Below are 55,120 nucleotides of genomic sequence, written 5' to 3'. Positions count from 1 at the left end.
TCTATCCCTCCGTGCATTTTTACTCGGCACGATATGTGCCTCGCTGCAATGCGAGGGGAGGGAATCGAACCCACGAACCACGGGAAGACGGTCGTGCTCACTTCGTTCGCACGCTGCGACTTCCTTGCCTTCGCTCACTCCGTTCGCGAAGATCCTCCGAGAGCGGATCTTGCCCTCCGATCTGTAGACGATCGTCTGTCGGTGTTCTTTGAGTGGACCTGGAGAATCTTTGCGAGGGAAGATCCCGCGTAGGACCTTCTGCATTTTCGCTCGGCACGGTATGTGCCTCGCTGCAATGCGAGGGGAGGGAATCGAACCCACGAACTCCTACGAGAGCGGATCTTGAGTCCGCCGCCGTTGACCGCTTGGCTACCCTCGCACGCAGTGTGCAGTTGCGCACTCACCGGGTTAAATCGTCCGATTCCGATCCAGGAAGATGACGATCGCCGCCGCTCGAGAGGTCTTTCGCTCGAGACCGGCGGTAACGTCACCGACGATATATCGAGCGATCGTCGGAGTTCCGGGGGCGGACGTCCGTAGAGTGAATCCCTTGCCGATCTCAAAATTCGAGTCCCAGATCTGTACATTACGTCTCGATTTCGAACGATCGTGGCGAGATCCTACTGGATCGTGAAATCGTCTCTCACACAACGTTTATTGAACATCCCCGCCTGGGTTTGGGTATGTACGCTGTGAGTTCCAGCGCATCCCGAATCGGCGGCCGGACGAGCGACGACTCCGCCTCCTTCTTCAAATTCGGGAATATGACATTCATGCTCACAGCGCGAGGCCGTAAATGGACGGACTGGAACCCGCTCTCCCAGTCGGTACGTTATCGTCCACTCCATCACCCAACGGCCTCGGGTCACGGCCACCATCCGTGAGCGATGAGCACCTCTGAACATCCGGTCGCCCTCCGCCTAGAGCGGATCGTCGGCGGCGACACGAAGCTGTTAGCCCTGGTCATGATGCTGCCGTTGATCGACGGCGTCTTTCCGGCGTTGATCCTCGCCGGGGCACTAGACGATCCGCTGGGAGCGATCCAGGTCGGACTGTTGATCTTCGGCGGAAGCGCCACCGTCGCGGTGATCCTCGCCGAGATGTCCGGAACGCCCCGGGAACAGGCGACGATCGTCCTGCTCGTCGGAATTCCGTTGATCCTGCTGGCAGCCATCCAGGCGGCACTCGCACCGGCGATCGGAAGCGTCCTCGACGACGCGATCATCGATCGGTTCGCGGCGCTGGTCATCCTCGCCATCGCAGCCAAAACCGCAAGCGCAACCATCGGCGAGTATCTCCCGAGCCCTGCCGTCATCATCGGTCTGGGGCTGGTCGCCAGTCTCGATCTCAACGGCGCCGCGTTCGTCCTCATGGACGACCCCGCACTCGTTGCGAACGCGACGCTTGCCGCAGCTATCGGCGTCGGCTTCGCGTTGGCGGTCGCCCTGAGCGGGCCGTACCTCCGCGAGTACATGGACATCGACCGCTTCCGATTCGGTAGTGCGGTCGCACTCGGCCTCCTCCCGCTTTCGCTCCTCGGGTTCGCCTTCGGGCAGGCCCCGCTCGCGGCCCTCGTCGTCGCCGCCCTCTTCGCGCTCGACTTTTCGTTCGATCGCGACGACGAGTCGGACGACGACGAGACGTTCTTCCCGGCCGTCGGCACGGGTCCGTTGCCCGATGGCGGACTCACCGACTCGGAATCGGACTCGAGCGAGTCCGCGGACGACGACGAGGCCGATCCGTACCCCGGCGACGACACGACCGAAACCGAGGGACGCGTCCCGTGGCTGTGACCCGAATCGAAACCACTTTAGGCAGCATAACCCAACTCACACTCGCGGGGTCGTGGCCAAGTCAGGGATGGCGACTGACTCCAGAGGCACCGCGCCCGGGACGACACTCCAGACTGATATACTGATCGGACACCTGATCAGTGTCCGTGTGATGACCCTCTGGAGTTCCGAGGCGCACCGGAGATATCAGTCGATCGGGGGTTCAAATCCCTCCGACCCCATTTCCTCGCGACGAACAATACCGTGAGTCGCGAGTATTGGACGAGGAGGATTTGAACCAGAGAGGAGCTTGCTCCGACCGTGGTTCAAATCCCTCTGACCCCACTTAGAGTACGACCGATTTGTAACCAGCCGAGGCAACCGTAATCTCCTGGCTTCTTTATCAGGTTCGACTCTATTGAAGCCCTTGGTAGGCGTTAGTTTTCAGCAGCCGTGCTGAATCCATAGCACGGGTCTTGCACAAAGAATTGGTAAGGTGGAGATAGGCGAAACGATCAGTCAGTGCAGCATTGGGCGAATCAGCGTAGTAGGGAACTACCCTGTGAACGGTCATATGACACTCTTGGGAAAAATACATACTATTACCAAATAAATTACCAAGAAGACATGCCAAATCTAACTGAAAAACAGGAGTGTATTCTCGAGGCGGCGCGTCGCTGGCCGAACGCAAGTAAAGAGGAGATCGCAGACCACTGCGACACAAGTATAGCGTACGTGACAGAGACGCTCAACAATTTCGGTGATCCGAAAGACGCCGGCGGTGGTATTTTCTGGTGAGTGTTTCCTATACGGTTCCCGCGAGGACAAGCATCAGCACGGCTGCGACGACGCCGAACATCAGGAACGCGTAATTTGCGGGATTGTTCGAGCGCGCGAGCGAGGTCGTCGATGACGACCAGTACGACGCCCCGTCGATGTCTGTCGTCATCGATACAGCGTTAGAGAACCTGATCGAACACAACCGACATCTCAAGGATGCTCGAGGCGAGGTGGACCCCGAAACAACCCAGCGATTCAACACCTCGGTTGTCGGTCTTCGCTATCGGACCTCGGTCGTGAGCGAGTGACGATAGCAGCGTCTCCAATACTTCTCTCGAGAAAACACAGCGGAAGTAAAATTATAGTAGCCACTGAACGTCATCCCACACCCGATCGCCAGACGGATCGGCGATCGGTGTGTACATCGTTTCAGTTGTTACTATAACTGAAATCGTAGTCTTCGCTCGTGATCAGTGTCTCTTGCTCATCAGCCACACCGACCGCGACGACCGTTCCGTCCCGTCCATCGGACTCGAGGTCGTCTTTTGCGATCCGGACGCTGTCGCCTGTCTCGAGTTCTCGAAGGTCGTTTTCATCCAGATCGTTCGGTCCGCCGCTCACGACGTGATCGTACGGAGTGCCAGTGATATTGATGTGATCGGCGTTTCCGAGCGTCGTCACCTGGACCTCGAGATACTGCGGATCGTGCTGGACGGTAATCGAGACACCGGCCTGGACCTCCTCGTCGATATCGCTGCCGATGTCGAGGACCAGCCCCGCGACGACGGCCGCGAGGATAACGGTGATCGCAACGACGAGGATGACGCCGACCACTGGCGAGACGGCACGGCCGTGGTTTGAAAACGTGTGGCTGGTCATGGTTCAAATAAGGCGGAGTGAGAAAGGGAGTTAGAAGTCCCAGTCTTCGCTGTTGACTTGCGTTTCAGTTTCCGTTTCGTTGATCACTGCAACAGCCGAGATCGTTCCACTATCTTCGATGGTTTCTCCTTCCTCGTAGGTGACAGCGTCGCCAACAGTCATGATTGTGGCATTGTCCGGTCTATCATCCTCCCACTCAGTGCTTGTGAGATTGACGTGATCAGCGTTACCCAGAGACGTTATTTCGACCTGAACCTCTCCCGCAGTTTCGTCCACATCGATCGTGACTCCTGCCTGTGCTTCCTGTCCGACGCTCCCACCGAGGTCGAGCACGAACGCAGCGATCACTGCTGCCAGAATCACAGTGATTGCCACCATAAGAATGACACCAATAACAGGTGACACCGCTCGTTCCTCTTCGCTTCCGATCAGCTTGTTTCGAATTTGTGTTCCGTCCATTGTGTACCACACACCCGTTGACAGTCACGAAGGTTGTGCGCGCGAACATAAAGATGCGCCCGGGATTGGGGGTAACATAATCTCCGGAACCTCCTTGCTGTCGTTTGGTGCTGGTGACAACCACTGGATAGCAGGTATATATAACTAGTCGTTAGTATATTTCATTCGGAAAATAACCGTCCGATATCGGTTTCACTTTTGATAATCAAGTCCCGCCAGAGCGGTTACAGCACTATCCTGAACCCCTTCCGTCCTGTAATTTTTTGGCAGCTACAGTTATCACTCCTTCTTGGTGATCCTCTGTATGGTCCTGGCTATAGCCACTGAAAATCCGGCGATGATCGAGAAAGGTCCTATCTCATCAATAAAATCTCGCCGTTTGAACGCTATAACAATCACTGAAACGAATGTACACACCGTTCGCACAGCTCACGGGTAGTTCCCCCGCTCGCCGTTCCGCGGTTCTTGCTCGCTTCGCTCGCTCCGAACCGCGCTCTCCTCGTGCGATCCGGTGTGCAGTCACGTTCAGTGGCTACTATAATGCCTAAGTGAACCCAAAAACTGGAAACGTTAGTTAAAAGTCGAAGTCCTCGCTTGCGACTTGTGTTTCTGTTTCCGTTTCTTCGATGACTGCAACAGCGGTCACAGTCCCGCTGGTCGAAGTAAGGTTGGCACTGGTGAGTGTCGCGGTGTCACCGACCGTCATATTTTGACTGGCGGGGTCACTGAGCGAAGAATTAGTAGCATCGTCAGTAGCGCCACTTATGTTGACGTGATCGGAATTTCCTAACGAAGTAATCTGGATCTGTATTTCTTCTTCACTTTCGTCGACATCGATCGTCACACCCGCTTGTGCTTCTTGCCCGACGCTCCCACCGAGGTCGAGGACGAAGGCCGCGATCACGGCCGCGAGAATGACCGTGATAGCAACCATGAGAATGACACCGATGACCGGTGACACTGCCCGTTCCTGTTCGTCTCCCACGAGTTTGTTTCGAATTAGGTTCGCATTCATTGTGTATCCAGCACCCTAACAGACAGAAAGGGTATGGTGTTTAATACGCATATATGACACGTCGAGCCTGGAAATTGGAGGTTCAATCCAGCTCGGCGCACCCTTCTACCGTCGAGTTCGGTGCTGGTAGTTACCAGTGGTGGCGAAGTATATATAATTAGTCGATAGTGTCTCATCACACAAATTTATTCAATAGGTCCATCATTCCATATGGCAACCAAGGGTCATAAAATAGATCTTGTTACCTAATTGAATCCCATAAGATCACAGGATTGGTACTGAAGTTAATTGCTGGTAAAATAGAAACCCTGTGTTGGGTAAAAGGTTAGAAGTCGTAGTCTTCAGAGGCGACTTGAGTTTCGGTCTCCGTTTCGTTGATGACCGCAACAGCCGTCACAGTTCCTGCGTCATCTTCAAGGCCTCCATTTGACGAATTGAGAGTGGCCGTATCACCGACAACCATCTGCAACTCGTCAGCGTTGTTTCCATATTGGTCACCACCCTGATGCGGTTCTTCACTTGCGACAGATCCGCTAAGCCACACATAATCAGAATTCCCGAGTGACGTTACTTCGACTTGAACTTCTCCCTCACTCTCGTCAACGTCGATGGTCACACCCGCCTGTGCTTCCTGCCCGACGCTCCCACCGAGGTCGAGGACGAAGGCCGCGATCACGGCCGCGAGAATGACCGTGATAGCAACCATGAGAATGACACCGATAACCGGTGACACTGCCCGTTCCTGTTCGTCTCCCACGAGTTTGTTTCGAATTAGGTTCGCATCCATTGTGTATCCAGCACCCCAACGGTCAGAAGGGTTATGGCGACTGACGTGTATGCATAACACGTCGCGCCTGGGGATTGGGGGTCCAACCACGACCCAGCGCGCCTTCTACCGTCGAGTTCGGTGCTGGTAGTTACCAGTGGTGGCGGGGTATATATAATTACTCGATAGTGTGCGTCCATGGAAATTTACCAGTCCCGCGGCGGTTTCAGACGTGATAATTAGCGACCAGTAGAACCGCTACAGCACCTCGTTGAACCCGTCCAGTCTTGCGATTGGAAGCGTTCTGCCGGCCGCCCGCACGGCGGTCGGGAGAGTCGAGCAAGAACTGCTATCAGTGACGATCGGCCGGTTATCGAACCTCGAGATCACACTCGAGTCCGAACCTCACAGCCCTCGAAATAGTCAAAAGTTCGAAACTGCTCGACTTCGACCGCCGGGGCTATCGGCAGCGAGCCAACCCGGCGTGACGAGGCTACGGAAGGTACTTCTCCTTGCAAATCCCGCAGACGCGCAGCCGGTACTCTTTCGTCGTCGGTTTCTCGGTCTGGCACAGTTCACACTGGCGCTGATTGTCCGTGTCGTCTACCGCGTCGAACACGTCCGTTCGAGCCTTCGGAGACGTCTCGAGTTCCGGGAGCTTCGGGGCCATACTGTCAGTAGTACGGGCCAGCCCGGAAAGAGCCTTGACCCTTCGATTGCACGCCAGCGCGACGTGGTCATCCGATTTTCGACGGAACGAGGCAATCTAGTACCCTCCCAAGCGTTGACTGATGAGCGAAATCGGACCACACCGCGTGATTTCGCTCATCAGTGCAGGCTTGGGACGCCACTAGTCATCCCTGCCCGTCTGACCGAACCCGTGGTGTCGGTTTTGCAACTGGCCAGTCCGCGAACCGCAATCGCCGGCCTGCGTGCAGAACCATCCGCGGTTGTGTCGATTCTACTGGAACACACCGACTGCGCGAGACTATAGTAACAACTGAAACGATTGACACACTGATCGCCGATCCGTCTGGCGATCAGGTGTGCAATGACTTTCAGTGGTTACTATAGCGGACTGCCAGATCGGTGCGTACGCGTTCGCGCTAAACAACAACCACTCACAACACCACTCGAGTTATGAGCGCCGATCCGAACTCGAGTTCAGCGATCCGTCTCGAGAATCGCGTCAGTTTCCGCGTGGTCTGCGAGCAGCGTCTGCATCCGGTCGACCGTCTCCTCGTCTCGAGTGCGTCCGCTCCGAACGACGTCTTCGGCGCGTTCGACCGTCGTCAACGTATCCGTCCGCACCGAGAGGATCGGGACGCCCTTTTCGGCCGCCTGCCCGAGGATCGCCCCCGACGGCCGGTGGCCGCCGGTCAGGATAAGACAGCGAACGCCGGGGGCCTCGAGTGCGGCGGTGTGGATTTCGGCCCTGTCGCCGCCGGTGATGACCGCGGCGTCTTTCGTCCGCCGGAAGTGTCGAAGTGCGCTGTCGGCACCCATCGCACCGACCGAAAAGCGTTCGACGTAGGCGTCGCTTCCCTCGTCGACGAGCGCCGTCGCTCCGAGTTCGTCGGCGAGTTCGGCGACGGTCACGCCCGAAAGCGTCCGCTCGCTGGGGAGGACACCGTGAACGCGAACGTCCCTCCCTTCGAGGAAGGGCACGACGTCGGTCTCGAGTTGGTCGTAGGCCGCGTCGGAGACGTCGTTGAAGACGACGCCGGCGAGGCGATCGCCGAACGTCTCGGCTGCGGCGAGGACGTCGTCGACGTCGGCGGGGATCTCGTAGGGGGCGATCAGCAACACGCGCGCGTCGAGCAACGCCGCGACGTCGGCGTCGGTGAGGTCGACGATCCCGCCGACGGCGTACTGACCGCCGCCCTCGACGAACATCCGGTCGGTTCCGTCCGCAAGGGACGCAAACGCCTCACGGACCCGATCGCGGAGTTCACCGGGGTCTTCGCGGCCCCGAATCGCCTGCTCGACGAACGTCGGCGAGTAGACGACGGGTTCTAAGTCGTGCATCTCCGCATCCAGATCGAGCAACTCGCGCGCGATCAGGGGGTCCTCGTCGAGGGTCTTCCCGACGTTACTCTGGAGGCGGGTGCCTTTCGGTTTCATGTAGCCGACCTCGTCGCCCTCGGCCCGTGCGAGGCGGGCGAGCGCGAGCGTAATCGCCGTCTTGCCGGTGCTCTCCTCGAGCGAACTGACGAGGGTCGTCTCGGTCTTCGGTCGATCCTCGGCCGTACTCTCCCCGGGTGTGTCGGTTTCGTCGCTCGGTTCGGTTCCCTCTGGCGGTGATGATTCGGTTTCCGCGTCGGTGTCGGTGGTGGTGTCGGTCATAGCGTGTCAGTGTCGACGGTGAGTCTGAGATCGATCGCCTGTACGCCCTCGGGGCCGGCCACGAGCGGGTTGACGTCGAGTTCGAGGATCGCCGGGAAGTCGGTTACCAGCTGCGAGAGTCGCTGTATCGTCTCGACGACCGCCTCGACGTCCGCCGGATCGCGTCCGCGAGCGCCGCGTAACAGCGGCGCAGCCCGGATTTCGTCGACCATGTCCCGGGCCTCTCCTTCGCCGATCGGCGCGACCCGAACGGACGTATCCTCCAGTATTTCGACGAAGATTCCCCCCAGACCGAACAACAAGAGCGGGCCGAACTGGGGATCGCGGTTCATTCCAACGATCGTCTCGGTCGCGGCCTCGAGGTCGAGCATCTCCTGGATCTGCACGCCGAGGATGGTCGCGTCGGGCTGGTAGTTTCGCGCCCTGGCGACGACGTCCTCGTAGGCGTCGTAAACGTCCTCGTCGGCGACTCCGACCCGCACGCCGCCGATGTCGGACTTGTGTGAGATGTCGGGGCTGACGATCTTCAGGACGACGTCGCCGTCGATCGATTCGGCGACGTCGCGGGCCCGGCTCGGATCGTCGACGATGTCGCCGTCCGGCGTCGGAATTCCGTAGGCCTCGAGGAGGTCCATCGATTCGACGCCGAGGCGGTTGTCGTCGCGACGCGTCGCTCGCTCAAGGATTGTCCGCGCGCGCTCGCGATTAACGTCGAACGCCGCGGGGTCGTCGATCGTCCGCTCGCGTACGTCACGATACCGAGCGAGCGCGTCGAGTCCGGCGATCGCACGGGAGGGGTCGAAGTAGTTCGGAACACCGAACTCCCGAAGGCTCTCTTCGGCGGCCCGCGCTCGATCGCCGCCCATCAGACAGGTGACGACGGGTTTGTCGTGTGCCTGTCGCTTCTCGATAACCGTCTCGGCGAGCTGGTCGTACTCCAGGACGGCCGTCGGCGCGCTGACGACGACCGCGCTGCCGACGTTTGGATCAGCCAGCGCGATCTCGATGGCCTCGCCGAAGCGTTCGACGTCGGCGTCGCCGATGGCGTCGATCGGGTTGTAGACGTTGGCCTCCTCGGGCATCGCCTCGGCCAGCGCGTCGATCGTTCGGTCGGTAAACTCGGCCATCCCGAGCGTCGAGTCGCCGACCGCGTCGGTCGTCAACACGCCAGGGCCGCCGGCGTTCGTCACGACCGCGACGCCGTCGGCGTCGGGTTCGGGAAGCCCCGAGAGTGCGCGAGCGTAGTCGAACAACTGCTGGACGGAATCTGCGCGAATGACGCCCGCTTGCTCGAGGCCGGCCTCGTAAGCCCGCTCGCTGCCGGCGATCGCGCCGGTGTGTGAGGACGCCGCCTGTGCACCCGCGTCCGTTCGGCCGGACTTGACGAGGACGATCGGCGTCTCGTCGGTCACCTCGCGGGCGGCCGCGATGAACTCGTCGCCGTCGTCGATTCCTTCGAGGTAGCCGATGATCACGTCGGTCTTCGGGTCGTCGCCCCACGTCCGGACGAAGTCCGTCTCGTCGAGGACGGTCTTGTTGCCGAGCGAGACGACGTCTCGAAAGCCGATCCCCTGCTCGTTCGCCCAGTCGAGGACGGCGGTGATGAACGCCCCCGACTGGCTCATAAAGGAGATCGACCCCTCGCGGGCGTTTTCCGGACCGAACGTCGCGTTCATCCCGACGCCCGTCGACATGACCCCGAGGCTGTTCGGGCCGACCACGTTCAGGTCGTACTCGACGGCGATCTCGCGGAGTTCGCGTTCTCTTTCGGCTCCCTCGCTTCCGGTCTCGGAAAAGCCCGCCGTGATGACGACGACGTGTTCGGTTCCGGCCTCCCCGATCTCGCGGACCGTCTCGAGGACGGCCGGCGGCGGAACGACCACGACGGCCAGATCGATCGACGGCGCACTCGTCACGTCCGGATAGCACTCGAGCCCGAGGACCTCCTCGCGCGTCGGATTGATCGGAACGACCTCGCCCGAAAACCCGGCGCGCAGGTTCTCGAGGATCGCCCGGCCGACCGCGCCGTCGCGGTCGGTCGCGCCGACCACGCCGACGGTCTCGGGTCTGAATAGCTCGGATAACCGTCCCATCGTTCGATCGGTCGTGACCGACCGGGTTAAAACCGCACCCCAGTTCCGGCCTCGTGGGGGTACCGGATCGTTCCTCGAGTGGGATGGTGACTCGTCGATCGGTGGTGCTTCGTCGATCGGTTGCGACCTCGTTGACCGATCACGACCTCGGTGATCGCTCGTGTTCTCGTCGAGTGATTGTGTCCTCGGTGATCGCTCGTGCCCTCGTTGCTGTCGTAGAATGTGCTCTGTCAGTTCGAAGCCGCGCTAGTGCATCGAGATCGCCGTCGATCGACCGGTAAACAGCGAGAACGCGACTGCGAGCAGGTAAAAGCTGATCGCGACGACGATGATCGAACCGCCCGAGGGGAGACTTTGACTGATCGCGAACGCGAACCCGCCGACGATCGACGCCTGGCCGATCAGGATCGAGAGATACAGCGTCTCGCGGAAGCTGCGGGCGACTTGTGAGGCGGCGGCGACGGGGATGACGAGCATGCCGGCGACCAGAATCACGCCGAGGACCTGCATCGCGCCGACGACGACGACCGCCGTCATCACGACGAGCAACGTGTTGTACGCCGAGACGTCGAGCTGTGCGACCCGTGCGGCCTGCTCGTCGAACGTGATGAACAACAGCTGTTTGTAGGTCGCCGCGACGATACCGACGACGGCGACGCTCAGAACGGCCATCATTCGCGCACCGTCGGCGGTGACGACCGACATGCTCCCGAAGAGGAACTCCTCGATGTCGATGGGAACCGAGACGTATCCGCGTCCCCAGCTTATCAGCAACGTTCCGATTGCGAAGCTACCCGACAACATGATCGCGATCGGGACGTCGCCGAACGTACTGGTTCTGTCGGCGAGCCACTGGACGACGAGCGCGCCGACGATGCTCACGACGAGCGCGATTAGTAACAGCGAGCCCTCGTACCCGGTGACGGCCATGACCAGCAGCCCGATCGCCACACCTGCGAACGCCGTGTGTGCGAGCGTCTCTCCGATGAGCGCCATCTGTCGGTGGACGAGGTAAGTGCCGACCAGCGGGGCGACGATGCCGATGAGGACGCCGGTCGCGATCGATCGCCACATGAACGGGTGCTGGAAGACGTTCGTCCCGAGGACGTGGTCGGCCCACATGCCGGCGATCAGAAACTGGTCGAACAGGGTCCCCGGGAGCGCTCCGAGCGAGGGGTAGTGTCGGAGCCAGTCGAGGACGACGAACGCGATGACGAACGCGCCGAGAAAGCCGACGAGCGAAATCCCCACGACTTCGAGGCGACGACGCAGATCGGCCGGTTTGGGCTGGTATTGGCTGACGTCCGAAACGGGTGGCGACTCCAGCGTGTGATCGTCTGATTCCGACATGGTTCAGTGGTGGTGATGGACGACCGTTCCCGTCGCGCCGTAGGCTTCGCTCAAGGCGTCGCTCTCGACGAACGATTCGGTGTCGCCGTGGTGGTACAGTTCGGTGTTGATACAGGCGATACGATCGGCTCGGTCCGTCACGACCCCGATATCGTGTTCGATCAGGATGATCGTGATTCCGGAGGCGTTCAACGAATCAAGCAGCCGGTAGAACGCGTCGCGGGATTCGGCGTCGACGCCAACGGTCGGTTCGTCGAGCGCGAGCAGATCGGCTTCCGAAGCGAGCGCCCGTGCGATGTACGCCCGCTGGCGCTGCCCCCCTGAAAGCTGGTTAACCCGTCGATCGGCCAGGTCAGATATTCCAACCGTCTCGAGGGCCTGTTCGGCGATCGCCCGATCTTCGTCGGTCAGCCTCGAGTGGCCGACGTGGGCGAATCGGCCCATGCGAACGCACTCGCGGACGGTGACGGGCATGGTTCCGCCGCGGCTCGTCGCCTGCTGTGAGACGTAGCCGATCCGCTCGCCGGCGTCGAACTCGTCGACGGGGTTGCCGAACAGTTCGACCGAGCCGCGGTCCGGTTCGATCAGTCCGAGCATGATGTGCAACAGCGTCGTCTTTCCCGAGCCGTTGGGGCCGATCAGCCCCAGAAAGTCGCCTTCCTCGACGGTCAACGAGACGTCGTCCAGCGCCAGCTTCTCGCCGTAGGAAAACGTCACGTCCCGAACGTCGACGGCTGAACTCACTGTAAACTCACCCGGTTCTCGGACACGAACGCGCTTAGTTCTTCCACTTCGGATCGAGTTCGTCGGCGTGGACGGTCGTTTTGTGCCGGTCGTTGGGGTGGACAGTCGTTTTGTGCTGAATCGATCCCCGCTGTCGGTAGGTCTCTCGCCGTAACGATCATTCGGCACCGAGTGCGTTGCGTAACGACGGGATGTTCACTTCCTCCATCTGTTCGATCCAGCCCCAGTCCTGGTCGCTCCACTCCTGTGTCGTTCCTTCCGCAGGAGTGAGGGGCGCGTACTCCTCTGCACTCGTGTTCTCGAGGAGTAACTCGACCATCTGGGGAACGTCTTCGTCCGGGTTGGGCGTCTCGAACGGATCGTAGAGGATCGTCTCGATGTCGTGTTCCTCGACGACCTCGATCGCCTCGGAGATGTCCGATTCGGTCTCGGCCGCGTCGGGAGCGATCCCGACCGGCGTGTGGATCTCGAAGTCGTACCGGTGTTCGATGTACTGGAAAGAGTCGTGGCCCGCGAGGACGGCGACGTCCCGCTCGGCGTCGTCCGCGAGCTCTTCGAACTGCCGGTCGACGTCGTCGAGGCGGTCGGTGTACGCGGCGGCGTTTTCCTCGTACGTCTCCGCGTTGTCTGGATCTACCTCCGCGAGACCGTCGGCGATCGTCTCGACGACGTCCTGAGCGATAACCGGATCCACCCAGACGTGCGGGTCGTAAAACTCCGGAGCGTCGGACTCCTCGAGTTCCTCGACCACCTCGACGGTGATGTTGTCGTTGCTGGTGTCCCAGATCGGGTCGCCGTCGGCGACGAGTTCGAAGACGACCCGCGTCCGCCCGACTTCGAGCGCGTGGAACTCGATACGATCGCCGTGTGATTCGATCTCGACGACGTCCTCGCTTGCGCCGTCGACGATCCGCGCGTCGATCTCGAACGGTTCGTCTTCGCCGAGCGGCAACACTCGCCCTTCGTCGTCCTCGAAGATTCCTTCGACGGTTGCAGAGCCCTCGAGTGGTACCTCGGGGAGGTCGCCGTGCCAGTGATCACCGTGCCAGTAGGCGACCTCTTCGCCCGTTTGGCCGTCGTAGACGTCGAACCCACCTATCGAGACGGTATCCGAATCGAAGTCGTAGTCAGTCGCGGGTTCGCGACCGTCGTCTGCGTCCCTGTCGATCGGGAGTAACTGGTCTTCGAGGCCGTCCATGGCGTCGATCACCGTCACGTCGTCGTAGTCGGTCTCGAGGTCGGTCGCGACGTTTTGGGCCCAGGAAAACTCGGCGGTGTCGAAGTAGATGAAGACGTCCGAGTCGGCGATGTTCCGCTGGATGTCGGCCGGTGGTTCCCAACCGTGTCCCATCTGGCCGACTTCGACCGGATTTTCGAAGGTCATCTCGTCGCCGCCGACGTGTTCGGCCCAGTCCCAGAGCGCGAAAAAGGCCGCGTAGCCGGTTCCGGAGGGATTGCCGTCATCGGACCCGTTCCCCGGCTCGTTCAGACAGCCGGCGAACGCGGTTCCCGCGAGGGCACCCCCGCCTGTTTTCAGTACCGAACGGCGTGAGAGGTTCATACGAATAGCTGGTCCTTCGAGGGTAAAAGGATTATTATATAGAGTTATTTTGTTAATAACTCGTGCCACCGGGTGACGTGGCGTTAGTGATTTGGGCCCCGGTTGTCGGCTTCATCCTACCCGTAAACGGGTGGGCTTTCGCCTCGCTACCGCTGTAACGACGGTGGACGGTCCGTCCGTCGAAGCGGTGATTCGGTCTCCGCGGATTCGGTCTCGAGTTATACTGACTGCTGTACCGAGTTGCCGTGGGACCGGCTCGTAGACGATGTCGCGAGAAGGAGAGAGCGAATCCGGTGGGGCAGGGGAGTCGGCAGAAACCTCAGATCAGTGGTCTTCGACTTCGACGGCGATCGGTGGGCTCTCCCAGTCGGCGTGGTCGTCGTGCCAGAGCATGAAGACGACCTCCGTCTCACCCTCCGCCTCGCCGTAGATGTGGACGTGGTCGCCGTGCCAGTGCTCGTCGGGATCGATTTCGACGACGCCTTCCTCGGCTCCGTCCGCGAGCGTTACGGCGAGTTCGTACTCTTCGTCGCTGCCGATCGGAATCTCGTCGCCGTGATCGTCGGTAAACGTTGCTCCCAGGGAGATGTTGTCGTCGACGTGAACGTGGGGCAGTTCACCGTGCCAGTGGTCGCCGTGGATGTCCGCGACGACTTCGTCGTCCGAGCGATCGATGATCTCGAGGTCGTCCACTTCGACGTGGCCGTGGTCGTGATCGTCGTGATCGTGGTGTCCGACCTCGGTCTCGAGTTCCGGCGTCTCGTAGATCACGTCGCCGTCTTCGACGAGCTGGAAGACGACGTCGGTAAAGCCGTCTTCTTTGCCGTGAACGTGGACGTGGTCGCCGTGAGACTCGATTTCGACGATTTCGTTTGCGCCCTCGACGACCTCGCCGGTCAGTTCGGTACCGTTCCCGATCTCGATCTCGTCACCGTCTTCGTCCTCGGCGTACACGCCCAACGAGAGGTGGTCGTCGTGGGGTACCTCGAGCGGGTCGCCGTGCCAGTGGTCGCCGTGGATGTAGACGACGACCTCCTCGTCGTGATCGCGATCGAGTAGTTCGAACTCCGAGACGGGGCCGTCGTGATCGTGATCGTGGTCGTGGTCGTGATCGTCGCCGTGATCATCGTCGTGGTCGTGATCATCATCGTGGTCGTGATCATCGTCGTGATCATGACCGTCGTCGTGATCGTCACCTTCGGATTCGTCGCCGTTCTCGTCGCCGAGACAGCCGGCGATACCGAGAGCAGCGAGCGAACCGGTCGTCGCGATCATCCGTCGACGGGAAGTCAGACGCGGCTTATCAGTCATACGTATTCACCATCAGCCAGTTGAGATTGGTTAGTAATGAACCTGACGATATTATTAATAGCTTGTAACCGGGAGTTCCATGGTAGCAAGTACGTCACTACGGGAGATGACTTCTCTCTCCGGCGTTGGGGCGACGATCGATCGGCGGTGACCTGCCTTGCTGCAGGATCGACCCGAACGACCAACGGCTCGATACGGTCCGCTGTCCGTAAACTCCGTTCACCCAACGATCCGTCTGCCGTTTGCATCGGTACGTCGGTACAGGAACCCGTGCAGGGCGGTTCGTCTCGAGACTGCGTCGGGTTCATCCCAGGACTGTGATGTGTCCATCCCGAAACCGCACCGGGTTCACTCCGCGACCGCGACGACGTCCCCGTCCGCAAACGTCACGACCGTCTCGGGATCGATCGGAAAGACCGCCTCCGGCGTTCCCGCGGCCGCCCAGACGGTCTCGAACTCGAGCAGCGTTTCGTCGACGACGACCGGGACTGGGCGATCGTGACAGAACGGGGGAACGCCACCGATCGACCAGCCGAGTTCGTCCCTGATTCGGTCCGGATCCGCCATCGAGACGTCGCTCGCTGGAACGTCGAACGCGTCGCCGAGTGCGTCTTCGCTGACGCGGTTCGCGCCGCTCGTGACCGAGACGACGAGATCTCCGTCGACGTCGAACGCGAGGGAACTGGCGATTTGGCCGACGTCACAGCCGACGGCCTCCGCGGCGTCACTCGCCGTCTTCGTCCCTTCGGGAAACTCCTCGATTTCGGGTTCGAAATCGTACCGTTCGCTGGCTCGCTCCGAAAACGCCGCTGCGCGTCGGTGCATCACACGGCGATTTCGCCTGCATTCACAAAACGTTACTCGAGCGATATCGTGATCCGGGTGCCGTCGCGACGTCGGTACGCGGGCGGTCGATCGGACGCCCGGTTCCGGACGACCTCGAACGCGTCGAACCGGATCACGAACCGTCCGGGATCGATCGTCGCCCGGAGAATCGGCCCTCGACTCGTCACCACGACGTACGGCGGTGTCGCCACGGGCTCTGCGGGGAGTTCGTACCCCGCCGCAGCCACGACGTCTACGAGTGTCAGCCGCAGTCGCTCGAGCGAACCCGTGCGCTCGAGTTCGGATCGTAACGAGTCGACGACTGCGCTCCCGTCTGTCGTCCGCGCCGTATCCCAGCGGTCGGCGACGCGGTCGGCACAGTCGTCGACGGATTCGACGAGCTGTCGGTGGTCGGTTCGAATCCGACGCCGGACCTCCCGAATCGGCTCTGACACGGACGGCCGTGGGACGCCGACCGCCAAAGACCTCCCGAATTCGAGAAGGTGTGGTGACCGAAAACCGCACCTACTGTCGCTTTATGACGCCGAGGCGGAATCGGCTGACCCGCGAGAGCACCTTCCGAACCGGTCGTGGCCACTCCGGACCCGTGCGGGCCTCGAGTTCGCGCTCGAGGCGTTCGTTTTCCGACTCGAGGTCCCGGATCGTCGCGTCGAGGCGGTCGGTTCTGTCCTCGAGTCGGTACCGCCGCCGTCGCTGGGCCTCGAGATCGTTCCGTAACTGGTCTCGTTCGCGTTCGAGGGAGTCGATCCGTTCGCGCAGTTGCGCTCGCTTGCGCCGATTTCGGTCGGCGAACGGATCCCGATCGGACGCTCTCATCGACTCCAGGGAATCGGATTCTTCGGGCTCGAGGCGACCCGATCTCACCGCGTTGACGACGGCACCGGCGAGCAACACGAGCGCACCGAAGTAGAGCCACGTCAACAACAGCAAGATCGCGCCAACCGGCCCGGCCGACTCGGAGTCGGCGGCGAAAGAGACGTACACCTGAAAGAGCGACTGGAGCGCCGTCCAGCCGACGGCGGCGACGAGGACACCCGGGAGGACCGCTCGAGCGGAGACGTCGGCGTCGGGGAAGAAGTAGTACATCGGGAAGAACGCGATCGTCAGGCCGGCGACGAGGAGAACTGGACTCACCAGGCTCAAATACGGAATATCCGGGAAGAACGCGAGGACGATACTCGCCGTGGCCGCGGCGACCAGCGCGATCCCGATCGCGCCCAGTGCGATCAACGCATCTCGGAGCTGGTCGACGAACGAACTCTCGGCCGCCGTGTCGTAGATCTCCGAGAACGCGGTGTCCAGTCCGCGGAAAATTTTCAGCGATCCCCACAGCAGGACGACGACCCCGATGAGCGTCGATCCCGCCGTTGCGGGCGACTCCTCGATAGCATCTTCGATCATTAGTTGGCCGCTCTCCGGGAGGAATCCCGCGGTCGCTGCGCTGACCTCGGCTGCGAGGCCCTCGTCGCCGACGATGGTGACGAGAAAGAACACGAGAACCAGAAGCGGGATCAGCGAGATGAACGCCTGGTAGGCGATGCTCGCGGCCATAAACGGGACGTTCTTCTCGGAGATTCCGCTGACGACCGTCTTTCCGAACGGGATCGCGTTTCGAACCTCGACGCTCATAGCCGACGTACGATCTGCTCTACGAAAGTTCGTCCGCTTGCACGACACCCGGTGCTCGAGGAACACTCCCGAAAACCGACTCGAGACGTAACGGCCGTAACGGTAGCGTGCGTTTCGAACGACTATGAGCGAATCCGGCGACGATCGCCACGCCCAGTTCACCGTCTCGACGGACGACCGCCTCTCGGTACTCGAGATCACCGACGAGGTCGAACGCGCGCTGCCCGAGGACGCCGCCGGGACCGCCACCGTCTTCGTCACGCACACGACCGCCGCTATCGCGGTCAACGAAGCGGAGCCCCGTTTGCTCTCGGATTTCGAGTCCGCCCTCGAGACGCTCGTTCCGGACTCGGGGTGGAAACACGACGAACTCGACGGGAACGCCGATTCGCACGTCCGCGCGATGTTCGTCGGACCGAGTGCAACCGTACCCGTCCGCGACGGCTCGCTCGCGATCGGAACCTGGCAATCCGTGCTGTTCGTGGAATGTGACGGGCCGCGAACTCGGACGGTACAGGTTCACTGGTGAATACACTCCCAGGTCCAGTCCTCGACTCACCATTCCAGTTCTCGAGACGATGCCCACACCCGATCCTCGAGGCAGTTTCCGCGCCCGGTTCTCGAGACGCCGTCCGGGGCCGTCGGGTCACTCGCCGATCCAGTCGGCGAAACTCCCCTCGAGCAAGGTTTCGCGCTGTCTCGCGACGTACCGCCGTTGCATCGACTCGATGGCTTCCTCGAGGGACGTCCCGTCCGCGACCGCGGAGCGAACCAGTTCGCGTTTCCATCGGGCTGGCGTCGTCTTCTGGCGAACCCGGCGACGAAGCGGGTAGAGGTACTTCGCGGCCTGTTCGTCCGTCAGACCGCGGTTGGTCAGCCCGTCCTCGGCGTGGGCCAGCAGGTCCTCGTACAGTTCGAGCGAGTCGGTCGTCTCCTTTCCGTCGTTCGTAATCCAGGTGAGGTCGGCCTCGAGGCCGTCTCGCATCGCGGCGTAGAAGTTCTCGTGGGCGATCGCCCAATCGAGTTCGTTGACGGGATGCTCGAGCCGGGTCAGACTCTCCATGAGGCCGGCGAAGGCCGCGAGGAACGAGACCGAGTCCCGAACGGTCGGCTGGGCCGGTATCGGTCGAAATTCGATGCGCGCGTTCGCGGCGGAGCGGGTCGGACCGCCGAACACGGGGCGAACCCACCGCCAGTAGGTGCCGTGTTTGCGCCGGAAGTGGGGAAACCGATCGTCGAACCGCTCCCCGGCTTCGACGGGCATCGGCACCATCGTATCATCGGTCGCGATTCGGTCGACCGCCTCCTCGACGGTCGACAGGTCCCGGGGAAATCGGACTTTTCCCTCCCCCGTCGCCGGATCGTTGAGAACGGTCTCGAAGACGCTGATCCGGTGTTCCATCCAGCAGTCGTCGACCACTTGCGCTGCCGTCGCGCTCTCGTCGTAGAGTCCCGCCGGGAAGAACGGGGAGTTGACGCCGAGTGCGAGCAGCGGTCCGGCCACACGGAGCGCGTAGTTGAAATAACGCGGAAGGTCGGTCGCGTGTGGCACCTGATAGTGGGGCTGGATGGAGGTGATGAGGCTCTCGGGCATGACGGTGTCGGCCTGGAGCGAGACGTGTGGTGCGCGAATACACATCCCCGCCGCGTTCGCCCGGTCGGTGTTGGCCATCGCGTGGTAGCGGCCGGAACTGCTCATGTTGGTCGCGATGCGAAACGACCGCTCTCGCCCGTCTCGAGCGGTGACGGAACGCTCGACGCTGTCGGTAAGGTAGGTCTTTACGTCCTCGCCTTCGGGTGGGATCGTCCAGAGAGCGTCGCTAACCAGCCGCATTCGTTCGGAACTGGTGACGTCGAGGGCAGTCTGTAGACGGGCTTTGACTTCTGACTCCTGGGCAGCCAGACCGTCGGCGTTCAACGGCTGCGGGCTGGTCGTCATCTCCGCGTTGTGGAGGCCAAGTTCCTTCTCGAACCCGATCAACTCGAGGAGTCTGCGAGGGACCCGCCGAAGCTCGCAGCCCTCGTCTTTGACCGCGTAGAACTCGTACTCGAGGCCGACGATCGCCTGCGGGTTGTCGAACACGCCCTCCTCGAGCGCCTCTTTGATCACCAGGGCGTCCTCCTCGGCCCGTCCCCGGAACTCCTCGGCGTCGACCGAGAGCACGTCCGCGACCCGTTCGGCGAGTTCCTCCTCTGGCATACCTTCGAGTGCGGGTCCATCACCCTTTAAATCCGTCCCTCGAGACGCGACCGTCCGACTCGCGTTCGACGCGGCCGTTTCGCGTTCACGGCCACGCATTCCGCTCGAGTTCGGATTCGTCCGGTCCGGCCCCAAAGAAATTTGTTCGTGCTGACACAATGTCCCGGTATGGGTCCCACACCGAACCTCCAGTGGCTCGCGACCGCGTGCAAGCAGTACGGTCCCGGCCGACTTCCACGGGCTAACCGTCGCGACGTCGGTGCCGGCTACGCGGGTGCGGCCGCCGCGCTCGCGATCGCCCTCACGTTCGCCCTCGGAATGGTGGTCCTGTATCAACTGGGCGTATCGCACGATCTGATCCATCCGTTCTGGGGAATGAGCGCGCTCGTTTCCCTTCCGTTCGTCGTCCCGACCGCCTTCCTCGTCGGAACCGCGGTCTGGCGATACCTTCCGGCTCGGATTCCGTACTTCGGGGCCGTCGCAGGAGTGGTCACGACCGTGCTAACGTACGTCATCTCGCTGGTCCTCGTTTTCTTCGCCCTACTCGCGATCGTCGCCACGAGTTCCGGAACGGGGATCGAAACGACCGCGGAATTGCTCGAGGTTGCGGCCGGGTTGACCCTCCTCATCGGAATATTTGCGACAGTGATGACCACCTGGCTGACGATCCCGATCGGCTGTCTCAGCGGTGTGATCTACGAACGTGCTCGAGTCGTTCCGACTCGATAATCGCGCCTCGAGCAGCTGACCGTTCGTTCACCCCCACCGAGGAATTCTCAGAACCGTTTTACCGTCCCCGTAGCTAGTCACGGGCGATGGAGTTCGCCACGTTCGCCGATCGAGCCGGGGAGATCGAAGCCGAAGCCGCCGACCTCGAGATCGTCGACCACGTCACGGATCTCCTCGCAGACGCCGACGAGGACGTGGAGATCGTGGCGCGATTCGTCCAGGGACGGGTCTTCCCCGCCTGGGACTCGACGACGCTCGACATCGGGCCCGCGGCGTGTTACGAGGCGATCGCTCGCGCGGCGGGGACGAACGTGACCGCTGGCGACGTCGAGGAACGCCTCGCCGAGATCGGCGAGATCGGCGAGGTGGCGGCGAGCTACGAGTTCGGTGGCCAGCAGGGGCTCGGCGCGTTCGCCACGGGTGGGGGCGGTGGAGCTGACGCCGGTGGTAGTGACCTCACCGTCCGCGAGGTCCACGAGACGCTCGAGGACCTCGCCGCGGCCGAGGGGTCTGGCAGTCAGGACCGGAAGGTCGACCTCCTCTTCGGGCTGTTCAACCGCTGCTCGAGCGACGAAGCCAGATACCTCGCGCGACTCGTTCTCTCGGAGATGCGAATCGGCGTCGGCGAAGGGACCGTCAGGGACGCTATCGCCGGCGCGTTCGCCGTCCCCGACGACCGGGTCGAGCGGGCACTGCAGGTGTCGAACGACTACGGGCGGGTCGCCCGGATCGCCCGCGACGAGGGCCTCGACGGCCTCGATGCCGTCGACCTCGAGGTCGGCCGCCCCGTCCAGGCGATGCTCGCCCAGGCGGGGACCGTGACCGACGCGCTCTCCGAGTGGGAGGAAGCCGCCGTCGAGTGGAAATACGACGGAGCCAGAATTCAGTTGCACTACGATCCCGACGAGTCTGGGGACTCGAGCGACGCGGCTTCCGCCGGGCAGCGTTCGGCGTCCGAGACGCGGGTCTTCTCCCGGAACATGGAGGAGGTGACGGACGCGCTCCCGGAGGTCGTCGAGTTCGCCGAGGAAACGCTCGAGGAGCCGGCGATCCTCGACGGCGAGGTCGTCGCGATCGACGACGACGGCGAGCCGCTGGCGTTTCAGGAGGTGCTCAAGCGATTTCGGCGCAAACACGACGTCGAGAAGGCCCGCGAGGACGTCGCCGTTCGTCCGGTCTTCTTCGACTGTCTGCACGCCGACGGGGAGGACCTGCTCGAGGAGCCGCTTACGAGCCGACACGATCGACTCGAGGGCGTACTGACCCCTTCGGAGGAGAGCGAGGTCAGACCGGCGGACGTCGACGGCCTGTCCCTGCTGTGGATCACCGACGATCCCGACGAGATCGAATCGATCGACGCCGACGCGCTCGCCGCCGGTCACGAGGGGATCATGCTCAAAGCGCCCGACTCGACGTACTCGCCCGGCCGCCGGGGAAAGAACTGGCGAAAGCGCAAACCGGACGTCGAAACGCTCGACTGCGTCGTCACCGGGGCCGAGTGGGGCGAGGGTCGGCGTGCGACGTTTCTCGGCACGTTCGAACTCTCGGTTCGGGACGGCGACGACCTCGAGACCGTCGGCAAAGTCGCGACCGGCATCACCGACGAGAAACTCGCCGAGTTGACCGAGCTTCTCGAGGCTCACGTCGCCGCCGAGAACGGGCAGGAAGTGACACTCGAGCCAGCGGTCGTCTTCGAGGTCGGCTACGAGGAGATCCAGACGTCGCCGACGTACTCCTCGGGGTACGCGCTTCGATTCCCGCGATTCGTGGGCGTTCGACACGACAAGGACCCCGCGGACGCCGAGACGCTCGAGCGCGTCAAGTCGCTCCGGTCGCCGTAGTTCGGATTCGGGGACGTCCGTCAGTTAGTGACGGATACACCGTGATCCGTCCGCTGTCCGACCGGATTCCGTAAGGGGGATCTATCAGACGCGATGCTTTTGTTCGCCGCCGGCAAACGGCGGGTGTGGACGCGAATCAGCGAACTCGAGCGAACCCGTTCAACATGGACGAGGAGTGTCGGAACTGTCCCGCGCTCTGTGAGACGCGCACCCAGGTCGTCCACGGCTACGGCGACGTCGGCGCGGACTTCCTGTTCGTCGGCGAGCGCCCGTCCAAAGGGGCGGACGAGGTCGGCGTACCGCTCGTCACCGGCGAAGCGAGCGGCGGAACCGACGACGCAGACGGCGGCGAACGGGCGGGAGCAGCCGCCGGACTCCGGCGCGTACTCGAGCGGCTGGCGCTTTGTGATGCGAGGTCGCCGGTCGACCGGCCGAAACTCGAGAACGTCTACCTCACGAACCTCACGCGCTGTCGCGACCCCGAGCGGCCGCCGACGGACGAGGAGATAGACACCTGCGAGCCGTACCTCAACGCGGAGATCAGGATGATCAACCCCGAGGTGTTGATTCCCGTCGGTGAGCGGGCGCTCGCCGAAATCGGCACGGAGTACACCACGACGTCGTCGTCGGATCTCTCGTTTCCGGACGTTCACGCGACGACGATCCGCGGTCGCGGGTTCGCGCTCGTCCCGATGCTCGAGCCACACGAACAGACCGACGAACAGACCCAGGCGTGGGTCGAACACTTCGCGGAACTGATGGCCTCGGACTATCGCCAGACGAAGGGACGTCGACAGCGGTAGCTCGAAGCCCGACGAACGGCCTCAGCTTACCAGTATGGGTTCTCTCGCCAGCGTTTCGACCGAGCGCCGAGTATGATCAGCGCGGCGACGACGATCGCCGCCACCGCGAGCGTTCCGACCGACGGAGCGAGCAGGTCTCCGGCCGACTCGAGGAGATAGCTCGAGGCGAAGCCGTAGAGCCCGACGATCACGACTCCGGCGACCACGATCACGCCGAGCAACCCGGTGAGTCTCCGATCGTTCATACGGTCGTAAACGACTGCGTCCGGTATATTCGTTGCCGTCTCCGATCGTCTCCCAGTAGCGGATTCGAGCGCTGATCATCACCGGAGCCAGGTGTCGCGGACAAACGCCGCGTTCAAGGATCACGACAGCGAGTATCGAGTATGATAGTCGTCGTTCCAGTCGATCCGCCAGGGGTTGGACTCGCGTCGTCGTCGCTCGTCGAAACGACGCCGGTGACCGAAGCGGACGCGGCTCTCCTCTCCGAGGCTGCCGCGATTGACGTCCTGCGCGCCGCCGCCGCGAGCGGGGGAGACCTGCTCGTCAACTACCGTGACGATGAGACGCTCCCCGCGGAGACAGTCGGGGCCGATCCCGAGGGCGAAATTCGTTCGATCGCCGACGTGGCTCTCGAGTCAGTCGAAAACGTGCGATTCGAGCGACAAGTCGGCTCGAGTCGGTCGGCGCGGATCGGTAACACCGTCACGCACCTGCTCGAACGCGAGTCCGCGGGAACGGTCGGCGTCCTCGAGCCGACGGTTCCGCTGGTGGGTCGGTCGGATATCGACGGCGCGGCGATGGCCCTTCGCCGCCACGACGTCGTCCTCGGGCCGTCTTCGGGCGGCCGGATTTCCTTTGCCGGCTTCGCCGAACCGGTCGACTTCGAAGACGCGTACGCGCCACCCGAACTGTCGACGCTCGCCGACCGGACGGGAGCGGCAGGCCTGGACCTCGGCTTCGCGCCGTTTCTCCCGACCGTGGCGGCGGAGTCGGGGCTGTGTGCGACCATCGCGACGCTCGAGGTCCGCGACGTCGCGGGCCGTCCGGGCGGAGAGGCGACCGCGGCGGCCGTCGAAGAGATCGGTTTGCGGGTCGGATCGGACGGACGACTCGAGCGCGAGTAGACCGATAACCCTTTTTGAACGCGTCGGGAAGAGTGGGGTGAGGTGGGGTGGCAGAGCGGCCTAACGCGCCTGCCTTGAGAGCAGGTGGCTGTCAAGCCTCATGGGTTCAAATCCCATCCCCACCGCTTCTGCGAGGAACGGACGTGACGAGCGAAGCGGTTACGATGGGGTTTGAACTAGACCGAGGTTCTGCGCGCAGCGCAGGTTCTCGGGCGTAGTTCAAATCCCATCCGCACAGTCCGAATCTACCGGTTAGCCTCGAGTACCACGACAACGATCATCTCGAGTGCTACGACGACTGACCATCTCAAGCGAGGAAAGATCGCCTCGAGTGCCACGATAACCGATCGCCTCGAGCGCCACGGCAACGAGCGGGAACGACACTCAAACGGGGGAGTAGGGAAACGATGGCGGCGAAACTGACGGAAAATCCGATCACTTCGACGGGCGTTCCGGTTACTCGATGGCTTCGATGAATTCGTCCACCGTCTCCGTGAGTTCCGTCGTTCGGGTCCCGTCTTCTTCCGTGGCGAAGCGCACGATGATCGTGCTATTGTCGTTCGTGTTGTGGGCCTTGTCGACTCGATCGACGCCCTTCCATATTCCCGTGACCTCGACCTGACCGTATCTGGTGTGATCGTACGTTTCCCCTCGTTCGATCGCCAGATCGGATTGAGACCCAAATATCGAATACGACTTCTCCATACGGATTCGGCGACAACGCCTTCGTTTTTATGTCTGTTGGCCGAAAAGGAACACTCCAATCGAGTATACCGAGAGAGATTACCGTCGAAGTTCATCGGTTTCCGACGACGAACCGGGAGGGGACGCCGAAAGCTGGACCTCAGGTCGCCGGTGGGTGACGATAATCCCCTGATCTGTCTCTCGAGCCGTTTTCGACGACCGACCGACAACCACTCCGTCTCACTCGAGATCTACGTACGCTGTGAGCCACGGCGGCACCTCGGTGTAGCGCCACTCGGCCCACTCGGCCTTTTCCCCGGCGTAGTAGGCGCGGTACGCGCCGATGGGGTCGTCCGGTCGCCTGTATTCCTCGGGCATCGCCTGAGGCCGGGGCGTCGGCTCGTCGCTCGGAAACGCGATTTCGTCGGGTTCGATCCGCTCGATCACCTGCCAGCTGGCGTGATCGTCGTCCTTGTCGTAGCGGTCGACGAACTCCTCGTTGAGCGCCGCGGCGTGCTCGCGCAACCGACGCCAGTTCGCGCTCGAGGCGGTCGCCCAGCGCGTCACGGGGTGGTCGACGTGGGTCGGCTGATAGAGAAAGTCTGCCTCGTAACCGTTCTGGCGGGCTGCCGTACACAGCACTTGCGCGGCCTCGAGCAACAGCTTGTTGACGTGCTGATCGCAGTGATACCGGGCGGCGAGACGGGGGTCCTCGTCGAGCCAGAAGACGTTCACGACGGAACGTGGGGCCGGACGGACGAGAGTGTATCGCTCGGCTGTGAATCGGTCGTGGCGGTCACTGGACGGTTGCAGACCGCGGGTGTCCGATCGCAGTTGTCTGACGGAGTACCGGACGTCCTACCGTTCGGCGGCGCTGGCCCGGTATCCGGCGGCGAACTCGTACCCCGTGACCGCGAGCAAGAGCGCGGCGACGAGACCGGCGATGATCAGTCGCTCGGACGAGGTTGCAGCGGGAAATCCGAGCATCGCGATCACGAGCGCGAGGACGGCGGCGATTCGGACGCGCTGGCGGCCGGGAACGTCGTCGTCGGTGGCAGCGAGATACAACTGCGGGAGGACGATACCGATTCCGGCCAGTATCACGAACGCCAGCACCGAACTCTCCGCGCCGATTCCCGTGAGTCCGATCACGGTGACGACGAGCCAGACGAGCAACAGAGAACCGATGAGGACGCGGTTTTCGCGGGAGACCATGTCGAACAAAGCTTCGCGCTCTATTCAAGTAATTGTTACGTTCGGCGAGCGATCCCGTTTCGCTCGACGACCGACTGCCGCCTCCGTGGTGTGGTCGACTCGAGTCGACCAAACCGCGACGGACTCCCACACGCTTAACGCGTCGGCCGGCAAACGATCCGGCATGATTACCGGCGAACGGATGGCCGCCGTCGACGAGAACGCGGCGGCGCTGGGGGTACCGAGAAAGCAGTTGATGGAGTCGAGCGGGCACGCGGTCGCCCGCGCGGTCCGGGACGTCGCCGAACCGGGCTCGAGCGTGACACTCGTCGCCGGTCGCGGGAACAACGGGGGGGACGCGTTCGTCGCCGTCCGCTTTCTCGAGGCCTACGAGACGACGACGCTGTTGCTCGGACGGGCCGAAACGATCGGGACCGAAATCGCCCGCGAGAACTGGGAGGCACTCGAGCGAGCCGACTACGACGTCCGCGAGGTGGCCGACTCCAGGACGTTCGAACTGCCCGAGGCCGACGTGATCGTCGACGCGATACTCGGAACCGGGATCAGCGGCGACCTCCGGGAACCCGCGGCGACCGCCGCACGGGCGATCGACGACGCCGACGCAACCGTCGTCGCGGTCGACGTTCCCTCGGGGTTCGACGCCGACGATGGCGACCACGCCGACAACGGCGTCGAGGCGGATCGCGTGGTCACGTTCCACGATACGAAGCCCGGCCTCGAGGAACTGGACGCCGACGTGACCGTCGCGGATATCGGAATTCCGGCCGCCGCAGAGCGATTCGTCGGCCCCGGCGACGTCGACCTCGCCCGACCGATCGATCGGGAGGGACGACCGTACGTGATCGGCGGCGGTCCCTACACCGGTGCGCCGGCGCTCGCCGCCCAGTCCGCGCTCCGTGCGGGCGCAGAACTGACGTTCGTCGCCGCTCCCGAGACCGTCACGGGCGAGATTCAGGGCTACAGCGAGGACCTCATCGTCCAGCCCTACGGGAGCGAGGTGTTAACGCCGGAACACGTCGACGACCTCGTCGACACCGCAGAACAGTACGACAACGTCGTCGTGCTCGGTCCAGGCCTTGGAACCGCCGAGGAAACGCTCGAGGCCGTTCGACAGTTCCTCGAGTCCTACACCGGACGCGCGGTCGTCGACGCGGACGCGCTGGTGGTCGTCCCCGACGTCGACACCGACGCGACGCTCGTCTGCACGCCAAACCGAACCGAACTCGAGCGGATGGGCGGCCCCGAAGCCGACTCGCTGCCCGACGTCGCCGCCGAGATCGAGTCCCTCGCGGCGGAGCTCGATCATGTCGTCCTCGCGAAGGGTGCCGACGACGTCGTCACCGACGGCGACCGCACGCATGTCAGCCGGTCCGGGACGGTCGGGATGAAAGTCGGCGGCACCGGTGATACCCTTGCGGGTATCGTCGCGGCGCTGATGGAAGGGGCCGAACCGCTCGACGCCGCCGCGGCGGCCGCCCACGTCAACGGCCTCGCTGGCGAACGGCTCGCCGAAAACGGCGGCCACGGCTATCTCGCTACCGATCTGCTCGAGGAGATTCCCGCGGTTCTGTGGGGTGAAAGGGATGACTGACGACCCCTCCCCGGCCGAGGGATCGAACCCGGACCCCCGAACCGACGCCGCCGAGGATCTCACGCACACCACCGACGAGGGTGACGTGCAGATGGTCGACGTCGGCGACAAGCCGGACAGCGAGCGCCGGGCGGTCGCGATCGGCGAGATTCACCTCCGACCCGCGACGATCGAAGCGATCCGGGCGGACGAGGTCGGCAAGGGCGACGTGCTCGCGACCGCCCGGATCGGTGCGATTCAGGCGGTCAAACACACGTGGGAGACGGTTCCGATGTGCCACCAGATCCCGATCACCAACGTCGACACCGAGTTCGATCTCGGGGAGGATCGAATCGAACTCGCAGTCGCCGTCGAGACGACCGGAAAGACCGGCTGCGAGATGGAAGCCCTCGAGGGCGTCACGACGGGGCTAAACGTCGTCTGGGATATGGTCAAAGCGGTCGAGAAAGACGACGACGGCCAGTATCCCGACACCGGAATCGAGAACGTCCGCGTCCGCGACAAGGAGAAACGTCGAAAGTGAAATACCGTAATCCGAACGGTCGTGCCGTGACATGACGATTCGCACGTCACTCTGTGATACCGTCGGTATCGAGTACCCGATCGTACAGGCACCGATCGGGAGCGCGACGAATCCCGAACTCGCCGCGGCCGTCTCGAACGCCGGCGGGCTCGGTCATCTCGCGATCACCTGGCGCGACCGCGAGGAGACGGCGAAACTGGTCCGGGACACGCGCGAACGGACCGACGACCCGTTCGCGGTCAACCTCGTGCTCGACGACGCGACTACGTCCGTCGATACTTGCGACCACCTCGAGGCGATCCTCTCGGCCGGACCGGACGTCGTCACCTTCTCGTTCGGCGACGCCGCACCCTACGTGGATCGGGTTCACGAGGCGGACGCGCTTGCGTTCCAGACGGTCGGCAGCGCCGCGGCCGCTCGCGAATCGGTCGACAGTGGTGTCGACGTCGTCGTCACCCAGGGACTCGAGGCCGGCGGCCACGTCCAGAGCGAGGTGGCGACGACTGCGCTCGTCCCTCGCGTCGCGGACGCCGTCGGTGACGAAGTGCCGGTCGTGGCTGCGGGCGGCATCGCGGACGGCCGGGGAATCGCGGCCGCCCTCGCCCTCGGGGCGGACGGTGCCTGGCTCGGCACGCGTTTCGTCGCCACGACGCAGGCGCACGTCCACGAGACGTACCGGGATCGAGTCCTCGAGAGCGACGAGACCGACACCCGGTACACCACGCTGTACGAGAAGGGCTGGCCGGGCATGCCCCACCGGGTGCTGGAAAACGACACGCTCGAGCGGTGGGAAGACGCCGGGCGTCCGTCGCCGGGCAATCGTCCCGGCGAGAACGACGTCGTCGCGACGACCGAATCGGGTACGCCGATCGAGCGCTACGACGAGGCGCTGGCCACACCGGACGTCGACGGGGAGATCGCGGAGATGGCGCTGTACGCGGGCCAAAGCGCCGGCGTAGTCGAAGCGTGTCGGCCCGCCGAAGACGTTCTCGAGGCGCTCGTCACCGAACTCCGCGAGGCAGCTTGGGATCTCGAAAGCCGGATCGGGTCGGACTCGAAGGCGTGACCGGTTGGATGTGTGTGGACGTCGGGATTCGTGTGAACGGTGGGAGTGTCTCTGGTCGTCGGACTACAGGTCCATACCGCCGTTGACGTCGATCACTTCGCCGGTGACGTACGACGATTCCTCGCTTGCGAGGAACCTGACGACTGCGGCGATGTCTTCGACTTCGGCGAGGCGCTCGAGGGGGATACCCGCGACGATCCGCTCGAGGACGTGGTCGGGGACGCTTTCGACCATATCTGTGCGGGTGAACCCCGGCGCGACGCAGTTTGCGGTCGAACCGCCCTGGGCGAACTCGAGTGCGATCGTCCGTGTAAATCCGAACATGCCGCTTTTGGCCGCCGCGTAGTTCGCCTGCCCGAAGTTTCCCTGTTTACCGACGACGCTCGAGATGTTGATCAACCGTCCCTCGTCGGCGTTCCAGATGTCGTCGTAGAACTCCTGTGTGCAGTTGAACATCCCGCCGAGGTTGACGTCCATCACCCAATCCCACTCCTCGCGGGTCATCTCGACGAACTGGTCGTCGGCGGTGATGCCGGCATTGTTCACGAGGACGTCGGCCGGGCCGAACGCTTCGTGACAGCGCTCGCGCATGTGTTCGACCTCGTCACGGTTTGCAACGTCTGCTTCAGCGGCGATCGCGTTCCCTCCCGACGTTTCGATCGCGTCGACCGCTTCCCGTGCCGCCTCTTCCGAAGACCGATAGTTGATTACGACGTTTGCCCCCTCTTCTCCGAGGTATTCGGCGATTCCTCGTCCGATGCCGCGGGCGGATCCGGTGATGACGCAGGTGCGTCCGTCCATGGACATACCCGATCGTTCGGCCTCCGCCAGTAAATAATGACCTGTGAAATGACACTACATTCGACGGAAACCATCTCGAACCGTAACTGGTGCATCGAGGACCGCCTTCGCTCCGGTACACAGCGAGAGTAATCCGTACCAGTCGGTCCGCTACACGTCTCCGTTCTTGTGGATCGAGGGCCAGAACCCTGACTCGAGGAGACCGACTCGAGTGACGAGCCCGAAGATCGATCTATCGCGTTTCTGCCTGTTCGATCCAGCGTTCGATGCGAGTCGGCGAGATACTCGTCTCGGCGGCGAGTTCTGCGGTGTCGGCCGTTGCGAGCTGGTCGAACGTGTCGATTCCGGCTGCGTTGAGCTGATCGGCGTACGCCCGCCCGACGCCGCTCAGTTCGGTCAGGTCGTCGGTTTGGGCTTCGATCGCCGACTCAGACGTGGCGTCTTCGGCGATGGCTTCCTCGTCGGATCGGTCCTCGGCGACGACTTCCTCGTCGGATCGATCTTCGGCGAGAGCGGCGTCTTCGTCTTCGGGTTCTGGCGTCTCGGGTCCGGCTTCGACGTCCGCGTCTCGCGGCTCCGCCGCTCGACTATCCGTGGCGCGTCGCGCCTCGTTTTTCCCGTTCGAGCGCTCCTCGAACCACTCACAGACGTTAGGCCAGAGTTCTGCGTGGCTCCGCGAGGAGACGGACATCCCGATGTGGCCCGTCGGGAACTCCATGATCTCGGTGTCCTCGGAGGGGATTACCTCGTTGAACGGTTTCGAGGCCCCCGGCGGAATGAGGTGGTCGTACTCCGCGACGATCTGGAGGACTGGCATGTCGACGTTCGCGAGGTCGACGTGTTCGCCGTTCAGGTACAGTTCGTTCTCGTACAGCTTGTTCTCCTGGTAGACGTCGCTGATGAACTGTTCGTAGGCGTTGCCCGCGACGTCGATTCCCTCGTCGAGCCACCGTTCCATCCGGGCGAAGTTCTCGACGAACTCCTCGTCGTCGACGTTGTCGTAGAACCGGACGTACTTCGTCACGTTGTTCGCGACCGGATCCATCAGCGCGAAGCCGACGTCCAGAAACTCGGCGGGGACGTTGTCGAACGTCTCGGTCACCGTCTCGGGGTCGTAATACTCTTCGGCACCCCAGAGTTCGAGGACGCCGCCGTCGCCCGCAAAGCACAGCCCCGAGGCCATCAACGCGAGGTTTCTGACTTTCTCGGGGAACAGGGCGGCGTACATCGCCGACATCGTCCCGCCCATACAGTAGCCGAGGACGTTGATCTCGTCCTGACCGGAACGCTCGCGGACGACGTCGGCGCAGTTGTCGATGTAGCGGGTGACGTAGTCCTCGAGCCCGAGCTTCCGGTCGAGTTTCGAGGGCTCGCCCCAGTCGATCAGGTAGACGTCGAATCCGGCCTCGAGCAGGGTCTGGACGACCGAGCGGTCGGGCTGGAGGTCGAGGATGTACGGTTTGTTGATGAGCGCGTAGACGACGAGGATCGGAACGTCGTGTTGGTCTTCCGTCAACGGCTCGTAGTGGAGCAGTTCGAGTTTGTTCTCCTCGTAGACGACCTCGCTCGGCGTCGCGCCGACCTCGACGTTCTCGATCGTTTCGGTTCGCTCGGGAGCGATTCGTGCCTTCTCGGCCAGATTGGCGGTTTCCTCCCAGGCCTGGCGCTGGATGTCCAGGACGGTTGCGTACGGGTTTCTCATTCTTCGAGGTGGTCGAGGACGCGGTCGAGCTTTCGTTCGAGCGAGTGTTGCCGACGCTCGAGTTCGACGAGGCGGTCGCCGACCTCGAGGACGTCCGATTCGGTCGCGAAGCCGAGGGTGCGCAGGGTCTCTTCGGACGCTTCGTCGGCCTGCTGTTGTAACTCGAGAACGTCGCCGACGGTTTCGCCGGTCATTCTGGCGAAGGCCGTCGTCGACATGACGTCTTTGAACGCCTCGTTGGCCGTGTTGAGCCAGATGTCACGGAACTCCTCGAGTTCGACGTCCTCTCCCTCGAGCGTGTCGTTCATCCGGTCGACCATCTGCTTCGAGGCGTCCATCCAGGTTTCGTACGCGCGGGCGTACCCCTCGACGCCGTCGGAAACGTCGTCTTCCTCGCTCATCTCGCCGACGGTTTCCGACCAGCTCTCGACGAACTGAGCCTGTGCTTCGACGTTGTCCTCGAGGGCATCGAGAAACTGTTCGTTCCACTGTTCGACGAACGCGTTCCAGTTTTGCGCCTGTGGCTGCTCTGAATCTGCCATTTGTGTAAAATGTGGGTCTCTCTGTGAAAAGTCTGCGCCTGCTCGACCGTCTACGCCGAGACGTCGAACTCGTCGGTTGCGGCTTCGACGTTCTCAGCGGCCGCTGTCACGTTCGCCTCGACCTGTTCGTGGGCCTCGAGGAAGCTATCGAACGACGAGTCGGCGACTTCGGCGTAGGTCGCTGCGAACTCCTCGTAGGCGACTTCCGACTCCTCGAGCGCCTCGAGGGTGGCGTCGAGGGACTGTCTCTGTGCGTCGGTCGCGGAATCGACGCTCTCGTCGACGAACTCGCGGAGTTCGCCGAAGTCGGCAGCCTCTTCGGGCAACGCCGACTCGAGGGCGTCGAAGGAGGCGTGGGCGGCCCCCTTCGCGAGTTCGGCGTTGGATTCGGCGAGCGAACCGGAAGCCTCGAGGGCGTCGGCGAACGCTCGGATCGATGCCTGCTGGGCCTCGAGGGCGTCGTGGGTGAGGTTCTGTGACTGTTCGACGGCGGTACGCTGTGCGTTGAAGACGGCGGTGAAAGCGTTCTGGGTCATGATTGTTCGTCTCGGTTGCGTTTGACGGGGACGACGATCGTCTGGACGATATCTCCCTCTTCGATGTCGAGGGCTTCCCGTTCGGGGCCGGGAATGCTAACCCGTCCGCCGCTCTGGACGCGAGCCTTGAACGTCGCCGTTCCCATGTTCATCGGGCCGAACGCGGACGCGTTCTCGAGCGGATTCGACGAACTCGCCTGCATCAACTGTTTCATCATCTCCGTCTGGGATTCGGCGACCTGTTCGCCTGCCTCCTGCATCTGTTCGGTGAACATCGCAGGCGGGAACCAGAGCGATCGGTCGGAATCGTCCGTCATCACACGACTCGATGCCCCCCGTCGCAATAAGTCTTCCCACTAGATGGCGTCAAATACCATCTTATACCATCTCATACCAGACGGGCCGTTAATTACCCCACTCATCTCCATTGTGTGCATGGTCGCTCACGCAGCTCCATCGTTGCATGATCGCCCACGACTCCCCATCGTTGCATGAACGGATCGAAACGGCCGAACGAAGATATCGGTCTCCCAGGTCGGGGGACGCAGTAGCGAACGGCGGAACGCAGTAGGAAACGGTTACCGGCGGGACCGCCGGTAGTCGTCGATCGTGCTCACAGCAACTCGTCTTCGAAGGTGGTGTTTCCGGCGATTCGAGGGGCCAAAGAGTGATAATGTCCCCTTCCCTATTTTCCGTAGATGTCACACCAGGACACTGGGGGGAACAATTTCGCTGCCATGACGAACGCGTGGACAGCGATGACGCAGAGCTTCGTACAGAGTGCGACTGCCGCGAACCGGGCAGCCGTCTCCGCGATGTTTCCCGTGAACACGGCGTCGAACGGGGACTCGGACCCTGCAAACGGGGATTCGGTATCCGCATCGATTCCGTCTATCGCTCACTCCGATCTCGACTGGACGTTCGAACGTACCGTCGACGATCCCTCGAGTATCGGCGTCGGTGATACCGTCACGTTCGAGAAGACCCTCTCGGCGGACGACGTCCGTGCGTTCGCCCAGATCAGCGGCGATACGAACCGACTCCACCTCGACGAGGAATTTGCAGCCGACACCAGATTCGGCGAACGGATCGCCCACGGGACGCTCGTCTCCGGACTCATCAGCGCCGCCCTCGCACGACTTCCCGGGCTCACGATCTATCTCTCACAGGACCTCGAGTTCAGCGCCCCCGTCGGAATCGACGACAGAGTGTCCGCGCGCGTAGAAGTCGTCGAATCCCTCGGAAACGACCAGTACCGCCTCGAGACGGTGATTCGCAACGAGGACGACGACGTGACGGTGATCGACGGGGAAGCCGTCGTCCTGATCGACGACCTCCCGGAGTCGAGTAGCTAGCGGCCTGCAGAAGACGAGTAGTTGACGGCCTGCAGAAGACGAGGCGTCGGTGCCCCACGGTTTTCGAACACGAATTCACGTCGCGTTAGGCCAGCCGTTTCCGGATCCTCGAGCCAACGGTATATAAGTACTTCCTCGCGAAACGACAGCATATGACGCTGTTCGGAACTGCGGGAATCCGCGGGCCGGTCGAGGACGTTACCCCATCGCTCGCCCTCGCCGTCGGCCAGGCTGTGGGTGACCCCGCCGAAACGGTCGTCGTCGGCCGCGACGGACGCGAGACCGGGAGCGCGCTCGCTGCGGCGATGGAAGCCGGCCTCGAGAGCGCCGGTTCGGACGTCTATCGGGTGGGGGTGATTCCGACTCCGGCGCTCGCGTTCGCATCGCGGGATCGACGCGGCGTGATGATCACCGCGAGTCACAACCCGCCAACGGACAACGGTATCAAACTCTTCGCGGACGGCGTCGAGTACGACCGCGACGCCGAGCGAGCGATCGAAGCCGACGTCGACTCGACCGATACCGGGACTGCCCAGTGGGACGAGTGGGGGACGACCAGCCGACTCGACGTCCTTCAGGAGTACCGCGACGCCGTCACCGCTTTCCTCCGGACCCAGTTCGACGGCGGGAACCGGGGATCTGACCCCCTCTCGGGGCTGTCCGTCGCCGTCGACTGCGGGAACGGCGTCGGCGCGCTCGCGACACCGCAGGTGGTAGAACGGCTGGGAGCCGACGTCGTCGCCGTACACGCGACCGTCGACGGCCACTTTAGCGCCCGCCCGAGCAAACCCACGCCGGAGACCCTCTCGGAGTTCGCCGCGTTCCTCGAGTCGGGGTCGTTCGACCTCGGGCTCGCCCACGACGGCGACGCGGACCGACTCGTCGCCCTCGGCCCGGACGGCGACGTGATCCACGAAGACACCGTGCTCGCGCTCGTCGCGGCCCACTACACGGCCGAAAGCGACGTCGCCGACCCGGTCGTCGTCACGACGCCGAACGCCTCCGCGCGAATCGACGAGCGGGTCCGCGAGGCCGGTGGCCGGGTCGAGCGAGTTCGTCTGGGTGCCCTGCACGAGGGGATCGCCCGCGAACGCCGCCGCGGAGACGAGGAGACGGCGATCGTCTTCGCCGCCGAACCGTGGAAGCACATCCACACCGCGTTCGGCGGCTGGATCGATGGCGTGACGAGTGCCGCCGTCGTCGCCGCGCTCGTCGCAGACGCCGGCGACACCGAAACGCTTCGCGATCCCGTCACCGAACGCCCCTACCGGAAGGTCAGCGTCGACTGTCCCGACGACCGGAAGACGGCGGCGATGGCGTCCCTGGAGACCGCGCTGCCCGATGCCTTTCCCGGTGCGACGGTCGACACCGAATACGGGATCCGCCTCGAGTTTTCCGACGCCTCGTGGGTTCTCGTCCGCCCGAGCGGCACCGAACCGTACGTCCGGATCTACGCGGAAAGCGACGACGTCGACGAACTGGTCGGAGACGCGAGCGCGGTCGTCGAATCGGCTATCGGCGACGCCGCGTAGAGTCGTCTACTCGCCGACCACGGCGTAGCCCGCACGCTCGGTCGATGCTTATACTACCGGCTGTAAGTCTTTCAAGATTCTCGCCGCTCCGGGGTGGCGAGAATCTTGACACAGTTACAGCCGGCAGTATTACTTGCGCTCGCCCGTGACAGTTGGGCGTATGTCCGATTATACCGACCTGCTCGAGGCCGCCCGAGAGATCCAGTCGGCCGCTCACGTTCCCTACTCCGAGTACCGCGTCGGCGCAGCGCTCGAGACCGAAGACGGCGAGGTGTTCGTCGGTTGCAACCTCGAGAACGCCAACTTCAGCAACAGCCTCCACGCCGAGGAGGTCGCAATCGCCGAGGCGGTCAAAAACGGCCACCGGGACTTTACTCGCATCGCCGTCAGTTCGAGCAGGCGCGACGGCGTCACGCCCTGTGGAATGTGTCGACAGACCCTCTCCGAGTTCTGCGACGGCGACCTCGAGGTGATCTGTGACGGCGGCGAGGGCGAGGAGCCAGACGTCTACACCCTCGGCGAACTGCTCCCCGATACGATCACGCAAGAGACGCTCGAGTAAACGGGTGGGCTTTCGCCTCGATACCGCTGTAATCCGCATCAGACACACAGACACCACAGTCCGGCTCACCCTCGAAGGCGTTGCTCGAGGACCTCCCGGAGGATCGTCCGGTGACAGCGTTTCTTCTCGGTGTTTTCGTAACAGACGAGCGCGATCGCCTCGTCGTTCTCGAGTCGTTGTGCGAGCGCCGAAAGCGCCGCCTGGGCATCGCTCGAGCGCTCGAGGTGCTCCCGGTAGCCCTCGCCGAATCCGACCTGCTCCCATGCGGCGTTGTGCGCTCCCTCGGCACAGAGACCGCGCATCTTCAACTCTTCCTCGGCGTCGCGAACCGACTCGAGGAGGTCCCTCGGCGGCCCGAGTTCGGGGTAATTCTCGTCGACGGCCGCGTGAAACCACGACGTCGGTGTGCGGACGACGCCGACGAGCGTCGCTGCCGCCGGAACGTCGGCGAGATCGTGCTGGAGGGCGGCGACGTAGGTGTCGGCGAGTTGGCCCCGGCCCATACGCCACCTATGACCGTCCCGCATTTATATACGGCGTCGTGACGAATCCCGTTTATCACATGCCAGCCGACAGCGAAGACCCCCACACCGACGTGCAGTATCACCTCGAGGTCGGGCCCGACGACGTCGCCGAAACCGTCCTCCTGCCGGGCAACCCCGAGCGCCTCGAGAAGATCGTGCCCCACTGGGACGACCACGAGATCGTCGCCCACCACCGCGAGTACCGGACGGCGACGGGAACGGTCGACGGGACGCCAATCTCGGTCACGTCGACCGGAATCGGGAGTCCCTCGGCAGCGATCGCGGTCGAGGAACTCGCCCGCGTGGACTGTGAGACGTTCATCCGGGTCGGTTCCTGTGGGGCACTTCAGCCCGAAATGTCCGTCGGCGACCTCGTGATCACGACCGGTGCAGTGCGCCAGGAGGGAACGAGCGACGAGTACGTCCGCGAGGACTATCCAGCGATCGCGGACCACGAAGTCGTCTCCGCGCTCGTGGCCGCCGCCGAACGGCTCGGCTACGGCTACCACACCGGCATCACGATGAGCGCCGACTCCTTTTATGCCGGACAGGGACGCGAGGGATACGACGGCTACCGGGCCGCAGGCTCCGAAGACCTCGTCGACCAGCTCGTCGAGGCCAACGTCGCGAACATCGAGATGGAGGCGAGCGCGATCTGTACGCTCGCGAACCTCTACGGCCTCCGCGCGGGAGCGGTCTGTACCGTCTACGCGGACCGCGACGGCGGCGAGTTCCGAACCGAGGGCGAGTCCCGGGCCGCCGAAACGGCGACGCTCGCGACCCACCTGCTCGCACGGATGGACGAGGTCAAACGCGAGGCCGGCGTCGATAGCTGGCACGCCGGGCTCTCGCTCGAGAAGTAATCGCTGGCCTTTCACTCGAGGAGTAGGCAGTCGCTCTTTCTCGAGAAGTAGTCGTCAGGCTCTCGCTCGAGGGGTTACAGCGGTGGCCCTTCGAAACTCGTCCCGAACCGTCCGATCAATCTCGCACGCGGACGATCTCGTCGTCGAACACCCGTCGGTTCAACACGATGTATTCCTCGGAGTCGTCCTCGATTTTCGTGACGAAGAGGTCGACTTCCTGGACGATTCCCGCCTGGTTGCCGATCCGAATTCGGTCGCCGATGCCGTAGGGCTGATTGAGCAACAGGTAGATTCCCGCTGCACCCGAGACGAGAAAGTCCTTGAATGTGATCGCACCGACGACGACGACCCCGGCCGCGTACACCGCAAGCAGGATCAAAAGCGGAAGCACGTAGACGTTGATCTGCCCCAGGGCGACGAGAAAGGCGACGTAGAGGACGGAGTACTTGACGAGTTTCGGGATCACCGACACCTCCGGGACTTTCACGCCGCGGAGATACTCGCTCACCATCAGCTCGGATTTGTCCGCGACGATAAAGCCGAGAATGAGGACGAGGACCGCGATAAACGCCTGCGGAATGAATTCGACGACCCGGAACCAGAAGGCGTCGGTATCGAGCAACTGGGCGATGTGAATCGCGGTCAACACCGCGATGCCGTAGATGAACCACGAACTCAGCCGCGCGACGATATCGACCGTCGACGTCCCGATCGACTGGGCAGTCCGCTCGAACGGCGTTCCCTCGACGGTCTCGGGGACGCCCGACGCGGTCAGTAACTCCTTGTTGAGCTGCCCGACCAGATAGCCGACGACGAGCCCAAGCGCCAACACCGCGGCTGCGATCACCGCCGGTTCGTCGATGAGCGTCTGCCAGTCCATATCAGTACGCCTCCGGATCGACCTCGAGAATGAGCTCGCCGGCTTTGAACGCGCGGACGAGCCCATCGCTTTCGGAGAGGACGACCGCGATGGCGTTCGTATCCCGGGTGATCGCACCGCCGGCCATGTGCCGCGCGCCCAGCCCTTTCGGGATGTCTACCCCTTCCGCCGAGGGCTCGAGATACCGGTAGGCTGAGACGAGCTTCCCCGCATCGGAGATGACGAACGCGCCGTCGAGTCGCGAGAACTCCTTTAACATCACGTTGACGATCGGATCGCCGACGTGGACGTGGGATTTCTCGAACGGGTTGTACGAGAGCGGTCGAGACTTGTTCATTACCTTTCCGGCGTCCCCGACGATGAACAGCGCGCCGACCGGCTTTCCCTTCTGTCCTTTCTTGCCGAGTTCGATCGCGAGTTCGACCACCGCCTTGATCACTTCCGGCTCCGCTCGGGATTTCGCAAACAGATCGTAGACTCCCGTGTGGTCGTCGGCACTGGCACGAACGCGAGAGACGGTGTCGATCTCGTCGTCGAACACGCTCGTCGCACAGACGAGTTCGTCGCCGCCCTCGATTACGCCCTGTTCGAGCCCGCCCTCGAGCCCGAAGCTGATCCGCTCGGCGACGTCGTCGAACTCGAGTGGGAGTTCGACGAAGACGTCCGCACCGAGATCGTTTTCCGTTCCAACGACGATCACGTCGACGTCCTCGACTGCCGAAAACCGCTCGTAGTACGACCCACTCGGTCCGAAGAGCAAGACGGCATCGACACTCGAGTAGAGATCCGCGAACACGTCGTCTAACCCGTCCATTGGTCATATAAGCCGTGCCCGCTCGAATAAGCGTTTTGGACCGTCTGACGTTCGTCTGTCGATTCTCTCACCCTACTGACCGTTCAATTATCCAGTCGGTTCTGGATTTATTTTCAGGCGGGCGTTATCGGCCGGAATTCGGGCGATTCGATCACAGCGAACGAATCCTCGAGACGTGGCCGGGAGTGTCGATGGAGGCGTCTCGTCTCCAAACCGGGACGCCTTTTTATAGGGCTCTCGAGCGAGAAAAGCGACCATCAGACGGGCGAGGAGTATAGTGACAACTGATAGCGAGTATCGTAGACGTTCATCGTTTTCTTCCGGCGAACCGAGATACCACGCCGAAGACCGGGCCTCGGAGTTAGCGGTTGGGTACGATAATCCCTCTGAACCGGTTTACACACCGATCGCCGACCTGCGTGGCCACTATCACTACCCGGGTGTGTCGGAACCGAATTCTTCGTATATTCGTTTACGGATCGAGACGTCCTCATCGGCGAGCGTTCGAAAGAGTGTGCGTAACTCGTCTGGAGACGCCGACTCGAGGACCGCCTCGAGTGGTCGGTCACTTCCAACTGCCTCGACATCGCCACTCGCCAGTACGGCCGCGACGATGTGTTTGCACGGGTTCGCGTCGTCGGGACAGCTACACTCACCCTCCACGTAGCACCCATCCGCGATCCTCACCCCCACCTTGTACGGCCGGCTTCCCTGAACTGTCGCTCGAAGTCGGTCGTCGACGCGTTCGACGTCGGTTACGGCCCCGCGCTCGTAGTAGCGTTCGCCACGACCGTATCGACCGCGTTCGGTCACTGACCGGAGCGTTTCCGCGTCAACCGTCGACGACGGCCGTTTCGTTCGAAGCCGTGGGAATTCCTCGACGATCGGGTCGTCGCCCGGTACCGACGGATCGCCCGCTCGCAGGTGCACGTATCCCTGCTGTGGCCACCCGAGCGGGAACCAGTACGCCGGTTCACTCACGACATCCCAGCAGGCGTCGATCACGCTGATGCGATCGTCCGGAAGAACGCCTTCCAGAGTTACGGTACGCGGTGTCGCTCCGACCGCGACTCTGACCTCGGCCTGGTGAGTGTCGTTGCTGGCGACCCGATCGGCGTACCGCGTGCGGACCGTCTCGAACGCATCGATTCCCTCGTCGGTAAATCCGTGGCCCGTGCGCTCGAGTTCGAACACCAACTCGGCATACTTGCGTTTCTCGCGGTACTTGATCAGCGGCCGGTTACTCCCGACGAACTCGGTCGGATCGTACTCCGGAAGTTCGGTACCGAGTACGATCGGCGTGATCGGCTCCGATGGCGTCTCGGGGAGGCGATCGGCGTCCGGCGCTGCGTCGTCGGCCGGCTCACCAAGCGGCGACTCGAACAGGCGACGACAGGTCGGACAGACCGTCGCCTCGAGCCCGTGGTAGATCGTCGACTCGTGGGCACGACACCAGTCACAGGCCCGACGGGTTTCGTGGTCGATTCGATCCCAGTCGATATCGCGCCGCGTCGTCACCAGCTTGAGCCCGGTGATGATCCGGGACCGACGTTTCTGGTACCGTTCGAGTTCGGAGCGACACGAGCCACAGAGTTCGGCGTCGCTATCGTCGATAGCGCCGGGGAGGACGAGGCGCTGGTCGTCGGTCCGACCTCGAGGGAACGAACTACCACCCATCGACAGCGAGACCGAGACCGAATCAGCTGACTCATCGGGCTCCTCGGGCGGTTCGTAGGCGACAATATCGGTCACAGTGACGGTTTCGTCGGGTGTGGTGTCTTCGTCGTCGAACTCCCGACCGTACCGGCAGCCGTCGGGACCGGCGACGTGCCACTTCCCGGAACCGGAGCGGGCGAACGTAGGCACGGATGAGAGGACGCAGGGATGCCGAAACAGCTTTTCGGTCGTCGGCAACCGGGCGTGCTACTCGAGGGCAACCGTGGAGAGGATGTCAGTCACAACGAGATCCGTCTGCTGTATCGGCGGGAACGACAGTGAATCCCAGCGTGTGGAAATCGTCCGGATCGAACGTGAAGACGTGTTCAATCTCGTATGCCTACTCTCCAACCACTTTTAGGGCATGAATCTATCGGTAACTAATGCTCAGGAAGTTCCCTATAAGCGGTTTATCACTAATGGTATTCCACCGGCATATAGCAGCAAACTATCCACCACGGGTGGAGGAGCGTAGGGAACCTATTGGCGAGCTAATCTTGATGGGCGTGGTTGTCTGGTTGACATAGATTCTGTCTACACACTGTACCTACAGAGAAGGACGCAAGATAATATTCGCTTTGATCACGTCGTAGCCACTCGATTGGAGAGTAGTGATAAAGACACTCGGAACGTGTTCATCCGCACAAAACGAGACAGTCACTGTGCTGGTTCCGGGGGTTGTAACGCATTTTCTGCGAGTTCGGCTCGTACCTCGTTGCGTTCTTGGCGGAGCTGACGCATCTCTTCAGGATGCTCGTGATAGTATGCGAGTGCGGTATAGATTTCACCAAGCGATCGGTCAAGTTGATCCGCAACATCTGCAGGCGGGTTCCCACCATCGATTACGAGTTCATAGACGTCGAGAACGCCCACGCGTGTTCCGTCAATACGGGGTTCTCCACCGAGTACGTCGTCCGTTTGCACGATGGTAGCCATGAGTAGTTCCTAGTTGAGTCGCACATCACATAAGCGTTCTCGGATCCGGAAACTCGATCACAAATACCTGCCGACGACAGTTGTTGTCTTTCGGAGGACGGCTCGAGTGGGTCTCTCATACGGAGTGTTGTAACCGTTTACCGAAGTCCAACCGGTCGTCCGTCTTCCCACTCAACTGCGGTGACTGCATCGGGGAGTGATTCGAGTCGTCGCTCGACCACGTCGAGCGGGTGTGAGTCGATGAAGTCCGCTGGCTGATGGTCCACAGCTGTTGTGCTATCGTTCACCTGTAGATGAACTGGCCCAAGATCAGCGTGTGTATCGTCCTGATGCCATCCAACCAGCAGTTGTCGATCCGGTTCGATCCAGTTGAACCAGTAATACTCGTACGGTTCGCCCGTCTGCAGTTGGAATCCAACTTCGACTCGTGCGGTCGTCGTCGGATACGTTTTCTCACCGAGGAACTGTCGTGGGTTTACTGTACCGACGACGCGGTACGGCCCAGCTTCCCGTGGTTCGGTACGGCGTCGGTGAACGTCATCGAACTCGGCACTGAGTCGATTGCGGATGCGATCGTGGAGCCGTTTGCTCTGTAGATTGGCTCGGTTCGCGAGAAAAGCGACCATTAGGCAAACGAGGAGGAACTGTTATTTTTGGGTGAGGTAAGCTCGACGACATCGCCATACAGGTGGAGCGCATGTTTCACGAGCGCGAGTTCCGTGTTGACCGCCTCCCATGTAGCGATCACATTCCGCCGTTCACGAAGTTCCGAAGCCGACAATTCCTCTTCGGCGAGTTGTTCCCGAAACTCCTCGAGTGAACTGGCATCGAATTCCGACGCAACCGCTTCTTGTTCTTCTTTCAACTCCGTGAGTTGCTCCTCCAACTCATCCCGCGTATGCTCCTCGATGAGGGTGGTGACCTCGTCAAAAAGCATCCGAACTGGATTCACGTCGTATGCTTTTGTCCCGTCAATTGTCGTTTCAATGACCCAGTCGTCATCTTCCATCCGCTGGAGTTCATCGTCCGCTGTTGCCCGTGACACCGCTGCTCGATCTGCGATTTCCTGGACGGGTGTTGGATCACGTAGCATTTCGGCGACTTCGCGGACCCGTTCACGACCGCTCATCCGCTCTGTCCACCTCCCCTGATCTGATTCTTCCATATCCTCCCTATAACTCGCGCGCTCAAATAATTTGTTCCGGTCCAAATATCTGAACGCTGTATCCGAGTCGGCCGATGGAGTGGGATCTCCAGTGACCACTGTTGTCGTCAGGATATCCGCTACCCCCGTCTGTCGTTGTGACCACCGACGACCACTCGAGCGGGCTACCCACCGGTAACCAACCCTCGTCCAGCCGCGCGTCCGTCGTGAGTTCGTTTTCGTAGAGAGTCAGCCGCCTCCTCTCGAGGCGCTTTCTCCCGAGGTGTCCCCGGTCACCCGAGGACACCAGCCGTCACCGGTATTAGTCACCCCCCGGCGTCTCGCCCGGCACGTCGGCGTCGGCCAGGAGGACGAGCCGGCGTTCCGTGTACTCGAGGCCGTTCTTCCGCTCAGTCTTTCTGCGGACCGCCAGCCGGTGCTTCGAGAGCTCGAGGATTGCGTCGATGGTTCTCGAGACCAGCTTCTTCGCGTACGCGTCGCTGATTCCCGGCTCCTGACGTTCGCAAGAGCGACGCTCTTGCACAGCCCATCAGAAATCTTCGATTTCTGAGGACGGCGAATCCTGTGTTTGAGATCGTCGGCTTTGACGTACTCGTCGACGTCCGTGCAGCCGCGCTCTCATACGGTCGGCTCTGATAGGGATTATCGTAGGTGTTCATAGTTTGCCGCTAAAGAACCGAGACACAGTGTCGAAGGCCCGGTTTCGAGATCTCCGGGAGGCTACGATAATCCCTATGAGTCAGTGCCAGGAGCGACCGACAATCAGTCTTAGCATCCGCATCGGTCAGTAGGTCTCGACTGGCACTCCCAACGCTTCGAAATCTTCGACGTTGTCTGTCAAGACCGAATCGTCGAGAACGTCGGCCATTGCGGCGATGTACCCATCGTTCGGACCGACACCAGCGTTCCCACCCACACGGTCATCTGCCGTCGCGAGTAGTTCACCGGCTCTACGCGCAATCTCTTCGTCAACATCAATACGGGGGTACCCGAGGAGACGATTCCGCACCTCTTGCTCAGTGGTCTCGCTGCGAGCTGTGGCAACACCGTAATAGGTCTCAGCGACAACCGGGGTCGGTAACCACTGCATCTCTCCTTTCTCGACGAGTTCAGCGCCCTTCGAGAATGCATCCGGCTCCTCCGCCATCAGATCGAAGAGGTACGACGAGTCGATAATCATTTGCTCCCGTTCTCGCTCTCGAAGGCACAGCGGGCATCATTGAGGCGGTCCTGGTCACGCCCACGCAGACGGTTCACCGCTTCCTTGGCGTCCTCAGCTTCCTCTTCGGTCAGGAGGCCGGCAACGTCGCTCGGGTGAGGGCCGCGCGTCATCCGACGCAGCGTCTCTTCCATCGTCTCATCGCTCCTCTTGTGGGCGCTGAGCCACTCGTGGTACTCCTCTGAGACTCGAATGGTTTTGACCATGCGATATATTGGGATATATGCGCCTAAGAGTGTTACGCCGATAGATTCCTCCCAAAACGACGTGAATGACGAGTTGGTGCCTGCAGTGACAGCTGTTGTCTTCAGACTCTCCTTCGAACCCCGTCCGTCAGTACGCCCACCGACGACCACTCGAGCGAGACACCCGCCACTATTCATCCCTCCGACAACCGCATTCGTGCTGTGAGTCTATCTGCGTAGACCGACAGATTACCCCTCTCGAGGCGCTTTCTTACTCGCTGTCCCCGGTCACCCGAGGACACCAGTCGTCACCGGTATTAGTCACCTCCCGCCGTCTCGCCCGGTACGTCGGCGTCGCTGGGGAGGACGAGCCGACGTTCGGTGTACTCGAGGCCGTTCTTCCGCTCGGTCTTTCTGCGGACTGCCAGCCGGTGTTTCGAGAGCTCGAGGATCGCGTCAATGGTTCTCGAGACCAGCTTCTTCGCGTAGGTGTCGGTCGCCCCGGGCTCTCGTCGACGGATCCAATGCTTGAGATCGGTCGCCTTGACGTACTTGCTGATGTCCCGCACCCGCTCTCCCACGGGTTGTCACCGATGCTCGAGGCAACTCGAGCCTGCCAACGCTTCGCCGCGAGACGCGTGGGTAACGCGTTCGCCACTGAGCATACTTAATACGTCTGTGGTGGTCGTTCAAGAATCTCAAAAATCTCTCGCGCACGGTATTCTCGGTTTCGCTCTTTTCCGGTCGTCTCCTCGAGCACACCTTCTCCCTCCAGATGGTCGATCGCTCGATAGGCCGTCGGACCCGTTACGCCGAGCTGTTCTTGAACACTGTTCGCAGTGAGGTATGGCCGCTCGAAGAGTGTACACGCTAATTTTGCATAGGCTGCAGCGGTATCGCCGTACGTAGCCTCATATTCTTGCTGTAAGGAGTGAAGTTCCTGAGATTGAAGGAGGGATTCTTCTGCCTGATGGCGAAGCCCCGTCACGAAGAACTCTACCCATGCTTCCCACTCGCCGTACTTCCGGACGGCGTTCAAACGATCGACGTATATCTCTTTGTAGCGATTGAAGTATTCGCTCAGGTAGAGCGTTGGTTGCTCGAGATAGTCGTGTTCATACAGCTGTACTGTGATGAGGAGCCGTCCGAGCCGACCGTTACCGTCCCCGTAGGGGTGAATCGTCTCGAACTGATAGTGTGTGAGCGCAATATCGATGAGCGAGTGGTAGCTCCCACCAGTACGGATGTACGTCAGTAGCGCATCCATCAGTCCATCGACGGCATTTGGAACGGGAGGGACGAATTCGCCCAGATGATTCGGGACGGACTTGAACTCCCCAATGGTATCCGTTTCTCGGCGGTCTTCAGGTACGTCAGTCAAGAGCGTATCGTGGAGAGTATGTAGAAGATCGATGGAAACCCCATTATTCCGATCGATCGCCCTGATTCCGCTTTTGAGCGCGCGCTCGTAGTTAAGCACTTCTCGAACGTCTTTCGTTTCGTCGATGACTGGTGCTTGCTCATCAGCTACATCGGATCGGTCCAACGATCTGGTCTCAAAACTATAGAGTGCGTTGTAATCGATATCTGCACCCTCTATTTCTGACGACTCCATCGCTTCTTTTCGAAGCAACGACGTGTACAACACTGGTGCAAAATCGGTCGTCAAGCTGTACCCACCGAGTTTTCCGAGCCAAAACGTCGTCTCCGAAAGCAACTCGTAGAACTCCGTCTCGAATTGTAACTCGCTATCTGGCGGAAGGGGATCCGGATTGTAGTATGGACGACGGCCGTATGGCACGAGACGTCCAGGGGCGTCATCAGGTAACTCCTGGAGAGTCATTTGAGACTACAACAGGATTAGTCCCGCTGTTAGTTAAATCTAGCCTACCAAAATGTAATCTGTCTACAGGAGAAGCGGGATCGTTTTTGCTCTCAGCTCAGATTGTGAACTGTCTCAACCCGAGCTGCCTGTTGCGGATTCCAGTGACAGCTGTTGTCTTCAGAATCTCCTTCGAGCCCCGTCTGTCGTGATGCCCACCGACGACCACTCGAGCGAGACACCCGCCACTATTCATCCCTCGTACAGCCGCGCGTCCGTCGTGAGTAATGGTTCCTGGAGAGTCAGCCGACCTCTCTCGAGGCATTCTTCACCCGTGTGTCCCCGGTCAGCCGAGGACACCAGCTGTCACCGGCACTGGTCACCTCCTGGGACCCCACCAGGAATCTCGACGTCCTCGGGCAGCACGAGTCGGCGCTCTGTGTACTCGAGGCCGTTCTTTCGTCCCATGCGTTTTCGAACGGCCAGCCGGTGCTTCGAGAGGTCCAACACGGCATCGATCACTCTCGAGATCAGAGCCAGTTGCCCGGGACGTAGAGAACCGTTCCAGCGAGATCGTCGGTATACATCTCTATTCGTCGAATTGCCGCAGCGATTTCGCCCGCCGATGCAGCCGTATTGCAAGCGAGGATTCCGGGGTGGTGCTCACCGTTCAGTTCTGGATCAGCCCCACGAAAATCGGTATCTTCGCTCAGAATGAGCCGGTCGGTTTCGCGTGCATACTGCAAGAGAACCGTGTCTTCAGAGCCTATAGTAGCCACTGGAAGTCAATGCACACCTGATCGCACGACAGCTGTGCGATCAGTGTGTAAATAGTTCCAGTTGTTACTATAGTTCAACATCCTCACCAACGATAGCAACATCGTGTCCCTCACCACCTTTCAACAGCGAAGGAGTCCCGCCGTTCACGGCGGGCGGGAATCGCGTCACTGAACGACACATCCCACCGTTCGACAGCCGGCCGACTCCCGTACACTTATAATACTTTGCAACCACATGTGGCATGTGACATTGAAACGTACCGCCTGCGTCAAACTCGCCATTCCCGACGACCGGCGGGACGATCTCAAACGGACGATGCTAACGTTCCGGAGAGTCGCCCAACGGTTTGCCGATCGGGGCTGGGAGCGCGACGAGGACGGCTACGTTATCACATCCAGAACGCGCCTGCAGTCACTCGTCTACAAACAGGTCCGCGAGGACACCGGTCTACACTCGGATCTCTGTATCGGTGCGGTCAACCTCGCGACAGACAGTCTTCGAAGTGCGGTCGAACGGATGAAGGCCGGCAAGAACGCCGGCAGACCGACGTTCACCGCACCGACCGTCGAGTACAACACCAATGCGATATCGTACTTCACAAACGGCGACGACCAATACTGCACGCTCGCGACCTACGGTGGCCGTATCCGTGCCGAGTTCGTGTATCCGCCGGACGAAGACTGTCCGCAAGCACAGTACCTCAACAGCGATGTGTGGGAGCCAAAGGGCGCGACACTGCACTACGACCGCGACGACGGCGAGTACTACCTTCACGTCACGGTGGAACGCGACGAGCCGGAAACGGAGTTGGGAGAGGCCGAGAACGGAACGGTTCTCGGCGTAGATTTAGGCGTGGAGAATATCGCCGTCACCAGCACGGGGACGTTCTACTCCGGCGGGTTGTTCAATCACCGCCGAGACGAGTACGAACGCATCCGTGGATCGTTGCAACAGATCGGTACGGAGTCGGCGCACCGAACCATCGAGCAGATGGGGAATCGAGAACGGCGCTGGAACAACGACGTACTGCACCGCATATCGAAAGGGTTGGTCCAAGAGGCGATCACGCACGACTGTTCGACAATCGCCTTTGAGGACTTGACCGACATTCGAGAACGAATGCCGGGCGCGAAGAAGTTCCACGGCTGGGCTTTCCGTCGGCTCTACGAGTACGTCGAGTACAAAGCCGCCGAGTTCGGTATCCGAACGAAGCAGGTAGATCCAGCGTATACGTCCCAACGCTGTTCGAAGTGTGGGACGACACTCCGCGAGAACCGAACGTCACAAGCGGACTTTTGCTGCCTGAAGTGTGGCTACGAGGTTCATGCCGACTACAACGCCGCGAAGAACGTTGCAACGAAACTACTCCGGTCGGGGCAGAAGTCTCCGGTCGGAGGGGCGACCAATCAACTCGCCCTGAAGTCGGGAACGCTGAACGGGAGCGGCGACTTTTCGCCTGCCAACGCGGAAGCGTAGGCCAGACCGGGAGTTCACCGACAAACGCCGGCCTTCAGGCCGGGGAAGTTGATGGAGCGCAGAAACAATGGCTGGTGGAACGTGTTCGTCAGCCAACAGCCTCATACCTCGGGCTCTGACTGGGTTTTCGTATCGAGGTCCTCGGGTCCACGGATGACAGATCGCTCGTCAGGGATGGACTGACGCTCGGCTTGGATCTGGCGCATCTCCTCGGCGTGATCGTAGTAATACACTAAGGCACGGTAGACGTCGGCGATATCGAGATCGTAGTCGGCGGCGACCTGTTCGGGGGATTCTCCGGCATCAAGGACCCGCTTTGCGACGTGGTGGACCCCGATACGCCTCCCCTCAATTCGGGGTGCACCACCCAGCGTATCGTTCGTCGAGACGATTTCAGCCATTTGAAGATACTACGCTCCACTCAATAATAAAGGCTGGCCGAAGTAGACTCCAGTGACAGCTGTTGTCTTCAGGGTCTCCTCAAATCCTTGTCCGTCAGTACGCCCACCGACGACCACTCGAGCGAGACACCCGCCACTATTCATCCCTCGTACAGCCGCGCGTCCGTCGTGAGTAATGGTTCCTGGAGAGTCAGCCGCCCTCTCTCGAGGCGCTTTCTTACTCGCTGTCCCCGGTCACCCGAGGACACCAGCCGTCACCGGTATTAGTCACCTCCCGCCGTCTCGCCCGGCACGTCAGCGTCGCTGGGGAGGACGAGCCGGCGTTCCGTGTACGCGAGGCCGTTTGTGCGGTCCGTTCGGTTGCGGATGGCCACTCATTGCTTCGGGGGATCAAGCATGGCGTTGGGCACCCTCGAGGTCGCTCTCTTTGCGTATGGGTGAGACTATCATAGAATAGGTCGCATCCTCTCTCTGCGACTACCCGGCGAGCGGGAAGCACTGAACCAGGGTGGGTGCTGCGACATCTGTCTCACAAAATGCTCGAACTCTGGGCGCCCCTCCAAACGTGTATTCAATCGATGTGGATGGATCACTGCTTTCGGCCCAGATTGTCACATCATCATCAAAGTTAGGATCGCCACTGGACGCGAGCGTCGGGTCGAATCCCGATCGGTGGGAACCACACCCATAGACACACTCGTAGTTCCGGTGGAGCTGGGTGGCCGACGCTGGCCGCACCCGATCGAACGCGTGCGGTGGTGTCTCGCTCACGCGGTGTGGGTGGCCATCACCCCGGTGTGCGATACGCTCATTAGTCTCACGCCACTACCTCCGGCGATCGCGATCGTATGAGCAAGTACGACGACCTGTTCGCCGACACCGCACCGGACGAGAGCCTGTTCGTCGACAAAGGGGCGCTCGATCCGCTCGCCGAGCCCCCCGAGATCGTCGCCCGCGACGACCAGGAACGCGAGCTGGCGACGGTTTTGAACGGTGTTCACGACGGCTATCTGCCGCCGACGGTCTCGATCTACGGCCCGCCGGGCACCGGGAAAACGCTGACGACCCGGCGGCTCTGTCGGGAGTTCGCCACGCGCCATGACACCGTCGCCGTCGAGTACGTCAATCTCAAGGAGTGTCGGACGCTTTTTAGCGCCGCCAACGAGATCCTCTTCGAACTGACCGGCGAGAAGAAGGGGGCCTACGAGGGGTTGGACGGCGTCTTCGCGGGCATCTGGGACGCACTCGCCGCGTACCCCGAGTGGACGGTGGTGCTGCTCGACGAGGTCGATCACGTCCGCCACGACACGAACTACGATCCCAACGAGTTCTTCTATCGGCTGTTGCGCGGCGAGGGGAAACTCGCCCGTGACATTTCGCTCTCGGTCTGGCTGCTCAGTAACGAACTCCTCGAGGTCGACCTCCGCTTGGATAGCCGCGTCGAGAGCGCGATGAGCGACGAGGCGGTCTTCTTCCCGCCGTACGGCGTCGCGGAGTTGGGCGCGATCCTCGACCCCCGGATCGACCGGGCGTTTCGTGATGGTGCCGTTCCGGACGCGGTGTGCGAGTACGGCGTCCAGGAGGCCGCCCGGCGCTGGGGCGACGCCCGAAAAGCGCTGACGTTGTTCCGCCAGGCCGGCGAGACGGCCACCGAACGCGGGCTCGACCGCCTGACGATCGAGTGCGTCGACACCAACCTCGAGCAGACGGAGCGGGAAGCAACGATCGCAAAGCTGCTTGCCCTGCCGGCCAATCACTTCGTGGTCCTCGCCGGTATCACGGGGCGGGACCAGGGTGGCACGATCAAACAGCCCGTTACAACGGCGGAGGTCCACACGGTCATCCAAGACGACGCGTTTCCGACCGAACTCCGACTCGGCGAGCGGGCGATCCGACAGCTCGTCACCGATCTCGAGACGATGGGTCTCGTCGAGACCTGGATCGAGTCACGCGGGGCCGATGGCCGCGTCAAGCAGCTCGAAACGACGTTCGATCCCCAGTGGGTGCGCGAGGCGATCGAACCGTACGTCGCTGAGTCGGCATATCTCGCGGCGTTGGCCGACGGGTAGGCGGGAGTGTCTCCGGTGACCCCGACACTGGTTCGCTCACACCCAGGGTGAGGCCTCTCCGCACTTGACTGTCTCTGCCGTCGATTCCGGCTCGGTCCGGTCGGTGTGGACCGCAAGAAAGCGGCGTCGCTACGCTATTGCTGTCCAGGCTCCTCCTCGGGCGAGTGCGGGTTCGGGTCGGTTCCAGGTCGGATCCGGTGGTGTCGGGCGCAGCCTCCCGTCCTCGACAGTGTCACACCGGCACCGAATGCGTCCAGTTGCTCGAACCCCTGGCGCCGCATCGAGGTCCGACTCACGCGATCCGGGCGCGAGCGCTGATGGTCCGTCCGGAACAGGGGCCGGCCGGCGCTGCAACCGCCTGTGGGGGAGGCGATCTCGAATCCGCTGCGCTCGAGGGGTACATCGCGTGGTTCCCCCCAGCCTGACTCCGCATCGGGTGTGGGGAATCGAGACCGGTTTTGCGAACGCCGTGGAGTTCGTCTGTAGGCGGTGGATTCCCTGATCGACCGCGTGGATGATGCCCGCGCTACCTGCTGATGTCGCTCCCGAGTTATCGGGCAGAAGAGCGCCTATTATATGGGGGTGAGAGAGGAGCAAATATGCGAATTATCGGCTCTAGAGCGCATGAATTCCGATAATAGAACTTCGCAATTCACCGGACCAACCACTTTCACTCCGCTTACCGGAGGTTTTTACCGGTTGAGGCCGAACGCCTTCGCATGAGCCGCCCACTCCAACTGCGAGCTCACGTGTCGAGTGCGTACTCGCGCGGGACGCCAGCGGCTCTACGCATCGACAATGTCGACTTCGACACACTCCGCTGATCGTAGCGACCGCGAGGCGGTCCTCGACCGCCTCGCCGAGACCATCGAGGCGACCCACCAGCGAATCGACCCGGCTGAGGCCACGTCGCCCGACGAACAGAAACTCCAGATCAAATGGATCCGGACGCTGGGCTATCTCTCGGGCCAGTACCGGAAGCTGCTCAACGACGAGGAGCTCGACGAGATGGCCGCCGAACTCGAGCTGTTACACGACGACGGAGGGCACGATGAGTAAGCCGACCCGCCGCGAGCTCGAACGCCAGCTCGCGGAGTTGCAAGCCGAACAGGAGGCTGCGACCGACGCCCCGACCGATCTCACCGTCGACTGGCGCGAGGCCGCCCCGGACGCCCGGCCAACCGGCATCCACTACGACGCCGAGACGGCGACGCTCACCTACGACATCTGGTCTGCCCAACGCGACTGTCTCGCGGCGCTCGCAAGCGACGACCACGACATCGTCGCCTTCCTCGCGGGCTACGGCAGCGGCAAGAGCATCCTCGGCGCCCGCTGGCTGCTCGCGCAGGCGCTGACCCACCCCGGCAGCCGGTTTCTCGCCCTGGGCATCGACTTCACCAAAGCTCGGGACAGCACGTTCCGCATCCTCTGTGAGCAACTCCCCGGCGACCGGACGGCGATGCGAACGGGCGCGGTCAACGGTCCCGAGCGCTCGCCGGTCGTCGCCGACTACAACCACAGCGAGCACCGGCTGACGCTGACCAACGATACCGAGATCACGCTGGGGTCGGCTGATCAGTGGAGTCGGTACGCCGGCGCCGAGTACGGCGCCGTCTGGCTCGACGAACCCAGCCACTACGGGAGCGATCTCCACGACCTTCTGGAGATGGTCGGCGGCCGGCTGCGCGGCGTCGACGGGCCGAAAGTGCAGTGTTGGACGCTGACGGGCAACGGCTACAACGACGCCTGGGAGATCCTCGAACAACGCCAGGACCGAACGGGCGACCCGATCGGCCTCGAGATCGAACTGGTGCGGGCGTCGACGCTCGACAACCCCTACCTCGATACGGGGACGCGCGAGCGCTACGAGCGCCAGTACGCCGACACCGCCCGCGAGGCCCAGGCGCTGCGCGGCGGCTTTGCGGCCGCCCAGGGGTTGGTCTACAGCGAGTTCAGTCGTGACACCCACGTGATCCCCCATGCCGAGGCCGTCGACCGTGTCGACGACGACTGGCGGGTCTACGGCTACGACGCCGGCTGGAAGGATCCGGTGGTCCTGCTCGAGGTCGGTAAAACGCCGCTCGACCAGCTGGTCGTCTGCGACGCGTTCTACGCGACCGAGAGCCACATCGAGGACGTCGTTGACTGGCTCGCCGCCGACGACCGGCCCGCAGGCCGGATCTACTGCGAGCACGAACCTGCCCACGTCGACAAACTCCGCCGGGCGGGGTATCCGGCCGAGGAAGCGACGAAGGATCTCGACGACGGCATCGCGGAGGTGCGCAAACGACTCGAGGTCGACGGCAACCTGTCCGTGAGCGGCCGTGACAAGGTGATCCTGGTCATGGGCGGCGTTCCGGACGGGTCGTACGTCTCGCGAGCGACTGAGCGCGAGACCGAGGCCGCGACCGAGACGCCGGCTGCTGACGACGAATCCGCAGTCGGCCTGCTCGTCTCGGACCAGTGTCAGCACCTGATCCGGGAGTTCCTCGGCTACAAGGAGGAGCACGTCGGGAAGGCGGTCGCGCAGGATCACGCGCTCGACGCGCTTCGGTACGCCTGCATGGGGGTCGCCGGGAAGTAGGCGGGGCGGCCCGATCGGTGTGTAACGAGCAGATCGCGGCCTGCCGCCGGAGACGAGCGCGGCGACCGCTCCGACGGAATCGAGAGCCATCTGCACAGACGAACCGTTGAGACGGTCATGCAGGCCCGTACCGTTGATCTCAGCAGCTGCGGCGGTCGTTGGCTCACACCGTTTCCGGATCGGTTCGGCACACGACCTGTCGAAGTCGTCGTCGAAACTCATGTGGCGTCGAGATCGTGTCGGCGACACAGCGCGACGAATGTCGTGTTGGTGACGCTCAGCGTATGATTATCGTCCTGTTCGACGATCCCGCCGACGTCGGCGAACACGGCCACTAACACCCGACGCATCTCGTCCGTCTGTGGATCCGAGTCGGCACCCCGGAGTTTCTCGCCGAGGTGCTTTGCTGGCGTGAACGCCCCGCTTCGCGTGAGCGTCAGCGTCATAGCCCCGTCGTAGCGATAGTTACCGACCCTGACAGTCAGCTCCATCCGGCGGCGGGTCGTCGTCTACGCCACCGAGCCCCGTGGGCACAGTTGAGCGGTCAGGCCGGTCAGTGGTCGCGACGATCGGGGCACGAGAGCGAACCACCAACGCCCACGTATGAGTGTCCCGAACGACACTGTTGGCGATCTCGTCGAGCCGGAGTTGGACAGTATCTACACCTATGAGAATCCTGCGACTGTCCAAACCACGGATCGTCTAATAGCTGTTTCGTCGTCGATGGTGTCCGGCGCGTGTTGGTGACGTAGAACCGCACGACGTCGCTACAATCGAGTGGAAACAGCCCTCAGGCGGAGGCTATCTTGAAAGCGGTAGCAGTTGCTAACAATGGGCGAATGCCCTGCTGAGTGGCACCGCATTGGTGCCACTCAGCGACTATGCTGTTGGCGGATCGTAGACTTCCTCACGGCTGAGCATGTGAAACATTGCAACGAGCATTTTCCGAGCTGTTGCAACGATTGCGATATTGTGATTCTTCCGCTGTTTCAGGCGGTTGTAGAACTGTCCTAGGTAGTCGTCGAACCGTACAGCCACGTTGGCACACTGAACGAGGGCCCAGCGCAACGGCGCTGAGCCCTCTTTCGAAATTCCACCACGTACCTCTTTGTCGCCAGATTGCCGAATGGATGGATCAAGCCCGGCGTAGCTAATAACCTTCTTTGCGCTGCTAAACCGGTCGATCTCGCCAAGTTCAGACGTGATCAGCAGCGACGTGAAATAACTCACGCCGGGGATGGTCATGAGCAGCTGCGCGTCGTAATGAGTGACGGAAGTTATGGGCATGGGCTGAGATGGGCGAGTGATGGGAGGAGACCGGCGGGG

The 55,120-nt window shown here is 62.1% G+C and carries 59 protein-coding genes, 3 tRNA genes and 2 pseudogenes; 22 read left to right on the top strand and 42 right to left on the bottom strand.

Annotated features, from left to right (window positions below):
- Positions 1–296: 296 nt before the first annotated feature.
- A tRNA-Leu gene (locus EA473_RS00300) sits at positions 297–379 on the bottom strand.
- Positions 380–887: 508 nt separating this feature from the next.
- Here EA473_RS00300 and EA473_RS00295 point away from each other — a divergent pair.
- The 3 genes from EA473_RS00295 to EA473_RS22035 all read left to right on the top strand — a co-directional run bounded on the left by EA473_RS00295 (position 888) and on the right by EA473_RS22035 (position 2,570).
- Complete coding sequence (locus EA473_RS00295) at positions 888–1,793, top strand: DUF5794 domain-containing protein (protein WP_124193676.1); 906 nt, start codon at positions 888–890, stop codon at positions 1,791–1,793.
- Positions 1,794–1,839: 46 nt separating this feature from the next.
- A tRNA-Trp gene (locus tag EA473_RS00290) sits at positions 1,840–2,014 on the top strand.
- 385 nt (positions 2,015–2,399) lie between these two features.
- Positions 2,400–2,570: a hypothetical protein gene (locus EA473_RS22035; protein WP_165875165.1), complete on the top strand. Its 171-nt coding sequence runs from the start codon at positions 2,400–2,402 to the stop codon at positions 2,568–2,570.
- Positions 2,571–2,577: 7 nt separating this feature from the next.
- Here the strand turns inward: EA473_RS22035 and EA473_RS22030 are convergent, their stop codons facing one another.
- Positions 2,578–2,721 (bottom strand): hypothetical protein, encoded by a 144-nt coding sequence (locus EA473_RS22030; RefSeq protein WP_165875161.1) that lies wholly within the window; start codon positions 2,719–2,721, stop codon positions 2,578–2,580.
- Between EA473_RS22030 and EA473_RS23340 the strand changes: the two genes are divergently transcribed.
- Entirely contained in the window at positions 2,708–2,860 is a 153-nt protein-coding gene (locus tag EA473_RS23340; protein ID WP_449289208.1) for a DUF7386 family protein, read from the top strand. The two genes, EA473_RS22030 and EA473_RS23340, sit on opposite strands and share 14 nt — an antisense overlap.
- 121 nt (positions 2,861–2,981) lie before the next feature.
- Here the strand turns inward: EA473_RS23340 and EA473_RS00285 are convergent, their stop codons facing one another.
- The 14 genes from EA473_RS00285 to EA473_RS00225 all read right to left on the bottom strand — a co-directional run bounded on the left by EA473_RS00285 (position 2,982) and on the right by EA473_RS00225 (position 17,551).
- A complete protein-coding gene (locus tag EA473_RS00285) occupies positions 2,982–3,431 on the bottom strand; it encodes a type IV pilin (RefSeq protein ID WP_124193675.1) in 450 nt (149 codons plus the stop codon).
- A 30-nt stretch (positions 3,432–3,461) separates the two neighbouring features.
- Positions 3,462–3,890: a type IV pilin gene (locus EA473_RS00280; RefSeq protein ID WP_124193674.1), complete on the bottom strand. Its 429-nt coding sequence runs from the start codon at positions 3,888–3,890 to the stop codon at positions 3,462–3,464.
- A 574-nt stretch (positions 3,891–4,464) separates the two neighbouring features.
- Complete coding sequence (locus EA473_RS00275) at positions 4,465–4,905, bottom strand: type IV pilin (RefSeq protein WP_124193673.1); 441 nt, start codon at positions 4,903–4,905, stop codon at positions 4,465–4,467.
- 325 nt (positions 4,906–5,230) lie between these two features.
- Complete coding sequence (locus tag EA473_RS00270; protein WP_124193672.1) at positions 5,231–5,692, bottom strand: type IV pilin; 462 nt, start codon at positions 5,690–5,692, stop codon at positions 5,231–5,233.
- 472 nt (positions 5,693–6,164) lie between these two features.
- On the bottom strand, positions 6,165–6,341 hold the full coding sequence (locus EA473_RS22020) for a hypothetical protein (protein WP_165875163.1): 177 nt from the start codon (positions 6,339–6,341) through the stop codon (positions 6,165–6,167).
- Between the two features lie 494 nt (positions 6,342–6,835).
- Positions 6,836–8,017 (bottom strand): phosphotransacetylase family protein, encoded by a 1,182-nt coding sequence (locus EA473_RS00265; protein ID WP_124193671.1) that lies wholly within the window; start codon positions 8,015–8,017, stop codon positions 6,836–6,838.
- Positions 8,014–10,110: an acetate--CoA ligase family protein gene (locus tag EA473_RS00260; RefSeq protein WP_124193670.1), complete on the bottom strand. Its 2,097-nt coding sequence runs from the start codon at positions 10,108–10,110 to the stop codon at positions 8,014–8,016. The genes EA473_RS00265 and EA473_RS00260 overlap by 4 nt, the downstream gene beginning before the upstream one ends.
- A 246-nt stretch (positions 10,111–10,356) precedes the next feature.
- Positions 10,357–11,460: a metal ABC transporter permease gene (locus EA473_RS00255; protein ID WP_124193669.1), complete on the bottom strand. Its 1,104-nt coding sequence runs from the start codon at positions 11,458–11,460 to the stop codon at positions 10,357–10,359.
- Positions 11,461–11,463: 3 nt separating this feature from the next.
- The gene (locus EA473_RS00250; protein ID WP_124193668.1) at positions 11,464–12,204 is read right to left on the bottom strand and encodes a metal ABC transporter ATP-binding protein; all 741 of its coding nucleotides are present in this window, start codon (positions 12,202–12,204) and stop codon (positions 11,464–11,466) included.
- 157 nt (positions 12,205–12,361) lie between these two features.
- On the bottom strand, positions 12,362–13,765 hold the full coding sequence (locus tag EA473_RS00245) for a metal ABC transporter substrate-binding protein (RefSeq protein ID WP_124193667.1): 1,404 nt from the start codon (positions 13,763–13,765) through the stop codon (positions 12,362–12,364).
- A 324-nt stretch (positions 13,766–14,089) separates the two neighbouring features.
- Positions 14,090–15,076 carry a hypothetical protein gene (locus EA473_RS00240; protein WP_124193666.1) on the bottom strand — a complete coding sequence of 329 codons (987 nt, stop codon included), beginning with the start codon at positions 15,074–15,076 and terminating at the stop codon, positions 14,090–14,092.
- Positions 15,077–15,424: 348 nt separating this feature from the next.
- Positions 15,425–15,901 carry a YbaK/EbsC family protein gene (locus tag EA473_RS00235; protein ID WP_124193665.1) on the bottom strand — a complete coding sequence of 159 codons (477 nt, stop codon included), beginning with the start codon at positions 15,899–15,901 and terminating at the stop codon, positions 15,425–15,427.
- A 32-nt stretch (positions 15,902–15,933) separates the two neighbouring features.
- On the bottom strand, positions 15,934–16,356 hold the full coding sequence (locus EA473_RS00230) for a hypothetical protein (RefSeq protein ID WP_124193664.1): 423 nt from the start codon (positions 16,354–16,356) through the stop codon (positions 15,934–15,936).
- A 70-nt stretch (positions 16,357–16,426) separates the two neighbouring features.
- Positions 16,427–17,551: a YihY/virulence factor BrkB family protein gene (locus EA473_RS00225; protein ID WP_124193663.1), complete on the bottom strand. Its 1,125-nt coding sequence runs from the start codon at positions 17,549–17,551 to the stop codon at positions 16,427–16,429.
- Between the two features lie 124 nt (positions 17,552–17,675).
- On the opposite strand from EA473_RS00225, the gene EA473_RS00220 reads away from it, so the two are divergent.
- The gene (locus tag EA473_RS00220) at positions 17,676–18,080 is read left to right on the top strand and encodes a secondary thiamine-phosphate synthase enzyme YjbQ (protein ID WP_124193662.1); all 405 of its coding nucleotides are present in this window, start codon (positions 17,676–17,678) and stop codon (positions 18,078–18,080) included.
- 117 nt (positions 18,081–18,197) lie between these two features.
- Here the strand turns inward: EA473_RS00220 and EA473_RS00215 are convergent, their stop codons facing one another.
- The gene (locus tag EA473_RS00215) at positions 18,198–19,751 is read right to left on the bottom strand and encodes a hypothetical protein (protein WP_124193661.1); all 1,554 of its coding nucleotides are present in this window, start codon (positions 19,749–19,751) and stop codon (positions 18,198–18,200) included.
- Between the two features lie 168 nt (positions 19,752–19,919).
- Here EA473_RS00215 and EA473_RS00210 point away from each other — a divergent pair, with 168 nt between their 5' ends.
- The 3 genes from EA473_RS00210 to EA473_RS00200 all read left to right on the top strand — a co-directional run bounded on the left by EA473_RS00210 (position 19,920) and on the right by EA473_RS00200 (position 23,124).
- Positions 19,920–20,480 (top strand): hypothetical protein, encoded by a 561-nt coding sequence (locus EA473_RS00210; RefSeq protein WP_124193660.1) that lies wholly within the window; start codon positions 19,920–19,922, stop codon positions 20,478–20,480.
- A gap of 86 nt (positions 20,481–20,566) precedes the next feature.
- The gene (ligA, locus tag EA473_RS00205) at positions 20,567–22,321 is read left to right on the top strand and encodes an ATP-dependent DNA ligase LigA (protein ID WP_124193659.1); all 1,755 of its coding nucleotides are present in this window, start codon (positions 20,567–20,569) and stop codon (positions 22,319–22,321) included.
- Between the two features lie 164 nt (positions 22,322–22,485).
- The gene (locus tag EA473_RS00200) at positions 22,486–23,124 is read left to right on the top strand and encodes a uracil-DNA glycosylase (RefSeq protein ID WP_124194057.1); all 639 of its coding nucleotides are present in this window, start codon (positions 22,486–22,488) and stop codon (positions 23,122–23,124) included.
- 26 nt (positions 23,125–23,150) lie between these two features.
- Here the strand turns inward: EA473_RS00200 and EA473_RS00195 are convergent, their stop codons facing one another.
- Positions 23,151–23,369 (bottom strand): hypothetical protein, encoded by a 219-nt coding sequence (locus EA473_RS00195; protein WP_124193658.1) that lies wholly within the window; start codon positions 23,367–23,369, stop codon positions 23,151–23,153.
- A 141-nt stretch (positions 23,370–23,510) separates the two neighbouring features.
- On the opposite strand from EA473_RS00195, the gene EA473_RS00190 reads away from it, so the two are divergent.
- Together EA473_RS00190 and EA473_RS00185 are read left to right on the top strand one after the other, a co-directional pair.
- Entirely contained in the window at positions 23,511–24,251 is a 741-nt protein-coding gene (locus EA473_RS00190) for a hypothetical protein (RefSeq protein WP_124193657.1), read from the top strand.
- 41 nt (positions 24,252–24,292) lie between these two features.
- Positions 24,293–24,376, top strand: a tRNA-Ser gene (locus EA473_RS00185).
- A gap of 331 nt (positions 24,377–24,707) precedes the next feature.
- On the opposite strand, the gene EA473_RS00180 is transcribed toward EA473_RS00185, so the two are convergent.
- From EA473_RS00180 to EA473_RS00170, 3 genes are all read right to left on the bottom strand, one after another.
- Positions 24,708–24,956, bottom strand: a complete 249-nt coding sequence (locus tag EA473_RS00180) for a hypothetical protein (protein WP_124193656.1) — start codon at positions 24,954–24,956, stop codon at positions 24,708–24,710.
- A gap of 219 nt (positions 24,957–25,175) precedes the next feature.
- Positions 25,176–25,670, bottom strand: a complete 495-nt coding sequence (locus EA473_RS00175; RefSeq protein WP_124193655.1) for a hypothetical protein — start codon at positions 25,668–25,670, stop codon at positions 25,176–25,178.
- A 123-nt stretch (positions 25,671–25,793) separates the two neighbouring features.
- On the bottom strand, positions 25,794–26,150 hold the full coding sequence (locus tag EA473_RS00170; RefSeq protein WP_124193654.1) for a hypothetical protein: 357 nt from the start codon (positions 26,148–26,150) through the stop codon (positions 25,794–25,796).
- A gap of 163 nt (positions 26,151–26,313) precedes the next feature.
- On the opposite strand from EA473_RS00170, the gene EA473_RS00165 reads away from it, so the two are divergent.
- From EA473_RS00165 to EA473_RS00155, 3 genes are read left to right on the top strand one after another with little or no spacing between them, the layout of a single operon-like run.
- Entirely contained in the window at positions 26,314–27,741 is a 1,428-nt protein-coding gene (locus EA473_RS00165) for an NAD(P)H-hydrate dehydratase (protein WP_207890129.1), read from the top strand.
- On the top strand, positions 27,734–28,264 hold the full coding sequence (gene moaC, locus EA473_RS00160) for a cyclic pyranopterin monophosphate synthase MoaC (RefSeq protein WP_124193653.1): 531 nt from the start codon (positions 27,734–27,736) through the stop codon (positions 28,262–28,264). Before EA473_RS00165 ends, moaC begins: the two co-directional genes overlap by 8 nt.
- A 31-nt stretch (positions 28,265–28,295) precedes the next feature.
- Positions 28,296–29,330 carry an NAD(P)H-dependent flavin oxidoreductase gene (locus EA473_RS00155; protein ID WP_124193652.1) on the top strand — a complete coding sequence of 345 codons (1,035 nt, stop codon included), beginning with the start codon at positions 28,296–28,298 and terminating at the stop codon, positions 29,328–29,330.
- 63 nt (positions 29,331–29,393) lie between these two features.
- Here EA473_RS00155 and EA473_RS00150 read toward each other — a convergent pair whose 3' ends face one another.
- The 5 genes from EA473_RS00150 to EA473_RS00130 form a co-directional block, all read right to left on the bottom strand.
- Positions 29,394–30,137: a beta-ketoacyl-ACP reductase gene (locus tag EA473_RS00150; RefSeq protein WP_124193651.1), complete on the bottom strand. Its 744-nt coding sequence runs from the start codon at positions 30,135–30,137 to the stop codon at positions 29,394–29,396.
- 226 nt (positions 30,138–30,363) lie between these two features.
- Positions 30,364–31,833 (bottom strand): class III poly(R)-hydroxyalkanoic acid synthase subunit PhaC, encoded by a 1,470-nt coding sequence (phaC, locus tag EA473_RS00145; protein WP_124193650.1) that lies wholly within the window; start codon positions 31,831–31,833, stop codon positions 30,364–30,366.
- Complete coding sequence (locus EA473_RS00140) at positions 31,830–32,375, bottom strand: poly(R)-hydroxyalkanoic acid synthase subunit PhaE (RefSeq protein ID WP_124193649.1); 546 nt, start codon at positions 32,373–32,375, stop codon at positions 31,830–31,832. Before EA473_RS00140 ends, phaC begins: the two co-directional genes overlap by 4 nt.
- 50 nt (positions 32,376–32,425) lie before the next feature.
- On the bottom strand, positions 32,426–32,911 hold the full coding sequence (locus EA473_RS00135; RefSeq protein WP_124193648.1) for a hypothetical protein: 486 nt from the start codon (positions 32,909–32,911) through the stop codon (positions 32,426–32,428).
- The gene (locus tag EA473_RS00130; protein ID WP_124193647.1) at positions 32,908–33,228 is read right to left on the bottom strand and encodes an AbrB/MazE/SpoVT family DNA-binding domain-containing protein; all 321 of its coding nucleotides are present in this window, start codon (positions 33,226–33,228) and stop codon (positions 32,908–32,910) included. Before EA473_RS00130 ends, EA473_RS00135 begins: the two co-directional genes overlap by 4 nt.
- Before the next feature lie 381 nt (positions 33,229–33,609).
- Here EA473_RS00130 and EA473_RS00125 point away from each other — a divergent pair, with 381 nt between their 5' ends.
- The 3 genes from EA473_RS00125 (at position 33,610) to cdd (ending at position 36,360) form a co-directional block, all read left to right on the top strand.
- On the top strand, positions 33,610–34,266 hold the full coding sequence (locus EA473_RS00125; protein WP_124193646.1) for a MaoC family dehydratase: 657 nt from the start codon (positions 33,610–33,612) through the stop codon (positions 34,264–34,266).
- 152 nt (positions 34,267–34,418) lie between these two features.
- A complete protein-coding gene (locus EA473_RS00120; RefSeq protein WP_124193645.1) occupies positions 34,419–35,798 on the top strand; it encodes a phosphomannomutase in 1,380 nt (459 codons plus the stop codon).
- Positions 35,799–35,958: 160 nt separating this feature from the next.
- The gene (cdd, locus tag EA473_RS00115; protein ID WP_124193644.1) at positions 35,959–36,360 is read left to right on the top strand and encodes a cytidine deaminase; all 402 of its coding nucleotides are present in this window, start codon (positions 35,959–35,961) and stop codon (positions 36,358–36,360) included.
- A 65-nt stretch (positions 36,361–36,425) separates the two neighbouring features.
- Here the strand turns inward: cdd and EA473_RS00110 are convergent, their stop codons facing one another.
- Positions 36,426–36,863 carry a DUF488 family protein, N3 subclade gene (locus EA473_RS00110; RefSeq protein WP_124193643.1) on the bottom strand — a complete coding sequence of 146 codons (438 nt, stop codon included), beginning with the start codon at positions 36,861–36,863 and terminating at the stop codon, positions 36,426–36,428.
- Between the two features lie 59 nt (positions 36,864–36,922).
- Here EA473_RS00110 and EA473_RS00105 point away from each other — a divergent pair, with 59 nt between their 5' ends.
- Positions 36,923–37,747 carry a nucleoside phosphorylase gene (locus EA473_RS00105; RefSeq protein WP_124193642.1) on the top strand — a complete coding sequence of 275 codons (825 nt, stop codon included), beginning with the start codon at positions 36,923–36,925 and terminating at the stop codon, positions 37,745–37,747.
- A 115-nt stretch (positions 37,748–37,862) separates the two neighbouring features.
- Here EA473_RS00105 and EA473_RS00100 read toward each other — a convergent pair whose 3' ends face one another.
- The 11 genes and pseudogenes from EA473_RS00100 to EA473_RS00050 all read right to left on the bottom strand — a co-directional run bounded on the left by EA473_RS00100 (position 37,863) and on the right by EA473_RS00050 (position 46,505).
- Entirely contained in the window at positions 37,863–38,627 is a 765-nt protein-coding gene (locus tag EA473_RS00100) for a mechanosensitive ion channel domain-containing protein (RefSeq protein WP_124193641.1), read from the bottom strand.
- Between the two features lies 1 nt (position 38,628).
- Positions 38,629–39,441, bottom strand: coding sequence for a diadenylate cyclase DacZ (gene dacZ, locus EA473_RS00095; protein WP_124193640.1), 813 nt, complete (start codon positions 39,439–39,441; stop codon positions 38,629–38,631).
- 432 nt (positions 39,442–39,873) lie between these two features.
- Positions 39,874–41,307: an SWIM zinc finger family protein gene (locus EA473_RS00090; RefSeq protein ID WP_124193639.1), complete on the bottom strand. Its 1,434-nt coding sequence runs from the start codon at positions 41,305–41,307 to the stop codon at positions 39,874–39,876.
- Between the two features lie 507 nt (positions 41,308–41,814).
- Entirely contained in the window at positions 41,815–42,093 is a 279-nt protein-coding gene (locus tag EA473_RS00085) for a DUF433 domain-containing protein (RefSeq protein WP_124193383.1), read from the bottom strand.
- A 137-nt stretch (positions 42,094–42,230) separates the two neighbouring features.
- Entirely contained in the window at positions 42,231–42,719 is a 489-nt protein-coding gene (locus EA473_RS00080; RefSeq protein ID WP_124193638.1) for a hypothetical protein, read from the bottom strand.
- On the bottom strand, positions 42,719–43,258 hold the full coding sequence (locus tag EA473_RS22630; protein ID WP_243645159.1) for a DUF7342 family protein: 540 nt from the start codon (positions 43,256–43,258) through the stop codon (positions 42,719–42,721). Before EA473_RS22630 ends, EA473_RS00080 begins: the two co-directional genes overlap by 1 nt.
- 272 nt (positions 43,259–43,530) lie before the next feature.
- A pseudogene (locus EA473_RS00070) lies at positions 43,531–43,876 on the bottom strand (hypothetical protein); the annotation flags it as partial.
- 166 nt (positions 43,877–44,042) lie between these two features.
- Positions 44,043–44,438, bottom strand: a complete 396-nt coding sequence (locus EA473_RS00065; protein WP_124193637.1) for a PIN domain-containing protein — start codon at positions 44,436–44,438, stop codon at positions 44,043–44,045.
- Entirely contained in the window at positions 44,435–44,683 is a 249-nt protein-coding gene (locus tag EA473_RS00060; RefSeq protein ID WP_124193636.1) for a hypothetical protein, read from the bottom strand. The genes EA473_RS00065 and EA473_RS00060 overlap by 4 nt, the downstream gene beginning before the upstream one ends.
- A gap of 267 nt (positions 44,684–44,950) precedes the next feature.
- Positions 44,951–45,323, bottom strand: a pseudogene (locus EA473_RS00055) (hypothetical protein); the annotation flags it as partial.
- 6 nt (positions 45,324–45,329) lie between these two features.
- On the bottom strand, positions 45,330–46,505 hold the full coding sequence (locus tag EA473_RS00050; RefSeq protein WP_124193635.1) for a Fic family protein: 1,176 nt from the start codon (positions 46,503–46,505) through the stop codon (positions 45,330–45,332).
- A 315-nt stretch (positions 46,506–46,820) separates the two neighbouring features.
- Between EA473_RS00050 and EA473_RS22015 the strand changes: the two genes are divergently transcribed.
- Positions 46,821–47,039, top strand: coding sequence for a hypothetical protein (locus tag EA473_RS22015; protein WP_165875160.1), 219 nt, complete (start codon positions 46,821–46,823; stop codon positions 47,037–47,039).
- Here the strand turns inward: EA473_RS22015 and EA473_RS23175 are convergent.
- Positions 47,015–47,263 (bottom strand): DUF5615 family PIN-like protein, encoded by a 249-nt coding sequence (locus EA473_RS23175; RefSeq protein WP_165875162.1) that lies wholly within the window; start codon positions 47,261–47,263, stop codon positions 47,015–47,017. The two genes, EA473_RS22015 and EA473_RS23175, sit on opposite strands and share 25 nt — an antisense overlap.
- 244 nt (positions 47,264–47,507) lie before the next feature.
- On the opposite strand from EA473_RS23175, the gene EA473_RS00035 reads away from it, so the two are divergent.
- Positions 47,508–48,740 carry an RNA-guided endonuclease InsQ/TnpB family protein gene (locus tag EA473_RS00035; RefSeq protein ID WP_124193633.1) on the top strand — a complete coding sequence of 411 codons (1,233 nt, stop codon included), beginning with the start codon at positions 47,508–47,510 and terminating at the stop codon, positions 48,738–48,740.
- Positions 48,741–48,841: 101 nt separating this feature from the next.
- On the opposite strand, the gene EA473_RS00030 is transcribed toward EA473_RS00035, so the two are convergent.
- The gene (locus EA473_RS00030) at positions 48,842–49,141 is read right to left on the bottom strand and encodes a DUF433 domain-containing protein (protein ID WP_124193382.1); all 300 of its coding nucleotides are present in this window, start codon (positions 49,139–49,141) and stop codon (positions 48,842–48,844) included.
- Positions 49,142–49,989: 848 nt separating this feature from the next.
- On the opposite strand from EA473_RS00030, the gene EA473_RS00025 reads away from it, so the two are divergent.
- The 3 genes from EA473_RS00025 (at position 49,990) to EA473_RS00015 (ending at position 53,794) form a co-directional block, all read left to right on the top strand.
- A complete protein-coding gene (locus EA473_RS00025) occupies positions 49,990–51,210 on the top strand; it encodes a Cdc6/Cdc18 family protein (protein ID WP_124193632.1) in 1,221 nt (406 codons plus the stop codon).
- A gap of 798 nt (positions 51,211–52,008) precedes the next feature.
- Positions 52,009–52,269: a hypothetical protein gene (locus EA473_RS00020; RefSeq protein ID WP_124193631.1), complete on the top strand. Its 261-nt coding sequence runs from the start codon at positions 52,009–52,011 to the stop codon at positions 52,267–52,269.
- On the top strand, positions 52,262–53,794 hold the full coding sequence (locus tag EA473_RS00015; RefSeq protein WP_124193630.1) for a terminase large subunit domain-containing protein: 1,533 nt from the start codon (positions 52,262–52,264) through the stop codon (positions 53,792–53,794). The genes EA473_RS00020 and EA473_RS00015 overlap by 8 nt, the downstream gene beginning before the upstream one ends.
- A 218-nt stretch (positions 53,795–54,012) precedes the next feature.
- Here EA473_RS00015 and EA473_RS00010 read toward each other — a convergent pair whose 3' ends face one another.
- Positions 54,013–54,240 (bottom strand): hypothetical protein, encoded by a 228-nt coding sequence (locus EA473_RS00010; protein ID WP_124193629.1) that lies wholly within the window; start codon positions 54,238–54,240, stop codon positions 54,013–54,015.
- A gap of 433 nt (positions 54,241–54,673) precedes the next feature.
- Positions 54,674–55,120, bottom strand: a 447-nt coding sequence (locus EA473_RS00005; protein WP_207890128.1) for a transposase, incomplete at its 5' end; no start/stop codon positions are given.

Origin of the sequence: Natrarchaeobius chitinivorans, from assembly GCF_003841505.1 — an archaeon.
In the GTDB taxonomy this organism is placed as follows: Archaea; Halobacteriota; Halobacteria; order Halobacteriales; family Natrialbaceae; genus Natrarchaeobius; species Natrarchaeobius chitinivorans.
This window is presented reverse-complemented; position numbering and strand designations above follow the sequence as displayed.

Excerpts from the sequence above, each read along its gene's own strand:
- EA473_RS00225 (WP_124193663.1), bottom strand. The coding sequence starts at position 17,551 with ATGAGCGTCGAGGTTCGAAACGCGATCCCGTTCGGAAAGACGGTCGTC.
- EA473_RS22035 (WP_165875165.1), top strand. The coding sequence starts at position 2,400 with ATGCCAAATCTAACTGAAAAACAGGAGTGTATTCTCGAGGCGGCGCGT.
- EA473_RS00165 (WP_207890129.1), top strand. The coding sequence starts at position 26,314 with ATGATTACCGGCGAACGGATGGCCGCCGTCGACGAGAACGCGGCGGCG.
- EA473_RS00135 (WP_124193648.1), bottom strand. The coding sequence starts at position 32,911 with ATGACCCAGAACGCTTTCACCGCCGTCTTCAACGCACAGCGTACCGCC.
- EA473_RS00195 (WP_124193658.1), bottom strand. The coding sequence starts at position 23,369 with ATGAACGATCGGAGACTCACCGGGTTGCTCGGCGTGATCGTGGTCGCC.
- EA473_RS00265 (WP_124193671.1), bottom strand. The coding sequence starts at position 8,017 with ATGACCGACACCACCACCGACACCGACGCGGAAACCGAATCATCACCG.
- EA473_RS00210 (WP_124193660.1), top strand. The coding sequence starts at position 19,920 with ATGGGTCCCACACCGAACCTCCAGTGGCTCGCGACCGCGTGCAAGCAG.
- EA473_RS00130 (WP_124193647.1), bottom strand. The coding sequence starts at position 33,228 with ATGACGGACGATTCCGACCGATCGCTCTGGTTCCCGCCTGCGATGTTC.
- EA473_RS00155 (WP_124193652.1), top strand. The coding sequence starts at position 28,296 with ATGACGATTCGCACGTCACTCTGTGATACCGTCGGTATCGAGTACCCG.
- EA473_RS00215 (WP_124193661.1), bottom strand. The coding sequence starts at position 19,751 with ATGCCAGAGGAGGAACTCGCCGAACGGGTCGCGGACGTGCTCTCGGTC.
- EA473_RS00285 (WP_124193675.1), bottom strand. The coding sequence starts at position 3,431 with ATGACCAGCCACACGTTTTCAAACCACGGCCGTGCCGTCTCGCCAGTG.
- EA473_RS00200 (WP_124194057.1), top strand. The coding sequence starts at position 22,486 with ATGGACGAGGAGTGTCGGAACTGTCCCGCGCTCTGTGAGACGCGCACC.
- EA473_RS00025 (WP_124193632.1), top strand. The coding sequence starts at position 49,990 with ATGAGCAAGTACGACGACCTGTTCGCCGACACCGCACCGGACGAGAGC.
- EA473_RS00030 (WP_124193382.1), bottom strand. The coding sequence starts at position 49,141 with ATGGCTGAAATCGTCTCGACGAACGATACGCTGGGTGGTGCACCCCGA.
- EA473_RS00080 (WP_124193638.1), bottom strand. The coding sequence starts at position 42,719 with ATGGTCGCTTTTCTCGCGAACCGAGCCAATCTACAGAGCAAACGGCTC.
- EA473_RS00065 (WP_124193637.1), bottom strand. The coding sequence starts at position 44,438 with ATGATTATCGACTCGTCGTACCTCTTCGATCTGATGGCGGAGGAGCCG.
- EA473_RS00110 (WP_124193643.1), bottom strand. The coding sequence starts at position 36,863 with ATGGGCCGGGGCCAACTCGCCGACACCTACGTCGCCGCCCTCCAGCAC.
- EA473_RS00260 (WP_124193670.1), bottom strand. The coding sequence starts at position 10,110 with ATGGGACGGTTATCCGAGCTATTCAGACCCGAGACCGTCGGCGTGGTC.
- EA473_RS00015 (WP_124193630.1), top strand. The coding sequence starts at position 52,262 with ATGAGTAAGCCGACCCGCCGCGAGCTCGAACGCCAGCTCGCGGAGTTG.
- EA473_RS00190 (WP_124193657.1), top strand. The coding sequence starts at position 23,511 with ATGATAGTCGTCGTTCCAGTCGATCCGCCAGGGGTTGGACTCGCGTCG.
- EA473_RS00240 (WP_124193666.1), bottom strand. The coding sequence starts at position 15,076 with ATGACTGATAAGCCGCGTCTGACTTCCCGTCGACGGATGATCGCGACG.
- phaC (WP_124193650.1), bottom strand. The coding sequence starts at position 31,833 with ATGAGAAACCCGTACGCAACCGTCCTGGACATCCAGCGCCAGGCCTGG.
- EA473_RS00280 (WP_124193674.1), bottom strand. The coding sequence starts at position 3,890 with ATGGACGGAACACAAATTCGAAACAAGCTGATCGGAAGCGAAGAGGAA.
- EA473_RS22630 (WP_243645159.1), bottom strand. The coding sequence starts at position 43,258 with ATGGAAGAATCAGATCAGGGGAGGTGGACAGAGCGGATGAGCGGTCGT.
- EA473_RS00245 (WP_124193667.1), bottom strand. The coding sequence starts at position 13,765 with ATGAACCTCTCACGCCGTTCGGTACTGAAAACAGGCGGGGGTGCCCTC.
- EA473_RS00150 (WP_124193651.1), bottom strand. The coding sequence starts at position 30,137 with ATGTCCATGGACGGACGCACCTGCGTCATCACCGGATCCGCCCGCGGC.
- dacZ (WP_124193640.1), bottom strand. The coding sequence starts at position 39,441 with ATGGACGGGTTAGACGACGTGTTCGCGGATCTCTACTCGAGTGTCGAT.
- EA473_RS22020 (WP_165875163.1), bottom strand. The coding sequence starts at position 6,341 with ATGGCCCCGAAGCTCCCGGAACTCGAGACGTCTCCGAAGGCTCGAACG.
- EA473_RS23340 (WP_449289208.1), top strand. The coding sequence starts at position 2,708 with ATGTCTGTCGTCATCGATACAGCGTTAGAGAACCTGATCGAACACAAC.
- EA473_RS00085 (WP_124193383.1), bottom strand. The coding sequence starts at position 42,093 with ATGGCTACCATCGTGCAAACGGACGACGTACTCGGTGGAGAACCCCGT.
- EA473_RS00235 (WP_124193665.1), bottom strand. The coding sequence starts at position 15,901 with ATGCACCGACGCGCAGCGGCGTTTTCGGAGCGAGCCAGCGAACGGTAC.
- EA473_RS00295 (WP_124193676.1), top strand. The coding sequence starts at position 888 with ATGAGCACCTCTGAACATCCGGTCGCCCTCCGCCTAGAGCGGATCGTC.
- EA473_RS00220 (WP_124193662.1), top strand. The coding sequence starts at position 17,676 with ATGAGCGAATCCGGCGACGATCGCCACGCCCAGTTCACCGTCTCGACG.
- moaC (WP_124193653.1), top strand. The coding sequence starts at position 27,734 with ATGACTGACGACCCCTCCCCGGCCGAGGGATCGAACCCGGACCCCCGA.
- ligA (WP_124193659.1), top strand. The coding sequence starts at position 20,567 with ATGGAGTTCGCCACGTTCGCCGATCGAGCCGGGGAGATCGAAGCCGAA.
- EA473_RS22030 (WP_165875161.1), bottom strand. The coding sequence starts at position 2,721 with ATGACGACAGACATCGACGGGGCGTCGTACTGGTCGTCATCGACGACC.
- EA473_RS00010 (WP_124193629.1), bottom strand. The coding sequence starts at position 54,240 with ATGACGCTGACGCTCACGCGAAGCGGGGCGTTCACGCCAGCAAAGCAC.
- EA473_RS00100 (WP_124193641.1), bottom strand. The coding sequence starts at position 38,627 with ATGGACTGGCAGACGCTCATCGACGAACCGGCGGTGATCGCAGCCGCG.
- EA473_RS00060 (WP_124193636.1), bottom strand. The coding sequence starts at position 44,683 with ATGGTCAAAACCATTCGAGTCTCAGAGGAGTACCACGAGTGGCTCAGC.
- EA473_RS00180 (WP_124193656.1), bottom strand. The coding sequence starts at position 24,956 with ATGGAGAAGTCGTATTCGATATTTGGGTCTCAATCCGATCTGGCGATC.
- EA473_RS00170 (WP_124193654.1), bottom strand. The coding sequence starts at position 26,150 with ATGGTCTCCCGCGAAAACCGCGTCCTCATCGGTTCTCTGTTGCTCGTC.
- cdd (WP_124193644.1), top strand. The coding sequence starts at position 35,959 with ATGTCCGATTATACCGACCTGCTCGAGGCCGCCCGAGAGATCCAGTCG.
- EA473_RS00120 (WP_124193645.1), top strand. The coding sequence starts at position 34,419 with ATGACGCTGTTCGGAACTGCGGGAATCCGCGGGCCGGTCGAGGACGTT.
- EA473_RS00125 (WP_124193646.1), top strand. The coding sequence starts at position 33,610 with ATGTCACACCAGGACACTGGGGGGAACAATTTCGCTGCCATGACGAAC.
- EA473_RS00255 (WP_124193669.1), bottom strand. The coding sequence starts at position 11,460 with ATGTCGGAATCAGACGATCACACGCTGGAGTCGCCACCCGTTTCGGAC.
- EA473_RS00020 (WP_124193631.1), top strand. The coding sequence starts at position 52,009 with ATGTCGACTTCGACACACTCCGCTGATCGTAGCGACCGCGAGGCGGTC.
- EA473_RS00105 (WP_124193642.1), top strand. The coding sequence starts at position 36,923 with ATGCCAGCCGACAGCGAAGACCCCCACACCGACGTGCAGTATCACCTC.
- EA473_RS00050 (WP_124193635.1), bottom strand. The coding sequence starts at position 46,505 with ATGACTCTCCAGGAGTTACCTGATGACGCCCCTGGACGTCTCGTGCCA.
- EA473_RS00275 (WP_124193673.1), bottom strand. The coding sequence starts at position 4,905 with ATGAATGCGAACCTAATTCGAAACAAACTCGTGGGAGACGAACAGGAA.
- EA473_RS00270 (WP_124193672.1), bottom strand. The coding sequence starts at position 5,692 with ATGGATGCGAACCTAATTCGAAACAAACTCGTGGGAGACGAACAGGAA.
- EA473_RS00140 (WP_124193649.1), bottom strand. The coding sequence starts at position 32,375 with ATGGCAGATTCAGAGCAGCCACAGGCGCAAAACTGGAACGCGTTCGTC.